This window comes from Streptomyces cellostaticus (genome assembly GCF_001513965.1).
GTDB lineage: Bacteria > Actinomycetota > Actinomycetes > Streptomycetales > Streptomycetaceae > Streptomyces > Streptomyces cellostaticus.
This window is the reverse complement of the sequence record NZ_KQ948017.1, coordinates 411,178-466,641: the sequence shown is the minus strand read 5'-3', so window position 1 is coordinate 466,641 and position 55,464 is coordinate 411,178. Positions and strand designations below refer to the sequence as shown.

Here is a 55,464-nt window from a genome sequence, read left to right as displayed (position 1 = left end):
CGGACCGCTCCCCGGTGGTACTCCACCTCAGCGCCAGTCACGGCCCGCGTACAGCCTAACCGAGGGCGCGGTCCCTGCTCAGGCCGCGTCCCGGCGAGGAAGGCGGCCGCCCGGGCACCCAGCCGGTCCGCGCCGAGGGCCCCGGGCCGGCGGACGATGCCCGCCGCCGGCGCCCGGGCCGGCACGCCCGGCAGTTGCTGGGAGAGCGTGCCCGCCGCCCCGGCGCTCCCGGGCCCGCTCGTGGTCGCCCGCATCGCGACCGTGGCCGCCGAGGTGCCGCAGGGCCTCGCGGGCCGGCAGACCGTCGGCGTCGCCCTCCCCGGCGCGCAGTGCTGCTGCGTAGTGTGGGGCGGCGGCCGCCCGGTCGGCGAAGTGGTCGTCGGTGACCAGTCCCCGGTACATCACCGCCCAGCCCCGGCGCCCCTGGCCCGCGGCCTCCTCGTGCAGTTCGCGCGCCCGGTCGAGGAGGGCCGGGAGCGCCTCGGGATCCTTGCCCGCCGGCCGGAGCACAGGATGCCGTCGACGAGGAGCAGCCGGGCGTAGGTGTGCCTGAGCCGGAAGGAGCCCGTGTACCGGTCGCCGTCCGGACCTCCTTCTCGGCCGCGGTGTCCGTCCCGGCGAACCAGTCGCGCTCCAGGGCCACTTCGTGTACGAGTCCGGTCCCGCACTGCTCACCGAGGCCGGGCATGCCGCGTTCGAGGCGTATGCGGCAGCGGAGGACGCGGGCGAGGGCGCGCTGTTCGCAGCGCTGACCGAAGAAGGGCGAGGGACGCCTGCAGACCCGCTGCGCACACGGGTCCCGGCCGCCGGGCGCGGGCCCGGCCCAGCGTCGCCCGGGCCGAGAAGGCCCAGGTCAGCCGGGAGGTGACCTGGACCCTCGCGACCTTCCTTCCTACTCGTCCCATGCCTGGATCAGGATCTGTTCGGCGATCTTGCCGTCGCGCAGCGTGACCATCGACTCCGCGAGCACACGAGTGCCGTCCGCGTACTGGCAGGACTCGCTGTATGCGGCGCGGTCGCCCTGGACGATGCACTGGTCCAGCTTGTGCGTCATGTCGCGGCTGTAGACGTCGTCGAGCATCTCGCGTATCTCGCCCCGGCCGTGCAGGACCTTGGGGTGGCTCGGCTGGGTGTTGCGGTCGATGATGCGGATCTCCGCGTCATCCGTGTAGAGCGACAGAAGGGTGTCTCCGGTGCTTCCTTCTATGCCCCGGCGCAGTGTCTCGGTGTCGAAGGCTGTCGCGGTGCCCATGGTGTGACCTCCTGCGGGCGCCCGCGGCCCGGCGGGGAGCGGACCGAACGGGCCCCACCTTCGAGACTCCTCCGCCCCGGCGGGCACGGCAAGCGCAGCCGGGCCCGCTCCGCCTGACGAGTGAGTGCCGCCCGGCGCCCGTGTCCGATCGGCGTCCGGCACCGTTGCTGAGGGCATGATCTCAACACGACGTATCGTCACCGCCGTCGGCCTGGCCGTCGGGGTCACGGGTCTCGCCGCACCACTGGCGAACGCGGCCGGGGCGCACACACCGCACACCGGGCAGATCAACCCGATGGTCAAGCCGGCCCCGCACACCGTCAGCGACATCCCCGCGCAGGGCAAGTCCCGGGTCCCGCGGGTCGCGTTGCAGTCGCGCGCGCTGGACCAGCTCAACGAGCTGGACCGGCTGAACGGAACGAACCAGCTCACCGGCCACGCCGCACCCGTGACCGGTCTCCTGCCCGCCGTCGAGGCCTGATCCGCCCGCGGAACCCGAGGGCCGTCCCCGCCGGGACGGCCCTCACCGCTGTCTTCCGGCGTTGCGACGGCCGCAGGCGCGCCGTCGGCCGGAAAGATCCACGATCACCGCCGTGCTCCGTGCCGCTACCGATCGGTCGCGCGTAGGGTCGACTCCGAAGGCACATCGAAGAAAAGGGGCCAGGCCATGGCGCAGGAAGTCCGCGGCGTGATCGCACCGGGTAAGGACGAACCCGTACGGGTCGAGACGATCGTGGTTCCGGACCCGGGGCCCGGCGAAGCCGTCGTACGGATCCAGGCCTGCGGTGTCTGTCACACCGATCTGCACTACAAACAGGGTGGAATCTCGGACGAGTTCCCCTTCCTGCTCGGCCACGAGGCCTCCGGCGTCGTGGAGTCGGTCGGCGCGGGCGTCACCGACGTGGCGCCCGGGGACTTCGTGATCCTCAACTGGCGTGCCGTATGCGGCAGTTGCCGGGCATGCCTGCGCGGCCGGCCCTGGTACTGCTTCAACACCCACAATGCGAAGCAGAAGATGACCCTCGCCGCCACCGGCCAGGAACTCTCCCCGGCCCTCGGTATCGGCGCCTTCGCCGAGAAGACGCTGGTCGCGGCCGGGCAGTGCACCAAGGTCGACCCGGCCGTCTCCCCGGCCGTGGCGGGCCTGCTCGGCTGTGGCGTGATGGCCGGCATCGGCGCCGCCATCAACACAGGAGGCGTCGGCCGCGGTGACTCCGTCGCCGTCATCGGCTGCGGCGGTGTCGGCGACGCGGCCATCGCCGGATCGAACCTCGCCGGCGCGGCGAAGGTCATCGCCGTGGACATCGACGACCGCAAGCTGGACACGGCCCGCACGCTCGGCGCCACCCACACCGTCAACTCCAAGGAGGCCGACCCGGTCGAGGCGATCCGCGAGCTGACCGGCGGCTTCGGCGCCGACGTCGTGATCGAGGCGGTCGGCCGCCCCGAGACGTACAAGCAGGCCTTCTACGCCCGCGACCTGGCCGGCACCGTCGTCCTCGTCGGCGTCCCCACGCCCGAGATGAAGCTCGAACTGCCCCTGCTGGACGTCTTCGGCCGTGGCGGGGCCCTCAAGTCCAGCTGGTACGGCGACTGCCTGCCCTCCCGTGACTTCCCCATGCTGATCGACCTGCACCTCCAAGGCCGCCTGCCGCTGGATGCCTTCGTCACCGAGACCATCCAACTGGACGAGGTGGAGAAGGCGTTCGAGCGGATGCACCACGGCGACGTGCTGCGCTCGGTGGTGGTGCTGTGATGACCACGCGCATCGAACGCCTCGTCACCTCCGGACAGTTCACCCTCGACGGCGGCACCTGGGACGTCGAGAACAACGTGTGGATCGTCGGCGACGAACGCGAAGTGATCGTCATCGACGCCGCCCACGACGCCGAGGCCATCGTCGAGGCGGTGGCCGACCGCCGGCTGACCGCCATCGTGTGCACCCACGCCCACAACGACCACATCGACGCCGCCCCCGCCCTCGCGGACCTGACCGGCGCCACGATCTGGCTGCACCCCGACGACCTGCCGCTGTGGAAGCTGACCCACCCGGACCGCGAGCCCGACCGCCATCTGGCCGACGGCCAGGTCCTGGAGACCGCCGGCGCCGACCTGACCGTCCTGCACACCCCGGGCCACGCCCTCGGCGCGGTCTGCCTGCACGACCCCGGCCTCGGCGTCGTCTTCACCGGCGACACCCTCTTCAAGGGCGGCCCCGGCGCCACGGGACGCTCGTACTCCCACTTCCCGACGATCATCGACTCCATCCGCGACCGGCTGCTCACCCTCCCTCCGGAAACCAAGGTCCTCACCGGACACGGCGACGCCACCACCATCGGCGCCGAGGCCCCCCACCTGGAGGAATGGCTCAAACGCGGCCACTGAACCCCGGCCCGCCCCTAGGATCACGATCATGACCACGAACACGCTCGTGACCCTCCAAGCCGTACGTGTCCTGCGCTGCGCCCCCGACGGCCCGCCCCTGGACGGCGAGAGCGCCGCGCTGGACCTGATCGGCGACGCCCTCGGACAGGACGCACACCTGGTCGTGGTTCCCGTCGAGCGGATCGCGGACGAGTTCTTCCGGCTGCGGTCCGGTGTCGCGGGCGCCGTCGTCCAGAAGTTCGTGAACTACCGGTTGCGGCTCGCCGTCGTCGGCGACATCTCGGCCCAGGTCGAGGCCAGCGATGCCCTGCGGGACTTCGTGTACGAGTCCAACCAGGGCCGCCAGCTCTGGTTCCTCGCGGCCGAGGAGGAGCTCGACGACAGGCTGCGCCGGTAAAGGAGACAGAAGATGTCCGGCTTTCCCGTCACCCTGGACCGCGACAGCCGTCGTAGGGGTACAGGAGGCCGGACATGCCAAAGGCGCTGCAGGGCAAGGTGGCGCTGGTCGCCGGGGCGACCCGGGGCGCGGGACGGGGCATCGCCGTGGAGCTCGGCGCGGCCGGCGCCACCGTCTACGTCACCGGACGCAGCACCCGCGCCCACCGCTCCGAGTACGACCGCCCCGAGACCATCGAGGACACCGCCGACCTCGTCTCGGCGGCCGGCGGACACGGCATCGCCGTCCCCCTCGATCACCTGGACAAAACCGCCGTACGGGCCCTCGTGGACCGTATCGCTGACGAGCAGGGCCGCCTGGACGTCCTCGTCAACGACATCTGGGGCGGCGAGAAACTCTTCGAGTGGGACACGCCGGTGTGGGAGCACGATCTCGACAACGGGCTGAGGCTGCTCCGGCTCGCCGTCGAGACGCACGCCGTCACCAGCCACTTCGCGCTCCCGCTCCTGCTGCGCCGGCCCGGCGGCCTGGTCGTGGAGGTCACCGACGGCACCGCCGCCTACAACCGCGACACCTACCGCGTGAACTTCTTCTACGACCTCGCCAAGGCCTCCGTACTGCGCATGGCCTTCGCGCTCGGCCACGAACTCGGCCCGCGCGGCGCCACCGCCCTCGCGCTCACCCCCGGCTGGCTGCGCTCGGAGATCATGCTCGACACCTTCGGCGTACGCGAGGACAACTGGCGCGACGCCCTCGACCGCGTCCCGCACTTCGCCATCTCCGAGACCCCGCGCTACGTCGGCCGCGCCGTCGCCGCGCTCGCCGCCGACCCCGACGTGGCCCGCCACAACGGACAGTCCCTCTCCAGCGGCGGCCTCGCCCAGGTCTACGGCTTCACCGACCTCGACGGCAGCCGCCCCGACGCCTGGCGCTACCTGGTCGAGGTGCAGGACGCGGGCAAGCCGGCGGACGTGACCGGATACCGCTGATCTCAAACGCTTTGCAGGACACGGAGTTCTCGTCACAGGTGCGGCCCGCCGGCCGACCGGGCCGGGACCGAGGCGGAGCGGACCACGGCCGCATCGCGCCCACTCGGCCCGGCCGCCGAGGCGTTCGCGTGCGGCGTCGGGGAGCGAGCGTCCGTCGATCCGGCCGTGGCCCACGCGTCGCCGCCTTCGGCTCGCTCGACGTGTCGGTGAACTGCGCCGCCCACTGCGCCCCGGGCGTGCCGCTCTTCGAGGACGAGCCGGACGAGGGGCCGACGTCGGCACGCCGCCGCCGAGGGGATCCCCGAGCCGCTGGCTGCGGGCGCGCGCCAACCTGCCCGCCGGCTGGTGGCGTTGGCGCCCTGCCCGGCGGCCACGCGGCCGCGGACGGCGCGCGCGGCCGGGTCGGCGGAGTCGGGTGAACCCCGCGGCGCCGGTTACGGTCCGCACCTCGGCCTGGGAGGGGCGCGACGACGGACTCGGCGCCGCCCGCGCCCTCTGCCCGCTCGCCGGGTCGGCGAACCCGCCGCCATCGCGCCCGCCGTGAGCCTCAGCCCGAGACCGCCGCCAGCACGTCCAGGACCCGCCGCGTATCGGCCTCGGTCGTACGCCAGTTGCTGAACGCGGCCCGCAGCGCGGGCACTCCGTCGTACACCGTCGGCGTCAGGTACGCCTCCCCGGAGGCGGCGACCGCCTGCGCCAGCGCGTCCACCCGCTCCGGCGAGGCATCCTCGGCGAGTGTGAAGCAGACGACGTTGAGCCGGACCGGGGCCAGCAGACGCAGGCCCGGCAGGGCGTCGATGCCCTCACCCAGGCTGCGGGCCAGCGCCACGTTCCGCTCGACGATCTCGCGGTGCCCGGCCCGGCCGTAGGCCACCAGCGAGAACCAGGCCGGCAGGGCGCGCAGCCGCCGGGAGTTCTCCGGGGTCAGATGCAGGAAGTCGGGCTCCCCGGCGGGCAGGCCCAGATACGGCGACGCGTTGTGGAACACCGCCACCTGGAGGTCACGGCGGCGGGTGAACTGGACGGCCGCGTCGTAGGGCACATTGAGCCACTTGTGCAGATCCACGCAGACCGAGTCGGCCGCGTCGAGCCCGTCGACCAGATCGGCGTAGGCGGGGGAGAGGGCAGCGAAGCCGCCGAACGCGGCGTCGGCGTGCAGCCAGAAGTCGTAGCGTTCCTTCAGCGCGGCGATGGCCCGCAGATCGTCGAAGTCGACGGTGTTCACGGTGCCCGCGTTCGCGACGACGATCGCGGGCCGACCGCCGAGACCCGCCAGTGCCGACTCCAGCGTGGCCACGTCCACGGCCTCCCGGTTGCCCGGCAGCAGTGGCACCTGCCGCAGCCGGTCCCGGCCGATGCCCAGCACCGACATGGCCTTGGCCACGCTGGAGTGTGGGCTGCCGGAGAGCACGTCGACCGGGCCGAGCGCGGCGGCCCCCTCGCGCGAGACGTCCACCCCGAGCCGTTCGCCGAGCCACTCGCGGGCGATCGCGAGACCGACCGTGTTGGACGCGGTCGCCCCGGTCACGAACGCCCCGCTGTGCGCCTCGCCGAGACCGAACAGCTCGCGCAGCCACGCCACGGTCTCCCGCTCCAGCTCCGCAGCCCACGAGCCGCCCGGCCCCGAGAGGTTCTGGTCGAACGCGGACGTCAGCCAGTCCCCGGCGACCGACGCGGGGGTCGCGCCGCCGGTGACGAAGCCCAGGTAGCGCGGCCCGGCCGAGCCGGAGAAGCCCGGCGCCCACCGCTCGGCGAACCGCGCGAGGGCGCCCGCGCCCCCCGCTCCCTCGCCGGGAAGAGGCGCACGCCCGGGCGCCGGCCCGGGTGCGGCGACCGGCCGCTCGGCCAGGCCCGCCACCTCACGGGCGGCGAAGTCACGGGCGGACTGCAGGAGTTCGGGAAGCCGGGAGAGATCGTCGGCGAGTGTGCGGTGCATGAGCCGCAGCGTAGGTCCGCAGCAGAGTCCTGCGGCTGGTCCACTTGAGGGAAACTGGACCAGTGGACACAGGTTTCGTCGCCGCCCTCGGCGCCTGGCGCACCCAGCCCGGCCCGCTCGCCCGCTCCCTGGCCACGGCGGTCCGCGAGGCGGTCGTGGACGGCCGGCTCCCGGCCGGCACCCGGCTGCCCTCCGAACGGGAACTCGCCCGCGCCCTGCACCTCAGCCGCGGCACGGTCGTCGCCGCCCTGTCCCTGCTGCGCGAGGACGGCTGGCTCGCCACCCGGCACGGCAGCGGCAGCGCCGTCCGCCTGCCCGCCCGGCTCACCGAGCGCACCACCCCGTGGTCCCAGGACCGCGGCGGCGCCTTTGACGCCGACCTCGACCTCACCCTCGCCGTCACCACCGCACCCCACGAGGCCTACCTCGCCGCCCTCGCCCGCGCCGCCGAACGCAGTGCCGCCCTCCTGGTCGACTCCGGCGTCACCGGCGCGGGCCTGCCCCGCCTGCGCGAACTGCTCGCCGACCGGTACACCGGCCAAGGCCTCGCCACCCGCCCCGAGCAGATCCTCGTCACCTCCGGCGCCCAGGCCGCCCTCACCCTGCTCCTGGACCACCTCCACACCGACCGCCGCGCCCCCGTCGTCGTGGAGAACCCCACCTACCCCGGCGCGCTCGCCGTCCTGCACGCCCGCCGCACCCGCCTGCTGCCCGTCCCCGTGACGGCAGCCGATGGCTGGGACACCGAACGCCTCACCCACGCCGTACGCCGCCACAACCCCCGGCTCGCCTACCTCGTCCCCGACTTCCACAACCCGACCGGCGCCCACATGGACGCCGCCACCCGCCGTACGATCGCCTCCCTCGCCGACCGGTACGGGCTGACCGTCCTCGCCGACGAGACGATGCGCGACCTGGACCTGAGGACACCGCCCGGCACCGAACCCCACCTCGCCGGTGCGCGGGTCATCCAGATCGGCTCGGCGAGCAAGACCCTGTGGAGCGGCCTCAGGGTCGGCTGGATCAGAGCGAGTGCGGACCTCGTACGACAGCTGCGGCTGAGCCCGCTCCAGGCCCAGCTGTCCCCGCCCCCGCTGGAACAGCTCATCGCCGCCGACCTCCTCGGCGCACCGCTCCCGGACATCCTCGCCGACCGCCGCGACCGGCTGCGCGCCCAGCGCGACCATCTCGCCGCCCAGCTCGCGTCGACCGGGTGGACGTACACCGTCCCGGACGGCGGGCTGACCCTGTGGCTACGCCTGGGCGAGGGTACGAGCGCCACCGACCTCGCGGCCCGGGCCGCCGCGCACGGACTCGCGATCACCCCCGGCCCGCACTTCGCCACCGACCGGACCACCCTCACCCGCCACCTGCGCCTGCCGTTCACAGCGACGGAGGAAACGCTGACGCGGGTGGTGGGACTGCTACGGGAGTGTGCCTAGCCCCGCCCCCGTCATGCCCTTGCGCAGGCGCCCGAGCAGCTCCCGCGCGGCAGGGCTCATGGGACCGTCCGTGCGCCAGGCGAGGGCCACGCGGCCGCGTGCCCGGGGGTCGGCGATCCGCAGCGTGCGCAGGCCGGGTGCCGTGCGGGGGCGCGGCAGCACGGCGACGCCCAGGCCGCGGGCCGCCAGGCGGGCCAGTGCGTCCGGGGCGGCCGCCTCGAAGGCGATGTGGGGCCGGAAACCGGCTTCGGCGCACAGCCGGTCCAGTACGGTGCGCAGCCCGGTCCCGCGCGGCAGGCTGAGCAGGCGGTGTCCGCGCAGGGCGGCCGGCGGGACGGCCGTGGCGCCGTCGTGCCCGGCCACCAGCGGATGGGCCGGGACGGCCGCCGCGACCAGCGGCTCGTCGACGACGACCTGCAGTCCCACGCCCGGCGGCGGCTCCTGCTGTGCGACACCGATCACCGCGAGGTCCAGCTCCCCGCCGCGCAGCGCGGCCAGCATCCGGTCCGAGGTGTCCTCGGTGAGCGTGACCTCCACCTGCGGGTGCGCGTCGTGGAAGTCGGCCAGCATCCCGGCCAGGTCGAAGGGGTGCGCGAGGGTGCCGGGGACGAGCCCGACAGCGACCCGGCCGCGCAGCAGACCCGTGAACTCCTCCACCGTCTGCCGCACCCCGTCGACGGCGGCGAGCGCGGCCCGCGCGAACGGCAGCACCGCCTCACCCACCTCCGTCGGCCGCACCGTACGGCCCGTACGGTCCAGCAGCGGCTGCCCCAGCTCCCGCTCCAGCTGCCGTATCTGCGCGCTCAGCCCGGGCTGTGCCAGATGCAGCCGCTCGGCGGCCCGGGTGAAGCCGGCCTCCTCGACGACCGTCACGAAATACCGCAGCTGCCTCAACTCCATAACTGATCATGATAGTTCCGAGACAGACCAGCTCTTGGACTTATCGGCGCCGCGTCAAGACCCTTGAACCATGGGGAAAGCAGCAGACACCGTCACCGCCGCAGCCATTGCCGCCGAACGCCGGGAGCTGGCCGACCTGTTCGGCGCGCTGACGCCCGGGCAGTGGGAGGCGCCCAGCCTGTGCGTGGGCTGGCGGGTGCGGGAGGTGGTGGCGCACATGTCGATGGGGTTCCGGTACCCGACCGCGAAGGTGCTCAGGGAGCTGGTGAAGGCGCGCGGCAGCCTGAACCGCATGACCGACCGGCTCGCCCGCCGGGACGCGGCCGCCTACCCGGACCCCGAACTCGCCGCCTTCCTGCGCACCCATGCCCACCACCCCTGGAAGCCCCCGGTCGGCGGTCTCGCGGCCGCGCTCGGCCACGACGTCGTCCACGGCCTGGACGTCACGGTCGCCCTCGGCCTGGACCGGAGGGTCCCCGAGGACCGGCTGCGGATCGTCCTCGGTGCGATCGACCCGCGCGCTTTCCGCCTTTTCGGCACCGACCTCACGGGCGTCCGGCTGTGCGCCGACGACCTCGACTGGTCCTTCGGCACCGGCGCCCCGCTGCACGGCCCGGCCCAGGACCTGCTGCTGGTCGCCTACGGCCGCAGGCTCCCCGCCGGCCGGCTGCACGGCGACGAAGTTCACCGTTTCGTCACAGCCTGACCGGAACCACAACCGTCGGCCCCGCAGACAGGTCTAGTAGGCGGACAGCGCGGGAATCGCGAGGGAGACCACCCGGGGGAGGCCCTGGGAAACAAGGGGCAAAGGGGAAGAGGTCGACATGGGGGACATACGCAGACGAGGTGTCGTCGCGCTCGGCGTCACCGGCCTGGTGGCACCGCTCACCCTCGCCATCACCGCGGCACCGGCCCAGGCCGCGAGCTGCACCGCACAGGCGGGGCCGTACCAGAAGCAGGTGGAGAAGTTCCTCGGCCGGCCGGTCGACGGCAAGCAGTCCTCCGCCGACTGCCGGGCCATCCAGGCCTTCCAGAACAGGCACGGCATCACGCCCGCCGTCGGCTACGCCGGCCCCGTCACCTGGGGCGTGATGGACCTGATGAACAAGCAGAAGGCCGTCGGGAACAACCCGAACAAGGACGGCACGTGCCCCGTGAACAAGGGCCGTATCGCCTGCGTGAACCTCACGCTCCAGCTGAGCTGGATCCAGGACGGCAAGAAGCTCGTCTATGGGCCCGTCCCCGTGCGCACCGGCCGTAACGGCTACGAGACCCGCACCGGTCTGAAGAAGATCTACTGGCGGGACATCGACCACGTCTCGGACATCTACAACGTGCCGATGCCCTACAGCCAGTTCTTCGACGGCGGGCAGGCCTTCCACTCGGTGAACCTCAGTATGTGGAACCCGCCGGGCTCCCACGGCTGCGTCAACATGACCACGAAGAACGCCAAGAAGTACTGGTCGCTGCTGAGGACGGGCGACGACGTCTTCGTGTACGGCCGCAAGCCGGGCACCTGAGCCGGCCCGGGCGCCCGGCTCAGCGGCCTCAGTCCTCCGGCGCGTCCCCGAAGTCGGGGATGCCCAGCCGGACCCCGCCCTGCCGCGCGGACTCGTGCGCGACGATGCCCGGCAGGGTGTAGCGGGCGGCCACCCATGCGTTCACCGACGGCAGGGTGCGCGTGTTGACCGCGGTCACGAAGTCGTCCACCAGGAAGTGGTGGCTGCCCTCGTGCCCGTTGTGCAGCTCGTCGAACGCCCGCGGCAGCCGCGACCGGTCGTGCACCGGCGCCGAACCGGAGGTGAAGGCGGCCCGCAGCTCCGGTGCGATGTGCCGCAGTGACGGATCGTCGGGGGAGAGGGTCGGCTTGGGCTCCAGCAGCTCGCTGATGTCCTTGACGCCGTTCTTGTCCTGCCACAGCGCCACCGTCGCCAGCTGCTCCATGCTGGCCTCGGTGCCGAAGAACCGGAAACGGGACTCGCGGATGTGCGAGGGATAGCCGACCCGCCGGAACTCGTTCGTACGGAACGAGCCGCCACCCGCCACCTCGAACAACGCGGTCGCGTTGGACACGTCGTTGTCGAACCGGCTGACGTCCTTGTCGAAGACACCGTCGCCCCGCTCGTCCACGACCCCGATCGCGGAGACGCTGACCGCGTGCGTCCGCCAGGCGCCCAGCACCCCGCCCACCGAGTGCGTCGGGTACAGCAGCGGGGGATAGCTGGCGGTCGCCTTCCAGTTCTCGCCGCCGCTGTACCGGTACGCCTCGTAGAAGCCCAGATCCATGTCGTGGACGTAGTCGCCCTCGGCGTAGAACAGCCGGCCGAAGGCACCCTCGGCGATCCGGTTGCGGGCGTGCACGGTCGCCGGGTTGTACTGGCTGGTCTCGCCCATCATGTACGTCAGCCCGGTCGCCCGGACCGCGTCGATGATCGCGGCGATCTCTTCCGTGGTGATCGCCATCGGCACCGCCGAGTACACGTGCTTGCCCGCGTTCAGGCCCTTGAGGACCAGCGGGCCGTGCGTCCAGCGCTGGGTGAAGACCGCGACCGCGTCGACCGCCTTCGACTCCAGCATGGCCTCGTACGACGGGAAGGTGCCCGCGAGCCCCTGGGCGGCGGCGAGCCGCTCGGCCCGCTCGGGCAGCAGATCGGTGACGTAGACGTCACGGACGCCGGGGTGGGCCTGGAACAGTGCGGCGAACTGACCGGAGAACTGTCCGGCGCCGATGATGCCGAGGGAGAAGGTCATGCGGTTTACTTTTGCTTCAGAAGAATTGGACCGTCAAGAGGGCGTCGGGTATTTCCGTGGGCCGGGTCCGATCCCGGTAAGGTGACCCGGTTACTTCACTCTCGAAAGAAACGGAGGGCCGGCTCTCATGAGCAGCTGGCTGCCGCTGAGCCCGGGTGAGCGCTCCGTGGCGATCGAAGTCCTCGTGCACGGCCCGCTGTCCCGCACCGGGCTGGCCCGCCGGCTGGACCTCTCGCAGGGCAGCCTCACCCGGCTGACCAAGCCGCTGATCGAGTCCGGACTGCTCGTGGAGGTGGCCGAAGCAGGGGCCCCGGCCGAGGGGCGCCAGGGCCGGCCCTCGCAGCCGCTCGACGTCGTCGCCGAGTCCCGCTCCTTCCTCGGCTTCAAGATCACCGCCGATACGGTGTACGGCGTCGTCACTACCCTGCGCAGCGACGTCGTCGCCCGCCTCGACCGGCCGCTGCCCGGCCGCGACCCCGCGCGCGTCGCCGACCTGCTCGCGGAGATGACCGCCGAACTGGCAGAAGGCCGTCCCGCCCTCGCGGGCATCGGCATCGGCGTGGGCGGACTGGTGCGCGAGCGGGCGGTGGTCGGCGAGTCGCCCTTCCTGCAGTGGCGGAACGTTCCGCTCGCCGAGCTGGTCCAGGCGCGCACCGGGCTTCCGGTGGTCGTGGAGAACGATGTGGCCGCCCTGGTCGAGGCGGAGACCTGGTTCGGCGCCGGACGCGGCCTCGACCGCTTCGTCGTCCTGACCATCGGTGCCGGCATCGGTTACGGGCTGGTGCTCGGCGGCAAGCGGGTGTCCTGTGCCGAGGAGAACCGCGGCTTCGGGGGGCACTGGATCATCGACCCCCACGGCCCGCTCACCCCGGACGGCGAGCGCGGCAGCGCTGTGTCCCTGCTCACCATCCCCAGCATCCGCTACCAGATCCGCGCCGCCACCGGCCGGGACGTCACCTACGAGGAGATCCTCGCCGGAGCCGCCGCGGGCGAGCCGATGGCCTTCCGGGTGATCGACGAGGCCGCCCGGGCCCTCGGCACCCTGGTCGCGCAGATCGCCAACTTCGCGATGCCGCAGAAGATCCTGCTCGCCGGGGAAGGCGTCGGTCTCATGGATGTGGCGGGGGACACGGTGCGGGAGGCCATCCGTGGCCGGCGGCACCCGCTGGCCGCGCCCGTGAGCCTGGAGACCAAGGTCTCCGACTTCCACGACTGGGCACGCGGCGCAGCGGTGTTGGCCATCCAGGTCCTCGTGCTGGGCGCGGCGCGGGCGTGAACTCCCGCTGCCGTTTGACACATTGACGTGATGAGTAACACGGTCCGAAATGTCCGTATCGCGTGTGCTTACTCACAGCGCCTTCACGCCGATCGGCATATGCTTCACAGCATGTCCACCACTGTTGAAGCCGCCTTCGAGCGATCGGCCGCGGAGGTCAACGAGGAGATCAGGGCCCTGTGGCGCCGGTCGGGCGGGACACTGACCACCGAGCAGCGCGCGCAGTACCAGCGCCTCGTGATGGAGTGGGCCGCAGCGGCCCCGCAGTCGCACCAGGCGGCCTGAACCGGCCGGCGGCACCCGCCGTACCTTCAAGGGCACCCGTGAGCGCACGGGTGCCCTTCTCGCAGCACCTCCACAGACCTGAGGGCCTCCGAAGCCCCCTGCCGCCGTCTCGTCAGCCCCACGTTGCCGAGTAGTACCGCTGGTACGCCTTGCGGTCCTGCTCGGCCCGGAAGTACCGGGTCGCGACGAGCGCGATCAGACTGCCCGCGATGACCAGCAGCCCGGGACCGATGTTCCGGGTGTCCGTCAGCCGTGCCAGCAGCGTCTGGCCCTGTGCGGCGCCCGTCACGGGCGCCTGAGAGCCGGGCGAGGCCGCGCTCGGCGCGACGGCGCCCTGCGTGGCCGAGACGGACGGCGCCGAGGACGGCGACGCGCCCTGGCCGCCGGCGTTCTGCGCCGACACGATGAGCCGGACGTTCAGCGCCGCCATCGCCTTGGTCACCGGCTGGAAGAACGTCGTCCCGCCCGTGGTGCAGTCGCCGCTGCCGCCCGAGGTGACGCCCAGCGCGATGCCCTCGGAGAACAGCGGGCCGCCGCTGTCGCCCGGTTCGGCGCACACGTTGGTCTGGACGAGTCCGGTCACCGTGCCCTCGGGATAGTTCACGGTCGCGTTGAGCGCGGTGACCTGGCCGTCGTGCAGTCCGCTGGTGCTGCCGCTGCGGAACACCCGCTGTCCCACCGTCGGATCGGCCACCCCGGTGATCCGCACGCCCTTGCCGCCGCCGATCGCGACCACGCCGGCACCGTCACCGGCCTTGCCCGAGTTGTACTGGACGAGCGAGAAGTCGTTGCCGGGGAAGGTGCTGCTGACCGTCTTGCCCAGCTGCTGGTTGCCCTGGTTGTCGGCGAACCAGATGGAGCCGGCGGGCCCGCAGTGGCCGGCGGTGAGGATGAAGTCGCTCTGCCCGTTGGTGACGTTGTAGCCCGCAGAGCAGCGGCCGCCCGTCGACAGGATCGGCTGCGCCCCGTTCAGCCGTGTGGTGAAGGTGCCCTTCGTGCGTTCCATGTGCACGAAACCGCCGATCCGCGTGGCGACTTGGCTCATCCGCGACCAGTCGGCGGCCGACACCGTGGGGTCGGCCTGCACCACGACCTGGTTGGTCCGGTAGTCCACCGCCCAAGCGGTGCCCGCCACGCGGGGTGCCGAACGCAGCGCGGTGGTGGCCGACTTGAGTTCGTTCATGCTGTGCGGCACGACCTTCGCCTCGGCCCCCGCCCGCCGCACGGCCTCGGCCGCCCCGGAGTCGGTCACCGCCACGACCGGCCGTCCGTCGCTGCCGATCCAGCTGCCCGCCGTCCGTGCCGTGCCGAGCTTCGCCACCAGCGCCGCCCCGGGGTCACCGGTCGTCCCGGCCGTACTGAGCGGCTTGGCGGACGCCGCGGGAGGCTCGCTCGCCATGGCCGCCTGGGCGACCATCGCACCTCCCAGAAGGAGTCCGCCGACCGCCGCCAGCCGTGTCACTTGCCTCACGACGCGTCGTCGTGCGTGCCTCATGCGTGGCTCCCGAACCCGAACGCACGATGCCGCCGCCGGCACCGCGGGGCCCTCCGGTCGTCGAGCGCCCGCCCGTGAGTACGTGGCCCGGACCGGCCGCGTTCACCGACGGCGGTGATCTTCTCGGCGTATGCGTGCCGTCAGCTCTTGCGCGCCACCCCGCCGAACATGGCGACCTCCTCCGGCTCGGCCCCATGGGCGTCCTCCGGACGCCAGCGCGAGCAGGACAGCACGCCCGGCTCCAGCAGCTCCAGACCGTCGAAGAACCGGGCCACGTCCTCGGGCGTGCGCTGGGTCAGCTTCGGAGTGCCGTGCTCGTTCCAGAACTTGACCGCCTCGTCCACGTCCGGCATCGACGGGCTGGTGACGGTGTGCGACAGCACCAGGTGACTGCCGGACGGCAACCGGTCCGTCAACCGCCGTACCAGGCCGTACGGGTCCTCGTCGTCGCCGATGAAGATGACCACGCCGAGCAGCATCAGTGCCACCGGCTCGCTGAAGTCCAGTGTCTTCGCCGCGTGTTCGAGGATGGCGTCGACATTGCGCAGGTCCTCGTCCAGGTAGTCGGTACGGCCATCGGGTGTGCTGGTGAGCAGGGCGCGCGCGTGCGCGAGGACGAGCGGGTCGTTGTCGACGTACACGATCCGGGCGTCCGGAGCGATGCTCTGGGCGACCTCGTGCGTGTTGTCGGCGGTGGGCAGCCCGGTGCCGATGTCCAGGAACTGCCGGATGCCGACCTCGCCGACCAGATGGCGTACGGCCCGGCCCAGGAACAGCCGGTCGGCACGCGCGTACTCCCCGATACCCGGGTGCAGGGCGCGGATCTGGTCGCCGGCCGCGCGGTCGACCTCGTAGTTGTCCTTGCCGCCGAGCCAGTAGTTCCAGATCCGGGCCGTGTGCGGCTGGCCGGTGTTGATGCGGGCGCGCAGCGACACGGCCACGTCATTGGTGGCTGCCGGGTTGTCGGTCACGTGGGTTCAGCTCCTGGATGCCTGATGAGAGGTGCACCATTCAAGACGCAATCTAGACGCCCGAGTTGATCTGTGCCGCCCCTTGGGGGTTTTCCACGCCCGGACGGAGCCGCGACCGGCTGCGCGCGTCACCCCACACCGATTCCGCGCCGGCACAGGGGCGCAGGCGGGCGGTGCGGGCCGCATCCGGGCACCCGCCCAGTTCACCGGAGGCGATCTTGCGGGCGATCCCCGCGGGGAAGCCGGCGATCTGCACCCGGGCGTCCAGCCGCGAGTGCACCAGCCGCACCCCGGCGAGGCCGCTCCCCTCCTGCCCCGCCCGCCCCTCGACCCAGGCGATCCGCTCCGGGCCGGCATGTTCTGCCGGTCGTGCACCAGGCATGGCGCATGCCCGCCCGGCTCCGGTGCCCGGCGGTCCGCACGAAGGACGCCGCCGTCGGTTTCCCGGCGCTCCTGACTCGCAGCAGCTGGTTCGACACCTCCAGGTACTCCCGCCGGCCCGTTCCCCGAAGGTGGGGCCCGGCCCCGGCCCGAACAGCGTGTGGGCCACGGGCGTGTCGCCGAGCAGCAGGTCCACCATCCGGTCCGCCACGAAGAACGCCTTCCCCGTCAGGTGCACCTGAGCGTGCCCGTGCACCGGACCGCCCTCGTCCAGCAGCCGGTCCAGCATCGCCCGGTGCCTGTCCCGCAGCAGGTGGCCGGCCTTGCACTCCTGCGCGGGCGACCGGATCCGGTGCCGGATCTCCCGTGCGCACTCCGCGGCCCGGTCCACCGGCAGCGCCGCGCTCGCGTGCGCGATCACCTCCGTGTCCCCGCGGATGAGGTTCTCCCCGTCCGAGCCCGACTCGTCGCAGGCGACCTCCAGGACGCGGCCCCCGGCCGCCGTCTCCCGCGCCCCGTCCGGCTCGCCCCGTTTCCGCTCACGCCACAGCGCCCTATCTTGAGCCCCATGACCAGCATCCCGCACGACACACCCGGCGAACCCGACCCGCTGCGCGCCCTCGGCCTGGAACGGCTGCGATGTCGTACGAGCATGAAGTGGCGCACCTACCCCGAGGACGTGCTGCCGCTGTGGGTGGCCGAGATGGACGTGCCGCTCGCCGAGCCGGTCGTCCGTGCCGTCACCGAGGCGCTCGCCCTCGGAGACACCGGCTACCCCGCGGGCACCGCCTACGCCGAGGCGCTGGCCGCTTTCGCCGCCAAGCGGTGGAACTGGGACGGGATCGCCGTGGAGCGCACCGCGATCGTTCCGGACGTGATGCTCGGTGTCGTCGAAATGCTCAAGCTGGTCACCGGGCCCGGCGATCCGGTGATCGTCAACTCGCCGGTCTACCCGCCGTTCTACCAGTTCATCACCCACATGGACCGCCGCGTGGTGGAGGCCCCGCTGGGCGCCGGCCTGCGCCTCGACCTCGATCCGCTGGCGGACACCTTCCGGAACGTGACAGCGGGCCAAGGCCGCGCCGCCTACCTGCTGTGCAGCCCGCACAACCCCACCGGCACCGTGCACACCGCCGCCGAACTGGCCGCCGTCGCGGACCTCGCCGAACGGTACGGCGTCCGGGTCGTCGCGGACGAGATCCACGCCCCGCTCGTCGCCCCCGGTGTCACCTTCGTGCCGTACCTGAGCGTGCCCGGCGCCGAGCGCGGCCTGTCGCTGATGTCCGCGTCCAAGGGCTGGAACCTGGCCGGGCTCAAGGCCGCGCTCGCCCTCGCCGGACCCGGAGCCGCCGCCGACCTGGCCCGGCTGCCCGAGGAGGTGAGCCATGGCCCCAGCCACCTCGGCGTCATCGCCCACACGGCCGCCCTGAACGACGGCACCGGCTGGCTGGACGCCTTGCTGGCCAGTCTCGACGCGGGCCGGAGCCTGCTCACCGCCCTGCTCGCCGAGCACGTGCCCGCGATCCGCCCCTGCCCCGCCGAGGCCACCTACCTGGCCTGGCTCGACTGCCGCGCCCTCGGCCTCGGCGACGACCCCGCCGAGGCGTTCCTGGACCGCGGCCGGGTCGCCCTCAGCTCCGGCCTGCCCTTCGGCACCGGCGGCGCCGGGCACGTACGCCTCAACCTCGCGACCTCCCCGGAGATCCTCACCGAGGCGGTACGGCGCATGGCGGCGACCGTGGCCTGAACCATGGGAACTCGGCCGCCTAGACTGCCGGAATGGACGACACGCAGCTGGACCGGCTCGGCTCCGGCAAGTACCTGCTGGTCACCAGCTACCGCAAGGACGGCACCCCCGTCGCCACCCCGGTGTGGGTGGTCCGGGACGGGGACACCCTCGGCGTGTGGACGGCCGCCGACAGCTGGAAGGTCAATCGGATCCGCCGCCGCGCCGACGTCCTCGCCGGCCCCTGCGACCTGCGCGGCAATCCCACCGGCGACCAGCTCCCGGCCACCGCCGAGATCGCCGACGCGGCCACCACCGCCCGCTACCGCGCCCTCATCGCCCGCAAGTACGGCATCCTCGGCCGTCTCACCCTGCTGGGCAGCCGGCTGCGGCGCGGGCTGGACGGCACGGTCGGCATCCGGGTGACCCCGAAGCCCTGAGGAGGCCGCCGCCCCCTCAGGGCCCCGGGCGGCTACGACGCGTCGAGCACCGTGCCGTTCAACTCCAGCCCGCCGGGCTGAGGTTCGCCGGTCTGGTCGTCGATCTGCCGGAACCGCACCGACTCGGCGGACTCCGTCACCCGGTCCTTGACCGTGGGAACGGTGATGTCCGCACTGGTCTTGCCCGCCGGAATCTCCACCCCCAGGTAGAGACCGCCGTCCAGCTTGGACAGGGGCCGCTCCGGGTCCGGCGAGGCGCCGGTCCTGTCCCGCAGCCAGCGCGCGGACACGTCCTTGGTGGACAGCTCGGGGCCGGTGGGCGGCACGGCGACGAAGAACGCGCTCATGTCCACGTCGACGGCCCCCGACAGCGACACCCGCCACTTCAGGGCCTGTCCCTCGGTCACCCGGTCCGCGACCGGGGTGACGCTCAGCTTGGGTGCCGGGTCGTCGTCGTGCACGGTGATCCCACCCCGGTACGAGCCGACGATCGCGCCATGGACCGCCTTGACGAGGATGTCGTACGACACGTCCTTGCCGTAGCGCGTGTTGCCCTTCACCTCGACCGGCACGTCGATGTCGTGGCCGCCGGGATGCACGGTGACCAGCCGGTCCTCGGCCCGGCCGGTGACCGGGTCGAGGACGTACACCCGGACCTGTCCGCTGCCCTGCCCCGACACCTCGACCGGGACCCGGTAGGTGCGGGTGCCGGAGTCGCCCTCGCCGACGGTCGTCCGGCCGACGTCCACGCGCGGCAGACCGGCCGCCTGCACCGCCGGCAGACCCGGCCGCCAACCCCATGCGTCCATCAGCCAGGCCCTGCCGGAGCGCGAACGCGGGGTCAGTTCAAGGGACTTGACCTTGTGCAGGTCGAGTCCGGCACGGGTCGCCGCCGTCAGCGGCACCCGGATCTCACGCGCCCAGTAGGAGGCGGTGCGCTCGCTGCCGGGCAGCCCGTCGACCTTGACCTTGCCGAGGACCGCCTTGCGGCCGGTGGCATCGGTGACCGACACGTCCAGGCGCGTGCCCCGGGAGTTCGACGGCACGAACAGCCGCAGCGCCAGCGCCTTGTCGCCGGACAGCGAGACCGCGTCCTTGACGCGCACCCGTGCCGGGGCGCCGGCGCGGGTCCAGCGCAGCGCGACCGCGTTCCGGCCGGCCTCACGGTCCGTCTCCCACTGGGCGAAGTGCGGCGAGATGCCCTTGGCGCCCTGGCCCAGGCAGGCCTTGGCCGGGGCGGGATCCACGGCGGCGCACAGCTTGCCGCCGGTCACGGACACCCCGCCGTCCGGCAGGAACCCGGCGTTGCGGCGCGCACCCACCGCGTGGGTGAGGACCCGCGCCGGGTCCGCCGACGGCGCCCGCCTGCCGGAGCCGTCCAGCAGCGGCCGCACCTTGTCGTCACCGGCGAGGAACAACCGTGCGGCGGCCGCGATGTACGTCGAACCGGCCCGGTGCTGCTGGTCGGCGGTCAGGCGGGTGGCGGCATGCTTGGAGCACACCGGGTCGTGGTGCTGAGGGTCGTCCGAGAAGTCGTCCTCGGCGGGCGCGGCGGCCTGCCCCGGCGTCCACTCGGAGTTGAAGAAGTTGTGGTCGGCGCCGATGACGTACACGGCACTGTGCAGTGCGCTGCCGCGGCTGACCGTGCGCGTGCCGTCGACGTAGACCTCGCCCTGGAGGTCGGAGACGTCACCGTCGCAGCCAGGCAGGATCGTCGCCGACGGGACGTCGGGCACCGGGTTCTGGCCGAAGACGGTGGGGCCGATGAGGACCAGGCCGCGGATGGTCCAGCGCACCGGTCCGTGGTAGCCGTCCCGGCCGGCGGGCGGCGGGTACAGGCTGTCCAGCGCGGCCCGGTTCACGCCCTCGCCGCCCCGTGAGTGGCCGACCAGCAGGACCCGGGACAGGTCGGCGCGGGGTGCGTCCCGTACGACCGTCGGTGCCGTCTCGGGGTGCGCGGCCCAGTCGGCCCACTGGGCGAGATGCAGCCGCACCAGGGACGAACGCGCCTGCGCGCCGCCGTCCTCGGCCGCCCCGTCCTGGCCGTTGATGCCGTTCGCGGAGATCGAGACGGTCACATAGCCCTGCGAGGCCAGCAGCTTCTGGTCGCGCAGGTAACCGCGGTGGCTCGGCACCGGCTTGGTCCCGGCCGGGCAGGGCCAGTCACCGGTGATGTCGCTCCCCTTGTAGCACGTGTAGTGGCGGCCGTGCAGGAACAGCGCGAGCGGGTGCGGGCCGCGGGCGCCGGTGGGGGCGACGACCACCGCGCGCATCTCCACCGGGGCGGAAAAACCGGGCAGCCGGACCGACTTGAGGCTGTACTCACCGGTCTTGGTGCGGTACGGACCGGGCTTGCCCGGGTCCACGGAATTGGCCGGCAGCGGGGCCGGCGGCTGAACCGCCGACGTGGTCGAGGCGGTGCCCTTGCCGTCCAGTCGCCGTCCGCCGGACCAGACTTGCAGCCCGCGCAGCTCGCCGGAGTGCTGCCGGTCCAACGGCAGCCGGAAGGTGCGCCCGTCCTTGCCCGGCTTCGGAACCCCCAACAGCCTTCCCCCGGCGTGGAATTCGACGCGGGCGTCGCCCATGGGCACCGGCCGGTCCGACCGCCACACCAGCTGCGGCGTCGACCGGCCGCCGGTGATCCCCCATCCCGGCGGCAGTGTCCCGTCGGGCGCAGCCGCCAACGCCCCTGCTGGTGAAGTTGGTTGACCCTGTGCGACTGCCGCCCCTGGGGATGCTCCCGCCACCGCGAGCAGCGCGGCAGCGGTGACCCATATGCGCCGGGCACGGACCACAGTTCCTCCTCGAACCCCCGACCTCGGGCGTCCCGGCCGTCCCGGGTGCCCCTCGCCCCCGGAGGACGGGAAGGAGACTCTGTGGGTTGCCTGTGAAGAGCAGGTGTTCGATCACATCGAGCGGTCAGCCGCGGCGACACCGTTGACCGGACAGGCCCCCTGTGTCATCGGAGAACGGCCTATGGATTGCCGAAAGCAGGAATGGGAGCTCGCTGAAGCTCGAATGGGCTAAGGAAAGGCGTCAAAAGGCAATAGGACAGTCATGTCATGCGAAAGTCATATCGCCCGACGGCGGATGGATGTTCACAGCTCGAACTGCCAAGGGAAAGGGCAGGAGAATCCGCGAGGGCGAGATCAGGTGACCGAACCCGGTACCCAGGCAACGAGGAGGAGTACTCGTGATGCGAACAGCGGCCCGAGCAAAGGCACGGTCGGGACGGGTCAGATGGGCAGCGCGGATCGTCGGCGCCGGCCTGACCGCGACCGCGGCACTCGGTATCGCCGCCGGCCCCGCGCTGGCTCAGGCGGGCCCGCCGAGTGACCAAGGCGTGCAGCCCGTGCTGTCGCCCGACATGAACCCGCCCGTGTCCTGCCCCACGGGCGCGACCGGGTTCAGAGTGGAGGAACCTGCGGTCGGAACCACAAACGTCCCGATCCCCGGCGACGACGCCAAAACCTTCGAGCTCACCGTCACCAACACCGACCAGGGACAGGTGTTCAGCTTCCACATTCCCGATGATGCTCAACGTGCCGCTGTCCAGGTCACCGCAAAGGGCGGGAATGTCGGCGCCAACGTCTACACGTACGACAGTATGCGCTTCCCCAACGGCGAGGTGATCGACGGATCGCTCCACGCCCCGATCAACCCGAGCAACAAGTTCGCGGACCTCAGCCACATCGACTTCTGTCTCATTCCCTGTCCCTGATGACGCATCGGTGACAGCGGGGCATCACGGCCCCCTCACGACCTGAGCCGGTCCCGCCGCCTCGCCTCGATCAAGACTGACGGGCCGTCCAGGGCCTTCACCTTCGGCCGGGGCGAGGTCGGCACCTGATGTCAGAGGCACGCGGATGGCTGTGCGGTCACGGCCCCGGTGCCGGCCATCACTGCCGGACCTCAGGTCCAGGCCCGGTACGGCTCGTCCAGCAGCTGGAAGACCGGCTCGCTCCGCACCGGGTCCTTGGCCGTGGACAGCCGGACCCGGTCTCCGCTGTGGATGCCGACGGGCGGCCCCATGACCCGGCCCCGGACGACGAACCCCTCGGACATCTCGATCAGCGACACATTGCGCGCCGCGGGCGTGTTGCGGTGCACCACGGTGGAGTGGCGGACCGTCCCGGTGCCCTCGCTGCGCTCCGTGCGCAGCTCGCTGCCCTGGCACACCGGACACAGCAGCCGGTGGTACATCGCGGTGCCGCACCAGGTGCAGCGCTGGAAGAGGATGGCGTCCCTGGAATCTGCGGAAGCGGGATCGAGAACACCCGCCGCGGAGCCGGCCGCCGAATGTGAGGTGCTCGCTGAGTGGTGGTACACGCTGGTCAACTCCCTGCGCTCGGCCGGAATCCCGCGTGCTCGGCGCGAACCACGCACGCGTGTGCGCGGTGACCGTGCCACCGTGCACGCCGACAGGGTATGGCACTCAGTGTCACTCGTAAAGGCACTCCGTACCCCGAATCTGCGGAGGTCAGGCGCGGCCGAGTGTGGACTCGAACTCCTGTACGACCCTCCATAGCGGTGCGTCGCGGCGCGTGACGAGGACGATCACGTCATCGGGGTGCTCGGCCCGCTCGCCGCCGGACACGGAGGGGGCAGGGGTGGGGGCGGAGACGGGTTCGGGCAGGGGTGAGGCGGGGTGGGGGCGCGCCGACCGGCCGAACGTGGCCTGCACGTATCCCAGGGCATGGTCCACCGCCACGCCCGCGTCGCCCTTGCCGTCCGAACGCAGCCAGGAGCGCAGCGCGTTGTTGTGCGCGGCGACGACCGCAGCCGCGATCACATCGGCCCGCAGCGTCCCGTCGGGCCGCCCCGTCAACCGTCCGCGCAGATACGCGGCGAGCGCCCGCTCGTAGCGCCATACCACCGACAGTTCGTAGGCGCGCAGCCCCGGCACCTTCTTGGTGAGGCGGTAGCGCTGCACGGAGAAGGCCGGGTTCTCCGCGTACATCCGCAGCACCAGCCGGGCCGCGTCGCACACCCGCCGTACCGGCTCGTCCGCCTCGCCGCTCTCGGCGAGGAACGCGGTCATGTCGGCCAGACAGCGCTCGTGGTCGGGGAAGACCACGTCCTCCTTCGAGGGGAAGTAGCGGAAGAACGAGCGCCGGCCGACCCCGGCCAGTGCCACGATGTCGTCCACGGTGGTCTGCTCGTACCCGCGTTCCAGGAAGAGCTGGAAGGCCGCCGCGACCAGGGCGTCCCGCATCGGCGGCTTCGCGGCCGGCGCCGCGCTGCTGGAGCTCATGGACGGGAACGTAGCACCCGGTCCGGGATCTTGGCACTCAGTGCAACGAGAGAGGGACGGCGGGGGGACTGAGTGCACTGGGACTTCTGCTCCGGGCGCGCCCGCCGACGTCGCTGCCCTCGAGGCGCGAAGACCGTTCGGCCTCGCATGGTGCGCAGACCCGGGCCGGGGACGGGAGCGGCCACCCCCCGACGTAACCTTTCTGCACCTTGCGCCGAGATCACCCCGCATCCGGTGCGGAAGCGCCCAGCCGCCCGAGGAGACCGCATGTCCGCCGCCCGCCCCCGCGTCCTCTACGTCACCGACCTGGCGTACCCGGCCCGCGGGCGCCGCTACGGCGACGAGGACGTCTTCCTGACCTCCCGGCTGCGTGAGCACTTCGACCTCGCCCTGTGCCATCCGCTGGACGCGGCCGCGCTGATGGACGCCTACGACGCGGTCGTCGTCCGCAACAGCGGACCCGTCCTTGGCTACCAGAAGGAGTACGACGCCTTCCGCGCGCGGGCGCTCGGCAGCGGGACGCGGGTGTACAACCCGCTCAGCGGCAAGGCGGACATGGCCGGCAAGCAGTACCTGCTCGACCTGAGCGCCGCCGGCTTCCCGGTCATCCCCACCGTCGACCGCGCCGAGGACCTGCACCGGCTGCCCACGGCCGAACGCTACGTCGTCAAGCCCAGGCTCGGCGCGGACTCCCTCGGCCTGCGCATCCTCCCCGCCGACCGGCTCGCCGGCCTCGCCGACGGAAGCGTCCTCATCCAGCCGTGCGTCGACTTCGCCTACGAGGTGTCCTTCTACTTCGTGGACGACGACTTCCAGTACGCCCTCTACGCCCCCGACCCGGAGCGCCGCTGGGAGCTGAAGCCGTACGCCGCCACCGCCGGCGACCTGGAGTTCGCCCGCCGTTTCGTCGACTGGAACGGGCTCGGCCACGGCATCCAGCGCGTCGACGCCTGCCGCGCCCCGGACGGCGAGCTGCTCCTGGTCGAGCTGGAGGACCTCAACCCCTACCTGTCCCTGGACGCCCTCCCCGAGGAGGCCCGGGACGCCTTCGTCACCGCGCTGACGGCGTCCCTGAGCCGGTTCGTCCGGGGGCCCTCACCCCGGCCTGACGGTGATCCGCTGCGGCGGGCCCGCCGGCGAGGTCGGATGCGGGGCTGAACGAGGCCGGGGTGCGCGCCGTATCTCAGCACGGGAACCGCGGACTCCCGTGCGCACGGGACGGAAGGAGAGCAGGGTGCCGACACCGCCCGACCCTGAAGAGCCGCACTCCGGACCGGTCCTCGAACCCGTCCGGGTCGTGCGTCTGCGCCGCTTCGACGCCCTCGCGGAGCTGATGCGGGAGATGCGCCCGGAGCCGGAGGCGTACGAGTCCTTCGCTTCGGCCTCCCGGCCCGACGCCCCCACGGCACGGGCACCCCATGCCGCCGAGGAGGAGACCCAGGAGCTGCCGCCCTTCGCCGCCCCCGGCCGGCTCGCCCCGGGTGTCTTCGGACCGGGTCCCGGGCTCCGCCGGGCCGCCGTCGCCGTGGCCGTCGGCGCGGCTGCGCTCGTCGGCTTCGGCTGTGCTCTCCTGCTCCCCGCCCGTCAGGAGGCCAGTGCGACCCCACGGCCCTCCCGCCCCGCCACCACGGCCCCGCCCACCACCACGGCACCGGCAGCCCCCGCCACTCACTCCGCCGACCCCGACGGCGCCGGCACCCTCCGCCAGGGCGACACCGGCCCCGAGGTCGCCGACCTGCAGCAGCGCCTGCTGCGCATCCCCGACGTCTACCGCGGTGGCTCCACCAACGGCACCTACGACGTGGTTCTGACCGAGGCCGTGGCCCGCTTCCAGCTCTGGTACGGCATCAGCGGCGACGAGACCGGCGTGTACGGCAACGACACCCGCCGCGCGCTGGAATCCCGGACGAGCCTCACCGACGGCGGCTGATCAGCGGGTCCGGGCTCGAACACCAGGCAAGGCCTCGGGAAATCCCCATGGACGACCGGCCGCCGGGCCCCACCATGGGCAGTCACCCTGCGGTCCGCCGCCGGGCGCACCTCGCACCACGAACGAAGGCCACGCCGATGACCGGCTCCCGCATCCCGGGTCTGCTCGTGCCCGCCGTCTTCCTGCTGGCTCTGGCCGTCGGCGTCTGCTGGTACTGGCGGCACCGCGACGACGATTGACGGCGGCCACAGAGATCTGCGACGACCGGCCGTGTCCTGAGGGGCACCGCGGGCGGGGATCCGGCTACTCCTCCTGCGCCGGCATCCGGATGTCCAGCACGCACACGTCGTCCCGCCGCTCGTCCGCCAGCATCGTGGCGAGCAGCGCCTCCAGGGAACCGGCCCCGCCGCGGCCGTCCGCGCGGACCGCGTCGGCCAGGCGGGCGAAGGCCGCGTCGATGTCCTCGCCGGGACGCTCCACCAGGCCGTCGGTGTACAGCACCAGCCGGTCCCCGGGTTCCAGGCGGAGCTCGGCCGACTCGAAGACCGGGTTCGCACTCGCCCCGAGCAGCATGCCCCCGGGGCGGTCGAGGTAGCGCACCTCGCCGCGGCGCACGAGCAGCGGCGGCGGATGGCCGGCCTGGGCCCACGCGAGAACATGGGTACCGGGGTCGTAGCGGGCGAGGACCATGGTGGCGGTGGTCCGGTCGTCCCGGGAATGCAGCAGCAGCCGGTTCAGCCGGGCGAGGGCCCCGGTCAGCGAGGAGCCCGTACTGACCATGCCCTTGGCGGCGAACCGGAGCTGGGCCATCGTCGCCACCGCGCCGATGCCGTGGCCCACCACGTCACCGACCGCGAACAGGGCGGCGTCGTCGGGCAGTTCGATGGCGCTGAACCAGTCGCCGCCGACATGGATGCCCGACTGGGCGGGCAGATAGGCGACTTCGATGCGCAACCCGGCCAGCCGCACCGGCTTGCTGGGCAGCGGCAGCAGCGCGTGCTGCAGCCGCGCGGCCAGGGCACGCTCGGCCTGCAGGATCCCGCGCTGCAGCAGCATCGCGCGCTCGCTCTCCACCAACGCGAGTTCGGCGCTGCGCTGCGCGGTGAGGTCCTGCACGAAGCCGTGCACCTCGGCGGGGGTGCCGTCCGGATCCGCCACGGCCTCCGCGACGATCCTGAGGTGCCGTACGCCCTCGGGCGCGTCGATGCGGAACGGCACGTCGAACGGCCGTGCACGCAGGACGAGTTCGGCGATCGAGTGGGCCAGGGCGCCCGCGTCCTCGGGCAGGACCAGGTCCGCCAGCCGCTCCAGGCGCACCGGTCCGCCTGCGGGGTCCAGGCCGAGGACGGTGTAGGCCTGCGCGGACCAGGCGATCTCCCCGGTGAGCAGGTTCCAGTTGGCCCAGCCGAGGTTGCCGAGCCGCTGGACGTCGGCCAGACGCTGCTCCTGGCGGTCCACCGGGGCGTGCCGCAGCCAGGTCACCAGCAGCCCGTCGCCCAGCGGCGCCGCCCGTACCGAGTACGTGGCGGTCACGGGCACCCCGTCGGCGACGTCCTCGTAGGCGAACGGCTCGCTCTCGAACGGCACCCCGGTGATGAGCGCATCCAGGTAGCCGTGCCACAGCGGCTCGCCCGCGACGGACGGACAGCTCTCCAGGATGTGTCTGCCCACCATGTCCCGTCCGGCCCGGCCCAGTACGTCGACCGCGTCGGGTGTGGCGGCGTCGATGCGGTAGTCCGCCACCTCGCCGGAGGGGGCGCGCAGCGGGGTCAGCAGGATCGCCGCTCCCGGCAGTGCGTCGAACACGCTCTGCACGGCCTGGGCGGCGCCGCCCTCGGGGCGTTCCGGCGGGGTGTCGAAGGCGCGCAGCCGGCCGGCGCACAACCGGACCACGCCCCGCAGCAGTTCCCGCTCGCGCGGTGCGAACGGTCCGTCCCGCCGGCGCAGTACGCCGAGGGCGAAGCCCGCGCCGTCGCCGGCGGGCACGGGCAGCCAGGCCCGCGACAGCCACCGCTCGGGCGGGTCCCCGATCAGCAGGTGGAGCTGCCGGTCCGCGGCGGTGTCCTCCAGCCAGCGCGGCTCGCCCACCCTCAGGGCGTCGATCGGGGCGACCCCGCTCAGGGGCGGCACCCGATGCCACTGCGCGGCGAGCGTCCCGTCGACTCCGGCGTGCCCGACCAGTTCCAGCCCGCCCTCGGGCAGCCGCTCGTACAGCAGCACGGCGTCGGCGCCCGCCTCGGGCGTCAGGTGCTCCAGCAGGCATCCGGCCAGTTCCTGAGGCGATCCGACCCGGACCAGGTCCCGGCCGATGTGGCCGAGCACCTCCGCGAGGTCGTCGGTACCGGCGGGTGCGGCCTCCCAGGTGGCGGCCGCCGTGGGCCGTGCGGCTCCGGCTGCCGCGGCCCCGGGGGCGTCCTGCTGCGGCGGAACCAGGGCGCCCAGCGTGAGCCAGCACTCCTCCAGGAGCGTGCGGTTGTCGGCCTCGGCACGCCGCAGCAGCTCGTCGTGGGCGGCGGCGGGGGAGCAGCCGGTCGTCGCCATCAGCGCACCCTTGGCGCGCTCCAGCACGGCCGAGAGCGCGGCCACGTCCCGCAGCCGCTCCATCTCGGCGCGCTGCCGGGCCACGACCGTGGCCGACGCCGCCGGATCGGCGCCGTTGCCGGGGTCCGCGGGACGCGCGGGCTCGCTCGTCACGCGACGAGCATGGCACACCTCGGCCCGTCAGATCACTCGTCTGCCACGTTCGGCTTCGTGCATGGGGGGCGGGCCCGGCGGGCGGTTCGCTCAGCGGCCGGGGCCGCGTCCGACCAGTGCGTCGCTGACCGCGCGGACACTGCGCGCGATGTGCTGAAGCTGCATGACCTCGGCCGCGTACAGCTTGATCGTGTGCTCGATCACCGACTCGGGCAGACCGAGCATGGGCAGCTCGGCCCGAGCGGTCTGCAGGGCCGTCCGGGCCACCCGGATCTCCTGCTGGACCTGGAGCTGCGCGTGCCGGGCGAGCAGCACGGGATGCCGGATCAGCGCCGGGTAGCTGGCGTAGCGCGCCGGGATCAGCTCGCGCAGCCACTTGGCCGCCGAGCGTTCCCAGTCGTAGCTGCCCGGCGTCTTGACCTGACAGGGCCAGTCGGGACTGATGCGCGTGGTGGTCAGGGGCATGTTCATCGCTTCCGGTGTGCGGCGTCGTGAGGGTGGTCCGACGGTTTGGGGCGGCCCCGGTCTAGGGGATGACCGGGGCCGCCACGGGCGCATCGCCGAGGCGGTGCGCCACCGAACACCCCGGGCGCCGACGTGGGTAGGACACGGCGGCTGGGGATGTCCGTACGGGGGCCCCGGGCGACGGGAACCGGCGCGGCGGGCGGGCTTGCGTGCGCATGGCGGTCCGTCGGCTTTCTCGGGGCGGTGTGCGAGCGGCGAACCCGCGGGTGCGGACCGTGCCCGGAGTGGGCCGGACGCGATCCGTGAGCAGTATTTATATATGCCGTCCGCTTTGCAAGACGTATGAAAACATTCATGCGCGATATGTGGCGAATGATCCCCGGCTGGCGAATGATCCCCGTGGCCGGGGCGCTCGCCAGGAAGAACTGCGGGGACGGTCCGCCCCGGCGAAAGGATCAGTCCCGGAGGAAGAACTGGTGCTGGTCGGCCACCTGCTCGTACTTCTCCAGGCGGGCCTGTGTGCGCTCCGGATCGGCGTCGGTCATGGCCTGCAGCAGCGCCGCGGCCAGCATGCCGGGGGCCCCGTAGGAGTCGAAGACCAGACGGGAGCCGGTGCCGGTGGCGAAGGTGACGTCGGCCTCGTCGGCCAGCGGACCGAGGGCCAGGTCGGTGATCAGCGCGACCTTCAGGCCCGCGCCGCGCGCCACCCGGAGCGCGGTGAGCGTCTCCTGCGCGTGCCGGGGCATGGCGAACGCCAGCACCCAGGTGCCGCCGGCCTCGCGCGACTGGAGCAGCGCGTCGTAGGCCACGCTGCCGCCCCGTGTCACCAGCCGTACGTCGGGATGGATACGGCGGGCGGCATAGCCGAAGTACTCGGCCAGCGACACGGAGATGCGCAGGCCCAGCACGGTCAGCGGAGTGGAGCGGGACAGCGCGCGGCCGATGCGGATCACCCGGTCGGGGTCGGCGAAGTCGCGGCGCAGGTTCTCCAGGTTCTGGATCTCGGCGTCGACGGCCGCCTGGAGCTCGTTGGCGCGGTTCTCCTCGCCGGGGCCGCCGGCCAGGGTGCTCAGCGCGATCGCCTGGAGCTTCTCCCGCAGCGCCGGGTAACCGCTGAAGCCGACCGCGGCGGCGAAGCGGGTGACGGAGGGCTGGCTGACCCCGACGCGGTCCGCCAGCTCGGTGATCGACAGAAACGCAGCCTCGGTGATGTGCTCGATCAGGTACTGGGCGACCCGCCGCTGACCCGGGGACAGCCGGGGCCCGTCGAAGAGTTCCCTGAGCTGGGAGGTCGGTGCCGCCTCGGCCTCCGGCACGGTCTTGCCCGAGGTGATCGCTGATGCCTGGGCGCGTGCATGCTGCGGCGAGGACACCGGTCTGCCTCCTTTGTCTCCCACGACCACTCAACATAGCTCACCGACCCTGGTGACCAGGGGTGGTGACGGGGCGGATGCTCACCGCCGGTACAGCGTGATCGAATCACCCACTTGATCGACCGGACGGCTCGAATCGATCAATTCGGCCAGTTCGCCCCGTGCCTTGGCGGCCGCCGAGTCCGACACGACCAGCAACCCATGCACCCGGTCCGACGGCACCTTGCGCGGATCGGAAGCACGGATGCCGTAGTACGACGGCACACCGCTGCCCTTGTAGACCAGCCACACCCGCTCGCCCGGGTACCGCTGCCGCAGGCGGTCGGCGAGCCGTCCCAGGTCCTGGCCCCAGTCCACGTTGGAGTCGTGCAGCAGCCGGTGGGTGTGCGCCGGCCCGCCGAACGCCTCGTTGGCGTACGGCAGGTAGTACGGGAACGTGCGCAGCGAACCGACCGCCACCCACAGCACCAGCAGCCCGGTCAGCAGCCCCGCCCGCCGCCACCGCAGCGCGAGCACACCGGCTCCCGCCACCGCGAGGAACATCGGCACGAACAGCGCGTACCGCGTCCCGAAGTCCCGCGAGCCCGTCATCGCCGCCGCCAGCAGCACCACGGGCGGCAGCAGCAGATACGGCGCCGCGGGCCGCAGCCGCCGTAGCGTCACGGCCGCGACGGCACCGGCCGCGCCCAGCCCGAGCAGCCCGAGCGGCGTCTTCACCAGCAGGGCGGCCGGCAGGTAGTACCAGAGCGAGCCCGTGTACACGTGCCCGAACAGGTAGCCCTGCCAGGGGTAGTCCTCCAGCCCGAACTGCACCCGCATCCCGGCCCGGTACGCGCGCGGCAGCGGCAGCAGGTCCGTCAGCCGCCCGCGCAGCCCGTGCACGGCCGGCACCGGCTCGGCGGGCACGAACCTCAGCCGCGGGTCGACCGCCAGATACGCGGCCCAGACGACGGCGACCGCCGCCAGCGCCACGACCGCCGCCCCCGCGAGCCCCAGGAGCACCCTCCGCCGCCGGTCGGCACCGCCCCGGGCGCCCCACACCGACACCCCCGCGAGCAGCATCACCACCGGGACCGCCAGCAGCGCGCTCATCTTGGTCGCCACGGCCGCCCCGAGCGCCGCCCCGGCGAGCGGCACGTACCGCAGGGGCCGGCGCCGGGCCCGCCACACCAGCCAGGCGGCCGTCAGCACGAACCCGGCCGCCGGCACGTCCAGCGTGGCCAGCGAGCCGTGCGCGATCACGTCCGGGGAGAAGGCGTACAGCGCGAGCGCCACCAGTGCGCCCACGGCACTCACCAGTTCACGGGCGAACGCGAACACGACAAGACCGAACAGCAGGGTCAGCACGATCACCGGCAGCCGCGCCCACAGCATCAGCCGCCAGGGATCGTTGCCCGACTCGTACAGCAGATGCCGGCCCACCTCGCCCTGGGTGCCGGTGGAGGACGGGTCGTAGTGCGGGCCTGCCACCGCCACGCCGGCCGCGATCAGCAGCTTGCCGAGCGGCGGGTGCTCGGGGTTGTAACGCAGCCGGTGTTCGTGCAGGTAGTCGGTGGCCGTCGCCACGTACACGGGTTCGTCGATGGTGGGCGTCTGCTGGACGGCCGTGGTGACCATCGCGGCGGCCATCTGGGCCAGCAGCAGCGCCACCAGGAGCGGCACCGGCCACCGCCGCCGGCGGCGCAGCCAGGCGTACGGACGCGCCCGGGCCGTACTGCGCGCAGGGCCGTCACCGCCGGGGGCCTCGGGTGCCAGGACCGCCCGGGCCGCCCGGACCATGGGGACCGTGTGCTGTTCGCGCGCCATCATCCGCCCCGCGGTGACACCGGCCGCGCGGTGACGGGAGCGATCGGGGACCGGATCACGGCCCCACTGTCGCACCGCTCCCGTCACCGCAGGCGTCACCGCTTCACGAGTCGTACCGACAGACCTTCTGCCGTGTACACGGGTACGGCGCGCAGCCCGTCGGAGTTCACCTCGACGCGGTCGAACTGCCCGCGCAGCCGGGGCACGTCGAGCACCGGCAGCGTGCTGCCCGCGGCCGGCGGCCGCTCGGTGTCGAGCCGCAGCGACAGCACGGCCGAACGGCCCAGCACCGCGAGGTGCTTCACGGCCAGCGGAGCCTTGCGGCCCGCGCGCAGGGTGACCTCCAGCGTGCCCGCGTCCTGGGCGTAGCCCCCGCGCAGCTTCAGCCGCTCCCCGACCTGCAGCGTGCCGTCCGAGACCCGCACGTCCCCGTGGCCGAGCGCGTCCTCGGAAGCGGCGGCCAGCGTGCCGGCCTCCAGCAACGTCCCGCCCGTGTACCGGTTGCGGCCGGTCAGCGTCAGCGTGCCCGTGCCCCGCTTGGTCAGGCCGCCGCGTCCGTCGATGTCGTTGCGCCAGCTGTCGGCCGCCGAGAAGCCGCCGGCGGCCGCGTCCATGGTGACCGTGACGTCGCCGGCGAAGGCGCCGTACCCGTCGGCTGCGGCGAACAGGTTCAGCCGCCCCCACTGCTCGAAGCCGTCGAGCAGCACGTACCCGGCGGGCAGTCCGGTGCTGCGCAGCACCTCGCGGCGCTGGGCGGCGTCCAGGTACGGCAGCCGGGTCTCCAGCAGTACCTCGGCGCCCTTGGGTACGGTCAGCGGCGCGCTGTGGCCCTGCCGGGTGAGCACATACGTCAGCCGGGGCCGGACGGAGCAGGCGTTGGCGTCCCGGTCGGCGTACGGGTCGGTGTCCGGGTGCGCGTAGGCGTGGAGGGTGTCGGCGGTGGTGCCGGTCTGTGCGGTGAAGTAGGCGAGGGCCTGGGTGCGGGCCGCCGCCTTCAGGCCGGCGTTGGCCGGGTCGGCGAGGGTGGCCGCGGCCAGCGCGGTGGCCATGACACGGCCGCCGATGACGTCGACCGTGTTGTGCATGCCCGCCACGATCCGGGTGTGGCTCAGCTCGAAGGCGCGCGTCACCAGCTCCTGGAACCGCTCCGGAACCGCGTACGCGTATGCCAGCGCGGCCAGGTGGAAGGCGTTGGTGTGACCGCTCGGGAAGCCGCCGTCGTCGGTCGGGGAGGTGCCGCGCTGGCGCAGCAGCTGCGGGGCGACGACCACGTCGGACGCGTACACCGGGTAGCCGAACGCGTCGGTCTTCCCGGTGTCGACCACCTCGCTGTCCTCGTTCATGCGCCACGGACGCGGGTACTGGTAGGCGTACTTGGCCGGGTTGCCGGAGGCGTACGGGCCGCGCACGGTGTCGACCAGCTCGGCGACCTTGCCCAGCGCGGAGTCGTGGGAGCCTGCGCCGAGCGCCGAGCCCGCCGGGGCGTTCGCGGGTACGGCGTCGCTGACGGTGGTCGCCGGGGTGCCGTCCGGCGCGGTGGTGATCGACGTGACCGCCTTGGCACCCGCCTTGTACAGGTCGGCCAGCGGACCGAGGCCGGCGATCATCGCGTAGCTCTGGTGCTGGCGGTCGTAGACGAACGCCTCCTTCGCCTGCGCGTCCGTGCGCTCGGTGGTGATCCGGGCGCAGTAGCGCATGTTGGCGCGCAGCACCTCGGGGCGCAGCGGGGCGCCGCTGTTCCAGGCGGAGCCGGTCTTCCAGACCTGGGCGAAGCCGCCGAGGATCCGGACCACCGCGTTGGTCTCGGGGGTGAGGTTGCCGGGGACGTTGGTCCTGTAGTCGTCCACGAACGCGGCGGGTGCGGTGGCGGCCTTCGCGTCGGCGGCGGACAGCCAGGTGGCGAAGGCCGGGGCGGCGAGCACGCCGGCCGACGCGCCCAGCGAGGTCCTGAGGAAGCCGCGCCGGTTCGGGATGGTTCCACGGGCCGGCGAGGTGGAGCGGGGTCCGGCGGGTGACGGCATGCGTGTGCCTCTCTGGAATCAGGGCGGGGCCCACGAGAACGACCGGTCCGCTGTGCCGAGTTGTGCGATCCCGTGGAGAAGAAGTTGAACGAGTGAATATCTAGAGCCGGGGTGTGTCCCGCCGGGGAGACGTCGGCGACCTGTGGGTGTTCGGGAGGTGAACGCGGGACGCGCGGTTCACACGATCGAACACGCCAGCGCCATTGCCCCGTTGACGGGCGGCACCCGCAGCGGCTCCGGCCGGGCTCCGGGCAGGGCGTCGGCGAGCGCGGCGGCGAAGGCGTCGTACAGCAGCGGCTGGGTGAGGACGGTGCTGCCCGCGACCACCACGTCGTCGACGGCGACACCGCGGTCGGCGAGCCGGACGACCAGCGCGGCGAGCGAGTGGCCCCCGGCGGCTATCACCTCGCGGGCGAGCCGGGAACCCGCCTCGGCGGCCGAGAAGAGGACCGGGGCATGCCGTCCCCACTCGGCGGAGACGTCCGTGGCACGCTCCAACGCCGCGCCGAGCGCGGGCACTTCGGGCACGCCGAACGCGTCGAGCAGCCCGGCGGCCAGCGCGTCGGGCTGCGCACCGCGGTCATGGGCGGACCAGCAGGCCCGCGCGGCCTCCCGGACCAGCCCGGCCGCGCCGCCCTCGTCCCCGAGGACCGCGCCCCAGCCGCCGACCTGCACCGGCGTGCCGTCGGCCGAGCGGCCCACTGCCACCGACCCGGTGCCCGCGACCAGGCCGACGCCCTGGTCCAGCCCTGCGGCCGGTACGAGGAGTTCGGCGTCGCCCACGACCAGCGCGGGCGCGTCGAAGTGCCGTTGCAGGGCGGCGCGTATCCGCTCGCACTGGCGAGGGGTCTCACAGGCGTGCCCGCCCACGGCCAGGGCTGACACGCGCGTCCCTGCGGGCAGGGCTTCGGCGACCAGCCCGGCCAGCCAGTCGGCGGCGGCCACGGGGTCGTGCGGCCGCCAGCCACTGCTCGTGCGGACGTGGTCGGCGACCAAGGCGTCCTGGGCGAGGGCGCGCAGATGCGTCTTGGTGCCACCCACGTCGATGCCGACCACCACGGGCATGGAGTCCTGCACGGAACCTCTTTCGTCGGTGTGCTGTGCGGCGACGGCGGGCGATCCGTGTCGGAGGAACAGGAGCCGGAGCGGTAGCGAAGCCCCGGGACGGGCCTCTGGCGGAGCACGGCAGGCGAGTACCGTGAAGTTCGTTAGGAAATTAACTAACGAAGTAGGGTGCGTCAAGAGGCGCTGACTGCCGATGCCTCGCACCACCCATGCGAAGCAGATCCCTGCGGCCCGAACCTAGGGGAGACCATGAACCTGAGCGAGAGCGCCCGCGCGGTGTTCGCCGTGCTGGCCGCGGCCGGCTCTGCCACCCGCCCCCGGCTCGCTGCCGATGCGGGCCTTTCGAAGCCGACCGTCTCCGGCGCCGTGGCCGAACTCGAGACCGCGGGGCTCGCCGCCCACTCCGGCACGGCCTCCAGCGGCACCGGCCGCACCGCCGCCGTCTACCGGCTCGGGCCGGACGCCGGGGCCGTGCTCGCCGTCGACCTCGGCCCCGCCCTCACCCGGGTGCGGGGCTGCGCCCTGGACGGCACCCTGCTCGCGGAGGCCACCGGCTCCCGGGCGGATGCGGCCGACGCCCTGCGCGAGGCCCTGAAGGTGCTCCCCGCCTCGGCCCCGCTGCGCGCCATCGTCGTCGCCGTCGGCGACGTCACCGCGCGGGAGGGGGAGGGCCCCGGCATGCGTCCGGCGACCGCCAAGGCCGGCCCCGTCTTCGACGCCATGGCCGTCGCGCTGCCGCCGGGTGTTCCCGTCCACCTGGAGAACAACGTCAACTGCGCGGCGCTCGCCGAGCTCCACGAGGGCGCCGCCCGCGGCCGCCGCACCTTCGGCTATCTGCGCACCGGCGTGGGTGTCGGCCTCGGCATCGTCATCGGCGGCCAGGTGCTGCGGGGAGCCAACGGCGCCGCCGGCGAGCTGGCCCGGCTGCCCTACCCCTGGGACCAGGGCCGTGAACCGCGTCTGGAGGCCCTGGAGGAGTACATCGGCGCACACTCCTTGCTGCGGCGGGCCGCCGAGGTCTGGCAGGGCGTGGACGGCCCGTGCCCGACCACCACCGAGCGGCTCTTCGCCCTCGCCGGTCAGGGACTGCCCACGGCCCGCGCCCTCGTCGCCCGCCATGCCGCCGACGTGGGCCGGCTCGCCGCCGCCGTGGCCGCCGTACTGGATCCGGGGCTGATCGTGCTGGGCGGCAGCACCGGCGCGGACCCGCAGCTCCTGCCCGGTGTGCGGGCCGAACTGGCGCGCCTGAGCTGGCCCACCGAGGTGGTCAGCAGCACGGTCGGAGATCTGGGCACCGTCGTGGGCGCTTCCCGGCTCGCGGTCGCCCGAGGAGTCCAAACCGTGACCGAGGCGGCGCGAATGAAGGATTGACGGCTTCGGACTCGTTCTGCCAATGTCCGGACAAGCGCTTTCTAAGCCGGTCGGGACACCGGCTTGGGGCGAGCGATCCGGGCCGTACGCAGACTACGGCAACCGCACGAGGGCGTGCTCGTGGGGCACCGGCCGGGCCGGCCGGGGATCGTACCCCCCCGCACAGGCGGCGCGGCCGGGCGAGGCCGCACCCCCGGAAGGCGCACCCCGATCACATGCACCCGTGCCGCAGCGACCGGCCGGGAAATCCGTCACGCATCTCCAGGGAGGACCCGGTGGGTCACCAGTTCTCGCGCAGAACCCTCTTCCGCACCGCGAGCGGGCTGGCCGTCGCCGGCACGCTCGGCTCCACACTGGCCGCCTGTGCCGGCGGCACCGGCGCGGGCAGCGACAGCGGCAAGCTGACCATGACCTGGTGGGGCAGCGACGAGCGCCACGCCGCGTACAAGAAGGCCCTCGCGACCTTCGGGAAGAAGAACCCGAAGATCAAGATTGAGACCCGTTACTCGGGCTACGACGGCTACTTCGACCGGTTCAACACCCAGGTCGCCGGCGGCAGCGCCCCCGACCTGCTCCAGATGGACACCGCACTGGTCGCCCAGTACGCGCGCAAGGGCATCCTCGCCCCGCTCGACTCCTACGTCGGCAAGTCCCTCGACCTCACCGGCTTCTCCAAGACGCTCCTCGCCGCCGGCACCGTCGACGGCAAGCTGTACGGCGTCCCGTCCGGCATCGGCGTCAACCAGCTCACCGTCAACCGCTCCGGCCTGGAGAGGCTCGGCCTGAAGCTGCCCGACCGCGAGTGGAGCTGGAGCGACCTGAAGAAGATCGCCACCGACGTCTACAAGAAGAGCGGCGGCAAGAGTTACGGCGTCGACGACGGCGGCGGCTCCACCCTCCAGTGCTTCGAGATCTTCGCCCGTGAGAAGGGGCAGCCGTTCTTCTCCGACGACGGCAAGAAGCTCGGCTTCACCGCCGACACCCTCCAGGAGTGGTGGGAGTTCTGGGCCGGTATGCGCAAGGACCACGCCTCCCCGCCGCCGGCGATCACCTCCGCCGCGCACAACGACCTCACCAAGAACGCGGTCGTCATCGGCAAGGCCCTGTTCACCTTCGACTCCGGCGTCTACGGCGCCGGGGGCGCCATCACCGACGCCCAGCTGGACTTCCTGCCCACCCCGCAAGGCGACTGGTCCGGCGCCCGTGAGGGCAACTTCGTCAACGGCGGTGTGCTGCTGAGCGCCACCAAGGCCAGCAAGCAGGTCGCCGACTCGGTGAAGATCATGGACTTCTTCGCGCAGGACGCCACCGCCATCAAGGACATGCAGCTGTTCCGCGGCATCCCGCCGACGGAGAAGGCCCGATCGCTGATCTCCGCCGGGCTGGCCGAGACCGACAAGCTGAACATGGCGAACGCCGACTACATCTCCCAGCGGGTCGGCAAGGCCGGCAACGCGCTGCCCGCGCCCGTGCCCCCGCCCAAGGGCGCCGACCAGATCTGGGACCTGCTCTTCCAGTCCAACCTGGCCGTCGCCTTCGGCAAGAAGTCCATCAAGGCGCAGCTGAGCGAGTTCTTCGACCAGGCGCAGTCCGTCCTCGCGGGCTAGCCGCCCGTCGCAGCACAGCTTCAGTACCGGGAGAGGGCCAGGGAGAAGATGAGCATGACCACCGCCAAGAGCGACGAGGTCGCGGGTCAGGGGCCTGCGGCCCCGGCGACCCCCGCCGACCGGCGCGAGCGCGAACGGATGCGCCGGCGCGCCGCGAGACGGCGCGGCGGGGGCTGGTGGCCGTATCTCTTCCTGGCCCCCTGGTTCGTCGGCCTGTTCGGTCTGACGATCTACCCGATGCTGGACTCGCTGTACCTGTCCTTCACGGACTTCGACCTGCTCTCGCCCGCCAAGTGGGTCGGCACCGAGAACTACTCGCGCATGTTCACCGACGACCCGGTCTTCTGGGACTCGGTGCACGCGACCCTCCTGTACGTCGTCGTCTCCGTCCCGCTGAAGCTGGCGCTCGCGCTCGGCGTGGCGATGCTGCTCAACCGGGACCTCAAGGGCATCGGCCTGTACCGGGCCGCCTTCTATCTGCCCTCGCTGCTGGGCGGAGCGGTGGCCATCGCCATCGTGTGGCGCCAGGTCTTCGGCGGCGACGGCCTGTTCAACGACTTCCTCGGCTGGTTCGGCATCAAGGGCCAGGACTGGATCTCCAGCCCCGACTCCGCGCTCTACACGCTCGTCCTGCTGGCCGTCTGGCAGTTCGGCACCCCGATGGTCATCTTCCTCGCAGGTCTCAAGCAGCTGCCGAAGGATGTGTACGAGGCGGCCGCGATCGACGGCGCCCGGCCCGTCACCCGGTTCTTCCGGATCACCCTGCCGCTGCTCACCCCGATCGTCTTCTTCAACCTGGTCCTGCAGATCATCGACGCGTTCAAGACGTTCACACCCGCCTTCGTGATCAGCAACGGCACCGGCGGACCGCTCAACTCGACCATGCTGTACTCCCTCTACCTGTACAAGAAGGGCTTCACCGACCTGCAGATGGGGTACGCCTCGGCGCTGGCCTGGGTGCTGTTCCTGGTCATCGCCGGCTTCACGGCGGTCAACTTCGTCGCCAGCCGCTACTGGGTCCACTACGACGACTGAGCGAGGAGCCTCCGTCCCATGTCCGCCTTCACCCCGAACGCGTCGCCGCTGAACAAGCTCCGCTCGCTCACCGGCTCCCGCCGCATCCTCGTCCACACGCTGCTGATCGGCGTGGCGATCGTCATGCTGTACCCGCTGCTGTGGATGCTCAGCAGCTCGCTCAAGCCCGACACCGAGATCTTCACCCACCCGGGGCTGATCCCGAACAAGCTCCAGCCGGAGAACTACTCCAAGGGCTGGAGCGGCTCCGGCAACTCCTTCTCGCTCTACATCACCAATTCGCTGATCGTCACGATCGGCGCGGTGATCGGGAACGTGATCTCCTGCTCGCTGGCCGCCTTCGCCTTCGCGCGCCTCGAGTTCCGCGGCAAGAAGATCTGGTTCGGCCTGATGCTCGGCACGCTGATGCTGCCCACGCAGGCCGTCCTGATCCCGCAGTACACGATCTTCTACAACCTGACGTGGATCAACACGTACCTGCCGCTGATCGTGCCGAAGTTCCTCGCGGTGGACGCCTTCTTCATCTTCCTGATGGTCCAGTTCATCCGCTCCATCCCACGCGAGCTGGACCAGGCGGCCATGATGGACGGCGCCAACCCCCTGCAGATCTACTGGAAGATCATCCTGCCGCTGATGAAGCCGGCCCTGATCACCACCACGATCTTCACCTTCATCTGGACGTACGACGACTTCCTGCACCAGCTCGTCTACCTTCAGCAGAACGACAAGTTCACGGTCCCCCTCGGGCTGACCCTCTTCCTGGACCAGACGAGCGGCTCCTCCTACGGTGCAATGTTCGCCATGTCGACCATCGCGCTTGCGCCCACGCTCATCTGCTTCCTCTTCTTCCAGAAGAGGCTGGTCGAAGGCATGGCGACCTCAGGAATGAAGGGCTGATCCACTCGTGCATCTCCCTCACCAGCGCGGCCCGCTGCACGACCTCCCGGACACCGAGCAGGCGTACGACGCCGTCCTCGCCGACGTCACCGAGCAGGCCCTGGCCCGCCTCACGCCCGAAGGCAACCTGGAACATCCCGACGCCGGCGACGACATCGGCGACACCTCCCTCGGCATCACCTCCCTGCTCGCCCTCGCCTGGCAGCGCGGCAAGGACCCGCGCCTGCCCGAGGCCGTGCGCCGCAGCCTCGCCTTCCATCTGCGCGAGCGCGTCTACACCGAGGACAACCCCGGTTACCCCAACCTCCGCAGCACCGGCTCCGGCCTGCCGTACGCCCGTTACGTGCTCGAAGCGGGCGCGCACCCCGTCGGTGACTGGCCGAGCACGGTGTGGGCGCTCCTCCAGGCGGTCAACGTCCTCGATGCGGCCGACGGCCTCCTGGGCGACGACCAGCGCACCGCGCTCACGCAGGTGGCGCAGGGCTACTGGCGCTGGCTGACCGAGGCGGCCTTCTTCAACCCGCAGGAGGCGGGCAACCAGGCCATCGGCTGTGTGGTCGGCGGCCTGATGCTGGCCCGCCATCTCCCCGCAGAAGAAGGAGAGCCGGTCCGCGCCCGCGCGCTCGCCCTGTACGCCGACGAGATCCGCGCCCACCGGGTCCGCGACCGGGGTGCCCTGCTGCCGCCCGAGCACGGCGGGGCGTACGACAACAACTACGGCCCGATCTCCCTGTCCTTCCTCGCCCAGGCCCACCGGGTCAGCGGCGCGGAGGTGTTCGCCGAGGACGGCGCCGCGCTCGCCCGCTACATCGACGCCCGCCTGACCAGCGGCGGCTTCGACAACGGCGGCCCCCGCTACAGCGAACAGCACTCCGGGTTCGAATCCGTCCTGGGCCTGCGCTACTTCAGCGCGCGCATCGGCGCCGACCTGGGCCGTTACCGGGGCGACACCCGCTGGGGCCGGCACGCGGTCCGGCGTGACGGCCTGATCGACGGGCACTTCGCCTTCATGCTGGTCTGGCAGATCCAGGACCCCACCCGCTGGCACCGCACCCCTTCGGCCGCCCCCGCCCGCCACCAACTGCGCTCCGGCACGGTCTCCGTCGCCTTCGACAGCCGGATGACTCCCTCGCTCGTCGAAGCCGCGGGCACCTACTACCTGCCCGCGGCCGTACGCCGCCAGCACGGGTTCGGTCCGGTCACGGACGGCTTCCTGCTGTGCCGCCCCATGGGCGAGGTGCGCGTCCGGGACATCCGCGCCGACGGGCTCGCTGCCAAGCTGGTCACCAAGCCGGTCGTCGGCCGCGACCATGTGCTGCGGCACGTACGGTCGTTGTACGTCACCGACGGCACCGGCCTGTGGGTGACGGTCGCCGTCGAACGGCTCGAGGGGGCGCCCTACCTGCTGTCCGGGCTGCCGTACGCGGCCGACGACGGCGACCGGGTGCGCCGTGTCGCCGAGGGCGAGGTCGCCTCCGCGGGCGGGCTGCGCCTCACCCATCCCGTGGAAGGGAGCCCCGACCACTTCGACGCGCGCGCCGAACTCACCCAGCAGCAGGCGGCGTTCGCGCTCGCCGCCGATCCGCGCGGCTACGGCAACCCCGACGAGGGCTGGCGCCATCTGGTCAGCTCCACCGCGCTGGAGGCGGACCCGGCGCCGGGCGCCCCGCAGGGGCTGCACGTGTTCGCCGTACGGTACGGCCCCGGCGGCCCCTTCGCGCCGTCCTTCGACAGCGATGAGCGGGACCTGACCGTGCGCACCGAGGCGTTCACCGCCGTGCTCGGGGATCCGGCGGGCGACGCCGTCGGTGAACCTGTTCTTACGTTGAGGGCCTGAGCGCGGGCAGCGCGCCGGGCGGCAGCACCAGGTCCGCCCGCTCCCGCGTCGCGGCGATCAGGTCGGCGTTGCGCTGGTCCGTCCCCAGCACCCAGGCCACGGCCGCCTCGTGGTCCTTGCCGAACTCCTCGTGCCGGGCGACCAGCCGCCGGATGCGCTCCTGCTCGTCCGTCTCACAGAACCACACCTCGTCCAGGCACGGCCACACCCGCGCCCACGAACCCTCCGCCAGAAGAAGGTAGTTGCCCTCGGTCACCACCAGCCGGGCGGCCGACGGCACCGGGATCGCGCCCGCAAGGGGCTGTTCCAGCACCCGCTCGAACCCGGGCGCGTACACCACCTCGTCGGTCTCCTCACGCAGCCTGTGCAGCAGCGCCGCGTACCCGGCCGCGTCGAAGGTGTCCGGCGCTCCCTTGCGCTCCCGCCGGCCCAGCCGGTCCAGCTCGGCGTCGGCCAGATGGAAACCGTCCATGGGCACGTGCGCCACCCAGGGCGGGCCGTCGGCGTTCAGGGCGTGCACCAGGTGCTCGGCGAGCGTGGACTTGCCCGCGCCGGGGCTGCCCGCGATACCGAGGATCGCGCGCCGTCCGCCCCGGGTGAGGGCGCGGGCACGGGTGAGGAGGTCGTCGAAGGTCAGCGGCACACAGCAGAGTGTGTCACCCGAAGTCCGCGCACCGTATGACGCGCGCCACCCAGGGCAGGCCGCCCGGTGGGGGCACAGTGCCGGGTATGACTGAGCTCGGTCTGCCCGACACCATCCTGGCCTGTCTCTTCGACCTCGACGGGGTCGTCACCAAGACGGCCGTCGTGCACGCGGCTGCCTGGAAGGAGACGTTCGACGCGTTCCTGTACGCCTACGAGGGTGCGCGAGGGCGGCCGTTCGACCAGGTCGCCGACTACGACGAGTACGTCGACGGACGCCCGCGCGCCGACGGCGTCCGCGCCTTCCTCGCCTCGCGCGGCATCCACCTGCCCGAGGGCACCCCCGGCGACCCGCCGGACGCCCGCACCGTCCACGGCCTCGGCAACCGCAAGAACGGCCTGCTCCTGGAGAGGATCCGCACCGGCGGTGTGGAGGCCTACGACGACACCCTGCGCTATCTGGAGGCCGTGCGCGCACACGGCCTGCGCACCGCGATCGTCTCCTCCAGCGCCAACTGCCGGGACATGCTGCGCGCCGTCGGCGCCGAGCACTTCTTCGACGTGCGGATCGACGGCGTGGTCGCCGCCGAGCGGCACCTGCCGGGCAAGCCGCACCCCGACACCTTCCTGGCCGCCGCCCGCGACCTGGGCGTCGAGGCGGCGCAGGCGGCCGTCTTCGAGGACGCGCTGGCCGGCATGGACGCGGGCCGTGCGGGCGGCTTCGGATACGTCGTCGGCGTCGACCGCGCCGGCCAGAGCGATGCCCTGTACGCGCACGGCGCGAGCGTCGTCGTCAGGGACCTCGCCGAGCTGGGAGGCAAGCGGTGATCACCACCGGTCGTACCCGGTCGAGCCGTGGACCGTGCGCGAGACGGATCCGGGCCTCCACGTCCTCGCCCGGAGCGAGTCGGTGTTCGCGCGGGAGCCGCTGACGGTGGGCACCGGCGAGGCCGCCGTTCACTCCGTGCCCCCCCGAGCGGCCCGGGCACCGGGCCCCGGACTCCGGCCGAGCGTCAGGTCAGCACCCCGGACAGCAGACCGAGCAGGTCGCCCGTCGCGTCCGCGGCGAGCAGCGCCGGAAGCATGCCCAGGGTGAGGACGGCCGCCGCCGCGGACCACAGGTGCGGCGGCGGGCTCGCCTGGAGCGCCGCGATCCGGCGGGTGACGGCACGGTCGGTGAAGTTCAGGGCGCACGCCGAGCGGGCCCGGCCGGCGGTGAGCGCGGCACGGGCCAGGGCACGGGCGGTGGCCCGCCGGTCCCCGACGGCGGCCGCCGCCTGCTCGTCCGCCCAGCGCTCCACGAGGAAGACCACGGCCGAACGGACCGGTGCGAGCAGCGGGTTGGCCGCCGCGGCGAGCGTGGCCGCCGTCACCAGCGGCCCGTGCCGGTGCGCCAGATGCGCGCGCTCGTGGGCGAGCAGCACCCGCCGCTCGCCCGGCTCCAGCGCGCTCAGCATCGCGGAGGTGACCAGGATCCGGCCCGGCCGGCCCGGAATCGCGAACGCCTGCGGCACGTCGGAGGCGGCGACGATCAACTCCGTGTCCGCGGGCTGCCCCGCGCACAGCCGCCTCAGCGCCCGCCGCGTGCACCGCTCGGCGTGCACCGCCCGGTGCACCCGCCACACGACGACGGCCAGCGCCACACCCGCGGCGACGCCGATCACCTCCGGCACCGGATCCACCAGCCGGTGCCCGTCCTCGCGGGCCTCCCGGACCACCGGCGGCGCGTCCCCGAGGAGCGCCGCCACCAGCAGGACCAGCGACCAGGTCGTGGCCGCCGCGGTCACCACGGCCGCCGACGTCAGCACGCGCGCGGCGAGCGCCGGGGCCACCCGGCCCACGATCACCGGGGCGACGAAGGACAGCAGCAGCGACAACAGCAGTGAGGTGTACACGTCGAACCTCATGCGCCGCCTCCGGCGAGCAGTTCGCGCAGCGCCCGCTCCTCCTCGGGGCTCAGGCCGGTCACGAACTGCTGGAGCGCCGCGATCGGGTCAGGGCCGCGGTCGAGGGCTTCGTGCATCGCCTCTGCGGTCAGCTCCGCCGCGTTCTTCGCCGGCCGGTACGCGCCGCGCCGCCCGTCGGCGTCACGCAGCACCAGCCCCTTGTCGAACAGGCGCTTGAGGATGGTGTGCACCGTGTTGTAGGCGAGGCCGCCGTCGATCTCGGCCTGGATCTCCGCCGGGGTCAGCGGCCGGTCGGTGGCCCAGAGGGTGGCCAGCACCTCGCTCTCCAGCGCCCCGGCGCTGCGCCGCTCCACCCTGCCGCGGGACCCTGTGCCAGCCATGGCCCAACCTTACAGCGCGTAGGGGCGTGGGCCGGATGGCCTACCTGCCCCGGCGGACGACCGCGATACGCGTTAGTTTGGCCCTGTTTTCCCCGGCTCGCGCCCTCTCCTACGGGCTGTAGGGTGATATGGGCCCTACAAGCTGTAGGGGCAGAGGGGTGATGATGGCAGGCAACCCGCGCGCCACGGCCGAGGCGGTCCCGCGCGAGCGCTCGCGCGGGGTGCCCGCCCGCACCGGCCGGGCGCGCTCCGCCCGGCCCCTCGCGGCCGTCGCGGCGGCGTTCACCCTGGCCCAACTCCTCCTCGTACGGCCCGGCATGGGTCTCGGCTGGGACGAGACCGTGTACGTCAGCCAGGTCAGCGGACACGCTCCCGCCGCCTTCTTCAGCGCACCCCGCGCGAGGGGTGTCTCACTGCTCGTCGCACCCGTCGCCTCCTGGTCGTCCTCCACTGCGCTGCTGCGCGTCTACCTCGCCGTCCTCTCCGGCCTCGCCCTGTTCCTGGCCCTGCGGGCGTGGCGGGGACTGTTCCCGGTCCGCGTCCTCGCCCTCGCCGGCGCCCTGTTCGCTTCCCTGTGGGTGACCCTGTTTTACGGCCCCCAGGCGATGCCCAACTACTGGGTGGCCGTCGGCGCCCTGGCCGCGGTCGCCTGCTTCCTGCGCGCCCGGGCCGACCGCGCGGACCGCGCCGCGCTGTGGGGTCTGGCCGCGAGCGGTGCGCTGATGGCGTGGATGCGGCCCATGGACGCCGTCTGGGCGGCCCTGCCGCTGCTCGCCCTCGGCCTGGCGCGTCGCCACTGGCGGCCCCTGCTCGTCCTGCTCGCGGGTCTCGCCGCCGGCGCGCTCGAATGGGTGGTCGAGGCGTACGTCAGCTACGGCGGTCTCGCCCAGCGCCTCGCCGACGGCTCGGCGATCCAGGGCGGCCTCGGCTTCCACGTCGCCGTCGTCGACCAACTGCGCAGCCTCGGCGGGCGGGCCCTGTGCCGCCCGTGCACGGGCGCGCTGCCCCCTGCGGTGGTCACCGTCTGGTGGTTCGTGCTGCCCCTGGTCGCGCTGCTCGGCCTGCTGGTGGCGGTCCACGCCCGGCGTACGGCGCCCACCCTGCTCCCGCTCGCGTGCGGGGCGACGGTCGCCTTCCCCTACCTGTTCATGATCGACTACGCGGCGCCCCGCTTCCTGCTGCCCGCCTACGCCCTGGCGGCGATTCCCGTCGCCGCCGCGCTGGTGCAGCTGGTGACCGCGCCGGCGCGGGCCTGGGCCTGGCGGCCGGCGGCCCTGACGCTCGTGGCCCTCGGGCTCGCCGCGCACCTCGCGGTGCAGACAGCCGTCCTGGTGGGCATCGTGGACCGCACCACCGCCGCCCACCGCACCTGGTCCCGCACCAGCGCAGCGCTGCACCGGCTCGGTGTCCGCCCGCCCTGTCTGCTCACCGGGCATGAGGCCATCCCGGTGGCGTTCTACGCCGGCTGTTCCTCGGCGGCGACGAGCGGGCACAACGCCAACAGCACGGAACAGGCCATCGCCCGCACCGCGCGCCACACCCCGGTGGCCACCCTGGTGCCCCCGGGCTCCCGGCCGCCCGGGTACGCCCGCCACTGGCCGTCCGTGCCGCTCGACGACCTGCGCCTCTACTACGCCGTACCGGAGGCCGGTTCATGACCTGGCGCCGCGACAGACGCGGGGGAGGCGGTCGATGACCCAGCACGCCGCACCGGAGGCGGCCCATGACGCCCCGCCCCCCGCCGCCGGCCCGCTCATGGCCGCTGCTGCGGAGGTGAGCGTCGGCCGCCGACCGGCCTACTGGCCCACCCTGATCTGCTTCGCCGTCCTGCTGGGCGCGGCCTACCTGGCCCGACGGCACTGGCCGGTGGTGGAGACCGGGGCGCTGCGGCTGGCCGTCGCCGACCAGGGATGGCTGCTGGTCGGCGCGGCCGCGGCCGCGGGCACCTGGGCGGCCTCGGCGCTCGCCCAGCAGGGCGCGGTCGCCCGGCGGCTGCCCGGAACGCGGCTGCTCGCCGCGCAGTTCGCCGCCTGTGCCGCCAACCACCTGCTCCCCGCCGGGCTCGGTGCAGGCGCGGTGAACCTGCGCTTCCTGATGCGCTGCGGGCTGCCGGCGGGCCGCTCGGCCGGCGCGCTCGCCGTCAAGGCCACCGCCGGCGCCGTGGTCCGCCTCGCGCTGATCGTGGTGCTCGCCCCGCTCTGCCCGGGCCTGCTGCGCGCCCCGCACATCTCCCCGGCCGCGGTCGCCGCCGTCCTCGCCACCGCCTTCGTGCTCGCCGCGCTCCTGGCCGGTCCGCTGCGCCCGCGCTGCCGCCGCGCGCTCGCGGGTGTGCCGAACGACATCCGCGCCGTGCACGCGTGCCCGGCCCGCGCGGCCGCCCTGTGGGGCGGTTCGCTGGCCTTCGCCGCCCTGCACGCCCTGGTGCTCATCGCCGTCGGCCAGGCCGTCGAACTGCCCCTGGCGCCGCAGCAGGTGGCCCTGCTCTATCTCGCCGCCAGCAGCGCGGCCGCCCTGCTGCCCACCCCGGGCGGCCTCGGCTCCCTGGACGCCGCGCTCGCCCTCGCGCTGACCGCCTCCGGCGCCCCCGCCGCGACGGCGGCCTCCGCCGTGCTCGGCTACCGGCTGCTGACCGTGTGGCTGCCGCTGCTGCCGGGCCTGCTGGTGCTGGCGATGCTGGTACGGCGCAAGGCGCTGTGAGCCGGACGGAGTTCCCCGGACGCCCAGGACGGCGTTTCCCGGACGTCCGTTCCAGGTAGGAGACGGGTGTTGCCGGGCGACACGGACAGGGGGACCGGAATGACGGAGCATGTCAGCGCGGGGCGGCCGGCCGGGGAGTTCTTCACGCCGGGGACCTCGTCCTTCACCGAGTTCCTGACCGCGCACCGCCCCGCGCTCCTGCCCACCGCACCACCGTTCCCGGACGGCGTCCGCGCCGCGCCCGGCCGGTTCCCGCACGGCACCACGGTGCTCGCCCTCACCTTCCGCGACGGCGTGCTGATCGCCGGCGACCGCCGGGCCACCATGGGCAACCTCATCGCCCAGCGCGACCTGGAGAAGGTGCACCCCGCCGACGACCTGACGGCCGTCGCCTTCGCCGGGACCGTCGGCCTCGCACTCGACATGGTGCGGCTCTACCAGGTCGAGCTGACGCACTTCGAGAAGATCGAGGGCATACCGATGACCCTGGCCGCCAAGGCGACCCGCCTCGCGGCCATGATCCGGCAGAACCTCGCCCAGGCCATGCAGGGCCTGGCCGTCGTACCGCTGCTCGCCGGCTACGACGCCACCGCGGCCCAGGGCGGGCGCGGACGCATCTTCGGCTTCGACGCGGCCGGAGGCCTGTACGAGAAGCGGGACTTCCACGTCGAGGGCTCCGGCTCCCCGTACGCCCGCGGCGCGCTGAAGAAGCTGTACCGGCCGGGCCTGACCCGCCGGGACGCCGCCCTGGCCGCGCTCCAGGCGCTGTACGACGCCGCCGACGACGACTCGGCGACCGGCGGCCCCGACCTGAACCGCCGTATCTTCCCCGTCGTCTCGGTCATCACCGAGAACGGCTTCGAGCGGCTGGCCGAGACGGAGACGGAGGAACTCAGCCGCGAGACGGTCCGGCAGCGCAGCGGCCGCCCGGACGGCCCGCACGCCACGCCCTGACCCCCCACTCGTGCACTCAGGATGCGTTCAGGTCTCCGCTGGCACCGTCGGGTCCCATGACATCAGAGACCTCTCGGACCACGGTGGCCGCCACCGGCACCACCGCCCCCGGCCTTCGGCCGCGCTGGAACAAGGTGCCCGAAGTCACCGTCTACTTCTGGGTGATCAAGGTGCTGTGCACGACGGTCGGCGAGACCGCCGCCGACCTGCTGAACGAGAAGGCCGGCCTCGGCCTGACCGGTGTGTCGCTGCTGATGAGCGCGCTGCTCGCGGTCGTGCTCGTGGTGCAGTTCCGCACCAGGGCCTACCGCCCCGGCGTGTACTGGCTCGCCGTCGCCCTGATCAGCGTCGTCGGCACCCTGGTCAGCGACAACCTCACCGACAACATGGGCGTGGCGCTGGAGACCACCACCACCGTCTTCGGGATCGCCCTGGCCGTCGTCTTCGCCGCCTGGTACCGCACCGAGCGCACCCTGTCGATCCACCACATCGACACCGGCCGGCGCGAGGCGTTCTACTGGCTGGCCGTCCTGTTCACCTTCGCCCTCGGCACCTCGGCCGGCGATCTGGTCGCGGAGAAGATGGACCTCGGCTACTGGGTGTCCGCCGTGCTGTTCGCGGCGGCCATCGCCGCGGTCGCCGTCGCCCGGTTCGCGCTCGGCCTGAACGCGGTGTGGAGCTTCTGGATCGCCTACGTCCTCACCCGCCCGCTCGGCGCCTCCGTCGGCGACTACCTCTCCCAGCCCACCGGCGACGGCGGCCTGGGCCTGGGCACCGTGGTGACCAGCGTGCTGTTCCTCGCCGTCATCCTCGGCCTGGTCGTCTTCCTGTCGGTCACCCGCAAGGACGCCACCGAGGCGCGAGCCGTACGGCAGACCGTCTGACGGCGGTCATCCGGCGGGCAGCGTGACCACGAACCGGGCCCCGGGGGCGTACCGGGCATCGTGCGACACCTCGCCTCCGGCGGAGCGGGCCAGGCGCCGCGCGAGCGGCAGCCCGAGGCCCGCTCCGCCGTGTCCGTCCCCGGGATCGGCGCGCTTGCCGGGCTGGAAGAGCAGGTGCGTGAACGACTCGGGTACGCCCGGCCCGTCGTCCGTGACCTCCACGCACAGCCCGTCGGGCGTCCGGCGGGCGGTGAGTCCGACCCGCGTACGGGCGTGGCGCAGGGCGTTGGCGAGCAGCGGGCTGACGATCCGCTCCAGCAGCGCGCTCTGCACGCCCGCCCGCAGGGGCGTCCCGTCGCCGGTGACCGAGACCTGCACCGGGCCGGGGGCGTCCAGCGATGCCACCACACGGTGCAGGACGGGCAGGACCTCGGTGGTGCCGGGCGCCGTGGGCACGCCGTCGCGGGCCTCGTCCAGGAGCGTGTCGCAGATGGTGCGCATCGAGCGGGCGGCCTCGGCGATGACCTCGTGGGTCGCCCGGGTCTCGGCCTCGGTGCGGGGACGCGAGCGCCACCAGTCCAGTTCGGCGACGATGCGGCTCAACGGAGTGCGCAGTTCGTGGGACAGCTCGCCGGTCAGCTGCCGCTCGTGCCGCAGCACCGCCCGGATCCGGTCGAGCAGCGCGTCCAGCGAGATGCCGAGCGCGGCCAGTTCGGCGGGCCGCCCCCGGGCGCCGAAGCGCTCGTCGGAGGCCACGGCGCTCCACTGGGTCGCCTGGTCCGTCATCGTGCGCACCGGCCGCAGCGCCCGGCCGACGGCCAGGCGCGTCAGGGCGTAGGTGCAGGCGAGCATCACCGCGTCCAGGGCGAACGAACCCAGCAGCATGGTCTCGGCCGAACTCCGGTACGGCGACAGGTCCAGGGCGGTGACGATCGTGGCCGCCGTCCCGCGCCCGGGCACCGGCTCGGCGCACAGGCGGACGGGGTCGTGGCCGCCGACGGTGGCGCAGCCGCGCCTGCCCGCGGCGGCGAGGGTGCCGGCGGCGCGGGTGAGGGTGTCCGCCCGGGGAGCGGACGTCGGCTGTTCGAGCAGCCGGGTGCCGTCGTAGATCCACACGTTGGTGTCCAGGAGCCGGTCGTTGACGGTCTCCAGGACCCGCACCCGTCCGCCGCGCGTGTCGACGGTGGTGGCCACGGCCGCCGCCCGGGTACGCAGTTCGTCGTCCGCCTCCCGCTGGAGACGGTGGCGGACCACGGTGTTGAAGACCACCGTGAGGATCACCATCAGCAGCGCGGCCGTGGTCAGCGCGACCAGCGAGAGCCGGCCGCGCAGGGTGCGCGGTGCGAGCCGGGCGGCGAAGGCCGTGGGGGAGGAGAAGACCGTGGCGGCGGGGAGCCTCATGCGAGCCGGTGGCCGATCCCGCGCGCCGTGCCGATGGTCAGCTCGCTGCCCGCCGCGCGCAGCTTGCGCCGCAACCGGGTCAGGTACTGGTCCAGCGTGTTCTCGCTGACCTGAGCGCCCTCCGGCCAGCCCGCCCGGACCAGCTCGCGGCGGCGCACCAGGTCGCCGCCGGCCGCCGTGAGCGCCGCCAGCAGCCGGAACTCGGTCGGCGTCAGCTCTATGCGGGTGCCGTCCACGGTGACGCTGTGGCGGACGGCGTCCAGCACGAGCCCGCCGACGGCTCCGGCCGATGGCGGGGGAGCGGCCCGTCTGAGGGCGGCCCGCAGCCGGGCGGCCAGCTCGGCCAGGTGGAACGGCTTGGGCAGATAGTCGTCGCCGCCGGCCGAGAAGCCCGACAGCCGGTCCGTCAGCCCGTGCCGGGCGGTCAGGAAGACGACCGGCCCGAGGAAGCCGTTGGCGCGCATCGCCTGGCACACGTCCCGGCCGTCCGCGTCCGGCAGGCCGACGTCCAGTACGGCGGCGGCCACGTCGGGGGTGGCGAGCCTGAGGGCGGTGGCGCCGTCGGCGGCGGACACCGTGTCGAAGTCCTCGTCGTGCAGACCGCGCCGCAGGACATCACGCAGGGCGTGATCGTCCTCGACGATCAGGATCTTGGGGCGCATTCTTCTCCAACGGCACACCGGCCGTGTCGGTGGTGGGCGGGGGGTCCGGCTCGCCGGTACCGGGTATCAGGCGCAGGGGCAGCCACCAGGCCGCCGCGCACACCCACAGGCCGAGCCAGCCGACGGCGAACAGCCAGCCGCCGAGCACATCGGTGAACCAGTGCACGCCGAGGAAGACCCGGGTCAGGCCCACCCCCGCCCCCCAGCAGGCCACCGCCAGGCACAGCGGGACGTGGCCGTGCGGGGCGCGCAGGCACAGCGCAAGGATCACCAGGCCTGCCGTCAGGGCCGCCGTGGTGGTGTGCCCCGACGGGAACGACCAGCCGGAGGCGTGCGTCTGCCAGTCGGCGTACGGCGGCCGGGCCCGGGCGACCAGCTCCATGACGCCGTACCGTACGGCCTGGCCGGTGGCGAGGGTGGCGGCGGCGAGCAGGGCTCCGACCAGCCGTCGGCGCCGGGTGCGGCCCGCGAGCAGTCCGGCGAGGACGACCAGCGCATACGGGACGACTCCGGTGCCGGTGGCGGTCAGCCCGCGGGCCACGGCCACCGCCATCTCCGGGCGGTGGCCGACGGACCAGGTCAGCAGGTCGTGGTCCAGGAACCTCGGGGAGCCGTCCTTGCCGGAGACGAACAACGCCAGCACGCCGAACGCCGCCCAGGCGCCGAGTGCGGCACTGCCCGCCAGTTCCGCGATGCCCTTGCGGTTCATGACATCAGCAGCGGACGCAGCCTGGTCGCGGCCAGCCGCCCGGCGAGCCCTCGCGGCCGGTGTCGCAGCACGGTCATCACGAGGAAGGCGACCAGGCCTCCGACGAAGGCACCGGCGAGGACGTCGTGCGGATAGTGGACGCCCACCCAGACCCGGGAGGCCGCCATGGCCACGGCGCACCCCGAGGCGAGGACTCCCAGTGTGCGGGAGACGAAGAAGAGCGCGACGGCGGCCGCTGCCGCTATCGCGGTGTGATTGCTGGGGAACGACCAGTCGCCCGGTCCCGGACACGCTTCCAGGGTAGAGAAGGGCAGGCTGTGGCAGGGCCGGTTCTCCCGCACCAGCAGCTTCAGCCCGGAGTCCGCGCCGAACGCCACGAGCACGGCCACCGGAACGGCCAGGGCCGTCATACCCGCCGGGGCGTCGACCTTCCGGGCCCGCCACCAGCCCACGACCATGAGCAGCGCGAACACGGCCAGACCGTACGCCGACCATGCCGCGACGACGCCGTCCAGCCAGGCGGGGGAGCGGTGGGCGAGGTCCACCACGTCCCGGTACAGCGGACCGTCGACCGACGAGCCGGTGAGCGCGAGGATCATCCGCGGGCCTCCTTGGCGGCCTTGCGGGAGCGCAGCACCTCGGCGGCGAGCGGGATGAGGGACACGAGGACGATCAGCGCGATCAGCGGCAGCAGATACTTGTCGACGTTCGGGATCGAGGAGCCCAGCGCGTATCCGGCGAGGGTGAGGCCGAGGCTCCACACGAGCCCGCCCGTCACCTGCCAGAGGGTGAACGTCCGGGCCGGGACGCCGAGCGCGCCCGCCATCGGGTTCAGCACCGTCCGCACCACCGGCACGAAGCGGGCCAGCATGATCGCCTTCGCGTGCCCGTAGCGCTCCAGCAGTTCCTCGGCACGCTCGGCGCCCTCGTGCAGCCGGGCCGACCGGCTGCGTGCCAGCAGCGCCCCGCCCGCCTTGCGGCCCAGCAGATACCCGCACTGCGAGCCCGCCAGCGCGCCGACGGCCGCCGCTGCCAGCAGCGGCCCGAGCGAGAGATGCACACCCCGGTCGGACGCGCCGGTGCACAGCAGCCCCGCTGTGAACAGCAGCGAGTCACCGGGCAGGAAGAAGCCGATCAACAGGCCCGTCTCGGCGAACAGCACCACACCGACTCCCAGCACGCCGAAGGCGGCCAGCAGTGAGTGGGCGTCGAGCACGTTGACCGCGAGCTGCGACGACAGGTCTGAGGGATGGGCCATCGCCGCACACCCACCTTTCTCCGGCTACTGACGACTACACATTTGTAGACCGTCGACTGAACTGTAGACGACCGGAGGGTGTGCATCGTTCCCGGGCTTTGCCTCTCCATTGCCGCTTTATGACTGACTGACTACATCTCTGTAGTCATGATGGTCCGCGAAGGTAAGGCATGCCTTCACTAAGTGGGAGGGCCGCAGGGCATGTGGGACGACGCGTTTCCGAGTTTCCTGATCGGACTGAGGGAGGGGCTCGAAGCCGGACTCATCGTCTCCATCCTCGTCGCCACACTCGTGCGGGCCGGGGCCCGCTCCCGGCTGCCGCAGGTGTGGACGGGCGTCCTGGCCGCGATTGCCGTGGCCATGAGCTTCGGCGCGGTCCTCACCTTCACCGCCGCGTCCCTGTCCGCGACCGCCCAGGAGGCCTTCGGCGGCACCCTCAGCGTGATCGCCGTCGCGTTCGTCACCGCGATGGTGTTCTGGATGCGCCGCTCGGCCCGCAGTCTCTCCGGTGAGCTGAAGGAGAAGGTGACCGGCGCGCTCGCGATGGGCTCCGGGATGCTGATCCTCACCTCCTTCCTCGCGGTGGGCCGCGAGGGCCTGGAGACCGCCCTGTTCCTGTGGACCACGGCCCGGGCGGCCGGCGAGTCGGCCGGCCCGCTGACCGGTGCCGCCATCGGCCTGGTCCTCGCGGCCGGCCTGTGCTGGGGCCTGTACCGCCGGGTCCTGAAGATCAACCTGACCAGGTTCTTCACCGCCACCGGCGCCGTCCTCATCGTCATCGCGGCCGGTGTCCTCGGCTACGGCCTGCGCGACCTCCAGGAAGGCGGGGTGCTGCCCGGCGGGACCGCCTACGCGGTCGACCTGTCCGGCAGCGTGGACGCCGGCTCCTGGTACAGCACGCTGGTCCAGGGCGTCTTCAACCTGACCCCGACCATGACCTGGCTGCAGGTCACGGCCTACGTCGTCTACCTCGCCGTGGTCATGACCCTGTTCGTCCGCGGGGTCCGCACCACCACCCCCGAGCCGGCCGCCGACCGGCCCGCGCCCGAGCCGAAGGCAGCCCGGCCGCCGCGCCGCCGGCCCGTATGGGTGATCCCGGCCGCCGTGGTCGCCGTACCCGCCCTGATCGCCGCACTGGTCGTCGCCTTCGCCCGTCCCAAGCCCGCGGGCGACCAGACCGTCGCCGTGTCCGAGACCGAGTGCGGCAAGGGCTTCACCGCCCCCAAGCCCGGCCGGCAGACCTTCCAGATGCACAACACGGGCAGCAAGACCTCCGAGGTGTACCTGATCGACCCGGCCACCAGCGCGGTCTACGGAGAGATCGAGGGCCTGGCCCCCGGCACCACCCGCGACCTGGTCGCCACGGTCGCGGGCGGCACCTACGCCTGGCGCTGCGTCCCCACCGACGGCAAGGCCGTCACTTCCACGGCGGTGCGGGTCAGCGGCGGCGGAGCGGCCAAGCCGGTCGTCCCCGTCTCCGCACAGGACCTCGCCGCACCCCTGAAGGCGTACAAGACGTATGTCGAGCAGGGCCTGGCCACGCTCGTCACCCAGACCAAGACCCTCGATCACGACATCGAGGGCGACCATCTCGACCGGGCCCGCACCGACTGGCTGACCGCCCACCGCACCTACGCCTCCCTCGGCGCCGCCTACGGCACCTTCGAGGACTTCGACCAGAAGATCAACGGGCGGCCCGACGGACTGCCGGACGGCGTACAGGACAAGGACTTCAGCGGCTTCCTGCGCCTTGAGCACGGCCTGTGGCACGGCGAGTCGGCCGACGACCTGCGCGCTCCCGCCCAGCAGCTCGCCGACGCGGCCGCCGGTCTGGACAAGGCGTTCCCGACCCAGGACTTCGACCCCGGCGACCTGCCGCTGCGCGCCCACGAGATCCTGGAGAACACCCTCCAGTTCGAGCTGACCGGCGACACCGACCAGGGCAGCGGCACGGGCCTCGCCACCGCCGACGCCAACCTCGCCGGCACC

The 55,464-nt window shown here is 72.9% G+C and carries 52 protein-coding genes and 1 riboswitch (2 of these 53 cut by a window edge); of the genes, 28 read left to right on the top strand and 24 right to left on the bottom strand.

The genetic code is table 11. From position 1 onward, the window contains the following. Positions 1–51: riboswitch (ZMP/ZTP riboswitch) on the bottom strand (it extends 30 nt beyond the left edge of the window). 105 nt (positions 52–156) lie between these two features. Continuing rightward, entirely contained in the window at positions 157–543 is a 387-nt protein-coding gene (locus AQI88_RS09205; protein WP_066994787.1) for a hypothetical protein, read from the top strand. Between the two features lie 349 nt (positions 544–892). On the opposite strand, the gene AQI88_RS09200 is transcribed toward AQI88_RS09205, so the two are convergent. Continuing rightward, positions 893–1,252, bottom strand: coding sequence for a nuclear transport factor 2 family protein (locus AQI88_RS09200; RefSeq protein WP_066994783.1), 360 nt, complete (start codon positions 1,250–1,252; stop codon positions 893–895). 175 nt (positions 1,253–1,427) lie between these two features. Between AQI88_RS09200 and AQI88_RS09195 the strand changes: the two genes are divergently transcribed. The 5 genes from AQI88_RS09195 to AQI88_RS09175 all read left to right on the top strand — a co-directional run bounded on the left by AQI88_RS09195 (position 1,428) and on the right by AQI88_RS09175 (position 5,023). Then, positions 1,428–1,733 carry a hypothetical protein gene (locus AQI88_RS09195; RefSeq protein WP_066994780.1) on the top strand — a complete coding sequence of 102 codons (306 nt, stop codon included), beginning with the start codon at positions 1,428–1,430 and terminating at the stop codon, positions 1,731–1,733. Positions 1,734–1,919: 186 nt separating this feature from the next. Next, on the top strand, positions 1,920–3,008 hold the full coding sequence (locus AQI88_RS09190; protein ID WP_066994778.1) for an S-(hydroxymethyl)mycothiol dehydrogenase: 1,089 nt from the start codon (positions 1,920–1,922) through the stop codon (positions 3,006–3,008). Beyond that, complete coding sequence (locus AQI88_RS09185) at positions 3,008–3,637, top strand: MBL fold metallo-hydrolase (RefSeq protein ID WP_066994775.1); 630 nt, start codon at positions 3,008–3,010, stop codon at positions 3,635–3,637. The genes AQI88_RS09190 and AQI88_RS09185 overlap by 1 nt, the downstream gene beginning before the upstream one ends. Positions 3,638–3,665: 28 nt before the next feature. Then, on the top strand, positions 3,666–4,034 hold the full coding sequence (locus AQI88_RS09180; RefSeq protein ID WP_066994772.1) for a DUF4180 domain-containing protein: 369 nt from the start codon (positions 3,666–3,668) through the stop codon (positions 4,032–4,034). Positions 4,035–4,108: 74 nt separating this feature from the next. Then, positions 4,109–5,023, top strand: a complete 915-nt coding sequence (locus tag AQI88_RS09175) for an SDR family oxidoreductase (RefSeq protein WP_066994769.1) — start codon at positions 4,109–4,111, stop codon at positions 5,021–5,023. 547 nt (positions 5,024–5,570) lie between these two features. Here AQI88_RS09175 and AQI88_RS09170 read toward each other — a convergent pair. Next, a complete protein-coding gene (locus AQI88_RS09170; protein WP_066994766.1) occupies positions 5,571–6,959 on the bottom strand; it encodes a pyridoxal phosphate-dependent decarboxylase family protein in 1,389 nt (462 codons plus the stop codon). Positions 6,960–7,021: 62 nt separating this feature from the next. Between AQI88_RS09170 and AQI88_RS09165 the strand changes: the two genes are divergently transcribed. Next, the gene (locus AQI88_RS09165; protein WP_066994763.1) at positions 7,022–8,401 is read left to right on the top strand and encodes an aminotransferase-like domain-containing protein; all 1,380 of its coding nucleotides are present in this window, start codon (positions 7,022–7,024) and stop codon (positions 8,399–8,401) included. Here the strand turns inward: AQI88_RS09165 and AQI88_RS09160 are convergent. Next, positions 8,384–9,301, bottom strand: a complete 918-nt coding sequence (locus AQI88_RS09160; protein ID WP_066994761.1) for a LysR family transcriptional regulator — start codon at positions 9,299–9,301, stop codon at positions 8,384–8,386. The genes AQI88_RS09165 and AQI88_RS09160 overlap by 18 nt on opposite strands. Positions 9,302–9,371: 70 nt before the next feature. Here AQI88_RS09160 and AQI88_RS09155 point away from each other — a divergent pair, with 70 nt between their 5' ends. Both AQI88_RS09155 and AQI88_RS09150 read left to right on the top strand, forming a co-directional pair. Next, positions 9,372–10,007: a maleylpyruvate isomerase family mycothiol-dependent enzyme gene (locus AQI88_RS09155; RefSeq protein ID WP_066994758.1), complete on the top strand. Its 636-nt coding sequence runs from the start codon at positions 9,372–9,374 to the stop codon at positions 10,005–10,007. A 118-nt stretch (positions 10,008–10,125) separates the two neighbouring features. Beyond that, positions 10,126–10,821 (top strand): L,D-transpeptidase family protein, encoded by a 696-nt coding sequence (locus tag AQI88_RS09150; RefSeq protein WP_066994754.1) that lies wholly within the window; start codon positions 10,126–10,128, stop codon positions 10,819–10,821. A 28-nt stretch (positions 10,822–10,849) separates the two neighbouring features. Here AQI88_RS09150 and AQI88_RS09145 read toward each other — a convergent pair whose 3' ends face one another. Continuing rightward, the gene (locus AQI88_RS09145; RefSeq protein ID WP_066994751.1) at positions 10,850–12,052 is read right to left on the bottom strand and encodes a Gfo/Idh/MocA family protein; all 1,203 of its coding nucleotides are present in this window, start codon (positions 12,050–12,052) and stop codon (positions 10,850–10,852) included. 127 nt (positions 12,053–12,179) lie between these two features. Here AQI88_RS09145 and AQI88_RS09140 point away from each other — a divergent pair, with 127 nt between their 5' ends. Together AQI88_RS09140 and AQI88_RS09135 are read left to right on the top strand one after the other, a co-directional pair. Then, complete coding sequence (locus AQI88_RS09140; RefSeq protein WP_066994748.1) at positions 12,180–13,328, top strand: ROK family transcriptional regulator; 1,149 nt, start codon at positions 12,180–12,182, stop codon at positions 13,326–13,328. A gap of 99 nt (positions 13,329–13,427) precedes the next feature. Next, positions 13,428–13,613 carry a hypothetical protein gene (locus AQI88_RS09135; RefSeq protein ID WP_066994746.1) on the top strand — a complete coding sequence of 62 codons (186 nt, stop codon included), beginning with the start codon at positions 13,428–13,430 and terminating at the stop codon, positions 13,611–13,613. A gap of 112 nt (positions 13,614–13,725) precedes the next feature. Here AQI88_RS09135 and AQI88_RS09130 read toward each other — a convergent pair whose 3' ends face one another. From AQI88_RS09130 to AQI88_RS09120, 3 genes are all read right to left on the bottom strand, one after another. After that, entirely contained in the window at positions 13,726–15,108 is a 1,383-nt protein-coding gene (locus AQI88_RS09130) for a S1 family peptidase (protein WP_066994743.1), read from the bottom strand. 140 nt (positions 15,109–15,248) lie between these two features. Beyond that, positions 15,249–16,079, bottom strand: coding sequence for an SAM-dependent methyltransferase (locus AQI88_RS09125; RefSeq protein WP_066994740.1), 831 nt, complete (start codon positions 16,077–16,079; stop codon positions 15,249–15,251). A gap of 52 nt (positions 16,080–16,131) precedes the next feature. Next, positions 16,132–17,046, bottom strand: a complete 915-nt coding sequence (locus AQI88_RS09120; RefSeq protein ID WP_244184094.1) for a hypothetical protein — start codon at positions 17,044–17,046, stop codon at positions 16,132–16,134. Between AQI88_RS09120 and AQI88_RS09115 the strand changes: the two genes are divergently transcribed. Beyond that, complete coding sequence (locus tag AQI88_RS09115; protein ID WP_066994738.1) at positions 17,029–18,207, top strand: MalY/PatB family protein; 1,179 nt, start codon at positions 17,029–17,031, stop codon at positions 18,205–18,207. The two genes, AQI88_RS09120 and AQI88_RS09115, sit on opposite strands and share 18 nt — an antisense overlap. A gap of 32 nt (positions 18,208–18,239) precedes the next feature. After that, entirely contained in the window at positions 18,240–18,626 is a 387-nt protein-coding gene (locus AQI88_RS09110) for a PPOX class F420-dependent oxidoreductase (protein ID WP_066994735.1), read from the top strand. A gap of 32 nt (positions 18,627–18,658) precedes the next feature. Here AQI88_RS09110 and AQI88_RS09105 read toward each other — a convergent pair whose 3' ends face one another. Further along, positions 18,659–21,421, bottom strand: coding sequence for an alpha/beta hydrolase (locus tag AQI88_RS09105; RefSeq protein ID WP_066994732.1), 2,763 nt, complete (start codon positions 21,419–21,421; stop codon positions 18,659–18,661). Between the two features lie 401 nt (positions 21,422–21,822). On the opposite strand from AQI88_RS09105, the gene AQI88_RS09100 reads away from it, so the two are divergent. After that, positions 21,823–22,347 (top strand): hypothetical protein, encoded by a 525-nt coding sequence (locus AQI88_RS09100; RefSeq protein ID WP_066994729.1) that lies wholly within the window; start codon positions 21,823–21,825, stop codon positions 22,345–22,347. 191 nt (positions 22,348–22,538) lie between these two features. Here the strand turns inward: AQI88_RS09100 and AQI88_RS09095 are convergent, their stop codons facing one another. After that, positions 22,539–22,955: a Zn-ribbon domain-containing OB-fold protein gene (locus AQI88_RS09095; RefSeq protein WP_066994726.1), complete on the bottom strand. Its 417-nt coding sequence runs from the start codon at positions 22,953–22,955 to the stop codon at positions 22,539–22,541. A 151-nt stretch (positions 22,956–23,106) separates the two neighbouring features. Further along, on the bottom strand, positions 23,107–23,880 hold the full coding sequence (locus AQI88_RS09090) for a TetR family transcriptional regulator (protein WP_066994723.1): 774 nt from the start codon (positions 23,878–23,880) through the stop codon (positions 23,107–23,109). Positions 23,881–24,147: 267 nt separating this feature from the next. On the opposite strand from AQI88_RS09090, the gene AQI88_RS09085 reads away from it, so the two are divergent. The 3 genes from AQI88_RS09085 (at position 24,148) to AQI88_RS45860 (ending at position 26,049) form a co-directional block, all read left to right on the top strand. Next, complete coding sequence (locus tag AQI88_RS09085; protein WP_066994721.1) at positions 24,148–25,038, top strand: ATP-grasp domain-containing protein; 891 nt, start codon at positions 24,148–24,150, stop codon at positions 25,036–25,038. A 76-nt stretch (positions 25,039–25,114) separates the two neighbouring features. Next, positions 25,115–25,810 carry a peptidoglycan-binding domain-containing protein gene (locus AQI88_RS09080; protein WP_066994718.1) on the top strand — a complete coding sequence of 232 codons (696 nt, stop codon included), beginning with the start codon at positions 25,115–25,117 and terminating at the stop codon, positions 25,808–25,810. A gap of 47 nt (positions 25,811–25,857) precedes the next feature. Beyond that, complete coding sequence (locus tag AQI88_RS45860; RefSeq protein WP_159050323.1) at positions 25,858–26,049, top strand: hypothetical protein; 192 nt, start codon at positions 25,858–25,860, stop codon at positions 26,047–26,049. A 64-nt stretch (positions 26,050–26,113) separates the two neighbouring features. Here AQI88_RS45860 and AQI88_RS09075 read toward each other — a convergent pair whose 3' ends face one another. From AQI88_RS09075 to AQI88_RS09050, 6 genes are all read right to left on the bottom strand, one after another. Continuing rightward, the gene (locus tag AQI88_RS09075; RefSeq protein WP_066994715.1) at positions 26,114–28,504 is read right to left on the bottom strand and encodes a SpoIIE family protein phosphatase; all 2,391 of its coding nucleotides are present in this window, start codon (positions 28,502–28,504) and stop codon (positions 26,114–26,116) included. 90 nt (positions 28,505–28,594) lie between these two features. Beyond that, positions 28,595–28,975 (bottom strand): hypothetical protein, encoded by a 381-nt coding sequence (locus AQI88_RS09070; protein ID WP_066994712.1) that lies wholly within the window; start codon positions 28,973–28,975, stop codon positions 28,595–28,597. Between the two features lie 449 nt (positions 28,976–29,424). Further along, on the bottom strand, positions 29,425–30,342 hold the full coding sequence (locus AQI88_RS09065; RefSeq protein ID WP_066994708.1) for a MurR/RpiR family transcriptional regulator: 918 nt from the start codon (positions 30,340–30,342) through the stop codon (positions 29,425–29,427). A gap of 81 nt (positions 30,343–30,423) precedes the next feature. Continuing rightward, on the bottom strand, positions 30,424–32,151 hold the full coding sequence (locus AQI88_RS09060) for an ArnT family glycosyltransferase (protein WP_066994705.1): 1,728 nt from the start codon (positions 32,149–32,151) through the stop codon (positions 30,424–30,426). Between the two features lie 92 nt (positions 32,152–32,243). Then, positions 32,244–34,169 carry a phosphatase PAP2 family protein gene (locus AQI88_RS09055; RefSeq protein WP_066994702.1) on the bottom strand — a complete coding sequence of 642 codons (1,926 nt, stop codon included), beginning with the start codon at positions 34,167–34,169 and terminating at the stop codon, positions 32,244–32,246. 177 nt (positions 34,170–34,346) lie between these two features. Then, positions 34,347–35,246, bottom strand: coding sequence for an N-acetylglucosamine kinase (locus AQI88_RS09050; RefSeq protein WP_066994699.1), 900 nt, complete (start codon positions 35,244–35,246; stop codon positions 34,347–34,349). A 237-nt stretch (positions 35,247–35,483) separates the two neighbouring features. On the opposite strand from AQI88_RS09050, the gene AQI88_RS09045 reads away from it, so the two are divergent. The 5 genes from AQI88_RS09045 (at position 35,484) to AQI88_RS09025 (ending at position 41,981) form a co-directional block, all read left to right on the top strand. Continuing rightward, positions 35,484–36,605 carry an ROK family transcriptional regulator gene (locus tag AQI88_RS09045; protein WP_066994696.1) on the top strand — a complete coding sequence of 374 codons (1,122 nt, stop codon included), beginning with the start codon at positions 35,484–35,486 and terminating at the stop codon, positions 36,603–36,605. A gap of 275 nt (positions 36,606–36,880) precedes the next feature. Next, complete coding sequence (locus AQI88_RS09040; protein WP_066994693.1) at positions 36,881–38,212, top strand: ABC transporter substrate-binding protein; 1,332 nt, start codon at positions 36,881–36,883, stop codon at positions 38,210–38,212. A gap of 54 nt (positions 38,213–38,266) precedes the next feature. Further along, complete coding sequence (locus AQI88_RS09035) at positions 38,267–39,247, top strand: carbohydrate ABC transporter permease (protein ID WP_066994690.1); 981 nt, start codon at positions 38,267–38,269, stop codon at positions 39,245–39,247. Positions 39,248–39,265: 18 nt separating this feature from the next. Then, the gene (locus AQI88_RS09030; RefSeq protein ID WP_066994687.1) at positions 39,266–40,144 is read left to right on the top strand and encodes a carbohydrate ABC transporter permease; all 879 of its coding nucleotides are present in this window, start codon (positions 39,266–39,268) and stop codon (positions 40,142–40,144) included. Positions 40,145–40,151: 7 nt separating this feature from the next. Further along, positions 40,152–41,981 (top strand): hypothetical protein, encoded by a 1,830-nt coding sequence (locus tag AQI88_RS09025; RefSeq protein WP_066994685.1) that lies wholly within the window; start codon positions 40,152–40,154, stop codon positions 41,979–41,981. Here AQI88_RS09025 and AQI88_RS09020 read toward each other — a convergent pair. Then, positions 41,965–42,624 (bottom strand): nucleoside/nucleotide kinase family protein, encoded by a 660-nt coding sequence (locus tag AQI88_RS09020; RefSeq protein ID WP_066994682.1) that lies wholly within the window; start codon positions 42,622–42,624, stop codon positions 41,965–41,967. The two genes, AQI88_RS09025 and AQI88_RS09020, sit on opposite strands and share 17 nt — an antisense overlap. A gap of 86 nt (positions 42,625–42,710) precedes the next feature. Between AQI88_RS09020 and AQI88_RS09015 the strand changes: the two genes are divergently transcribed. Then, positions 42,711–43,451, top strand: a complete 741-nt coding sequence (locus tag AQI88_RS09015) for an HAD family hydrolase (protein WP_066994679.1) — start codon at positions 42,711–42,713, stop codon at positions 43,449–43,451. A 185-nt stretch (positions 43,452–43,636) separates the two neighbouring features. Here AQI88_RS09015 and AQI88_RS09010 read toward each other — a convergent pair whose 3' ends face one another. Both AQI88_RS09010 and AQI88_RS09005 read right to left on the bottom strand, forming a co-directional pair. Beyond that, complete coding sequence (locus AQI88_RS09010; protein ID WP_066994676.1) at positions 43,637–44,530, bottom strand: M48 family metalloprotease; 894 nt, start codon at positions 44,528–44,530, stop codon at positions 43,637–43,639. Further along, the gene (locus tag AQI88_RS09005) at positions 44,527–44,910 is read right to left on the bottom strand and encodes a BlaI/MecI/CopY family transcriptional regulator (protein WP_079057471.1); all 384 of its coding nucleotides are present in this window, start codon (positions 44,908–44,910) and stop codon (positions 44,527–44,529) included. Before AQI88_RS09005 ends, AQI88_RS09010 begins: the two co-directional genes overlap by 4 nt. A 164-nt stretch (positions 44,911–45,074) precedes the next feature. On the opposite strand from AQI88_RS09005, the gene AQI88_RS09000 reads away from it, so the two are divergent. The 4 genes from AQI88_RS09000 to AQI88_RS08985 all read left to right on the top strand — a co-directional run bounded on the left by AQI88_RS09000 (position 45,075) and on the right by AQI88_RS08985 (position 49,445). Further along, the gene (locus AQI88_RS09000; protein ID WP_079057489.1) at positions 45,075–46,568 is read left to right on the top strand and encodes a hypothetical protein; all 1,494 of its coding nucleotides are present in this window, start codon (positions 45,075–45,077) and stop codon (positions 46,566–46,568) included. Between the two features lie 97 nt (positions 46,569–46,665). Continuing rightward, the gene (locus AQI88_RS08995) at positions 46,666–47,607 is read left to right on the top strand and encodes a lysylphosphatidylglycerol synthase domain-containing protein (protein ID WP_066995070.1); all 942 of its coding nucleotides are present in this window, start codon (positions 46,666–46,668) and stop codon (positions 47,605–47,607) included. Positions 47,608–47,706: 99 nt separating this feature from the next. Beyond that, the gene (gene prcB, locus AQI88_RS08990; protein ID WP_066994673.1) at positions 47,707–48,561 is read left to right on the top strand and encodes a proteasome subunit beta; all 855 of its coding nucleotides are present in this window, start codon (positions 47,707–47,709) and stop codon (positions 48,559–48,561) included. Positions 48,562–48,617: 56 nt separating this feature from the next. Beyond that, a complete protein-coding gene (locus tag AQI88_RS08985; RefSeq protein ID WP_066994670.1) occupies positions 48,618–49,445 on the top strand; it encodes a COG4705 family protein in 828 nt (275 codons plus the stop codon). A gap of 6 nt (positions 49,446–49,451) precedes the next feature. Here the strand turns inward: AQI88_RS08985 and AQI88_RS08980 are convergent, their stop codons facing one another. From AQI88_RS08980 to AQI88_RS08960, 5 genes are read right to left on the bottom strand one after another with little or no spacing between them, the layout of a single operon-like run. Beyond that, positions 49,452–50,846, bottom strand: coding sequence for a sensor histidine kinase (locus AQI88_RS08980; RefSeq protein WP_066994667.1), 1,395 nt, complete (start codon positions 50,844–50,846; stop codon positions 49,452–49,454). Beyond that, positions 50,843–51,508 (bottom strand): response regulator transcription factor, encoded by a 666-nt coding sequence (locus AQI88_RS08975; RefSeq protein WP_066994664.1) that lies wholly within the window; start codon positions 51,506–51,508, stop codon positions 50,843–50,845. The genes AQI88_RS08980 and AQI88_RS08975 overlap by 4 nt, the downstream gene beginning before the upstream one ends. Further along, positions 51,462–52,217: a phosphatase PAP2 family protein gene (locus AQI88_RS08970; RefSeq protein ID WP_066995067.1), complete on the bottom strand. Its 756-nt coding sequence runs from the start codon at positions 52,215–52,217 to the stop codon at positions 51,462–51,464. Before AQI88_RS08970 ends, AQI88_RS08975 begins: the two co-directional genes overlap by 47 nt. Next, complete coding sequence (locus AQI88_RS08965) at positions 52,214–52,816, bottom strand: phosphatase PAP2 family protein (protein ID WP_066994662.1); 603 nt, start codon at positions 52,814–52,816, stop codon at positions 52,214–52,216. The genes AQI88_RS08970 and AQI88_RS08965 overlap by 4 nt, the downstream gene beginning before the upstream one ends. Beyond that, complete coding sequence (locus AQI88_RS08960) at positions 52,813–53,475, bottom strand: DedA family protein (protein WP_066994659.1); 663 nt, start codon at positions 53,473–53,475, stop codon at positions 52,813–52,815. The genes AQI88_RS08965 and AQI88_RS08960 overlap by 4 nt, the downstream gene beginning before the upstream one ends. A 201-nt stretch (positions 53,476–53,676) precedes the next feature. Here AQI88_RS08960 and efeU point away from each other — a divergent pair, with 201 nt between their 5' ends. Further along, positions 53,677–55,464 carry the 5' portion of an iron uptake transporter permease EfeU gene (gene efeU / locus AQI88_RS08955; protein WP_066994656.1) on the top strand. The gene runs 243 nt beyond the window's last position, so 1,788 of the gene's 2,031 nt are visible here — the first part of the coding sequence; the start codon lies at positions 53,677–53,679; the stop codon falls past the right edge of the window.

Excerpts from the sequence above, each read along its gene's own strand:
- AQI88_RS09205 (WP_066994787.1), top strand. The coding sequence starts at position 157 with ATGCCCGCCGCCGGCGCCCGGGCCGGCACGCCCGGCAGTTGCTGGGAG.
- AQI88_RS09200 (WP_066994783.1), bottom strand. The coding sequence starts at position 1,252 with ATGGGCACCGCGACAGCCTTCGACACCGAGACACTGCGCCGGGGCATA.
- AQI88_RS09195 (WP_066994780.1), top strand. The coding sequence starts at position 1,428 with ATGATCTCAACACGACGTATCGTCACCGCCGTCGGCCTGGCCGTCGGG.
- AQI88_RS09190 (WP_066994778.1), top strand. The coding sequence starts at position 1,920 with ATGGCGCAGGAAGTCCGCGGCGTGATCGCACCGGGTAAGGACGAACCC.
- AQI88_RS09185 (WP_066994775.1), top strand. The coding sequence starts at position 3,008 with ATGACCACGCGCATCGAACGCCTCGTCACCTCCGGACAGTTCACCCTC.
- AQI88_RS09180 (WP_066994772.1), top strand. The coding sequence starts at position 3,666 with ATGACCACGAACACGCTCGTGACCCTCCAAGCCGTACGTGTCCTGCGC.
- AQI88_RS09175 (WP_066994769.1), top strand. The coding sequence starts at position 4,109 with ATGCCAAAGGCGCTGCAGGGCAAGGTGGCGCTGGTCGCCGGGGCGACC.
- AQI88_RS09170 (WP_066994766.1), bottom strand. The coding sequence starts at position 6,959 with ATGCACCGCACACTCGCCGACGATCTCTCCCGGCTTCCCGAACTCCTG.
- AQI88_RS09160 (WP_066994761.1), bottom strand. The coding sequence starts at position 9,301 with ATGGAGTTGAGGCAGCTGCGGTATTTCGTGACGGTCGTCGAGGAGGCC.
- AQI88_RS09155 (WP_066994758.1), top strand. The coding sequence starts at position 9,372 with ATGGGGAAAGCAGCAGACACCGTCACCGCCGCAGCCATTGCCGCCGAA.
- AQI88_RS09150 (WP_066994754.1), top strand. The coding sequence starts at position 10,126 with ATGGGGGACATACGCAGACGAGGTGTCGTCGCGCTCGGCGTCACCGGC.
- AQI88_RS09145 (WP_066994751.1), bottom strand. The coding sequence starts at position 12,052 with ATGACCTTCTCCCTCGGCATCATCGGCGCCGGACAGTTCTCCGGTCAG.
- AQI88_RS09140 (WP_066994748.1), top strand. The coding sequence starts at position 12,180 with ATGAGCAGCTGGCTGCCGCTGAGCCCGGGTGAGCGCTCCGTGGCGATC.
- AQI88_RS09135 (WP_066994746.1), top strand. The coding sequence starts at position 13,428 with ATGCTTCACAGCATGTCCACCACTGTTGAAGCCGCCTTCGAGCGATCG.
- AQI88_RS09130 (WP_066994743.1), bottom strand. The coding sequence starts at position 15,108 with ATGAGGCACGCACGACGACGCGTCGTGAGGCAAGTGACACGGCTGGCG.
- AQI88_RS09115 (WP_066994738.1), top strand. The coding sequence starts at position 17,029 with ATGACCAGCATCCCGCACGACACACCCGGCGAACCCGACCCGCTGCGC.
- AQI88_RS09110 (WP_066994735.1), top strand. The coding sequence starts at position 18,240 with ATGGACGACACGCAGCTGGACCGGCTCGGCTCCGGCAAGTACCTGCTG.
- AQI88_RS09100 (WP_066994729.1), top strand. The coding sequence starts at position 21,823 with ATGCGAACAGCGGCCCGAGCAAAGGCACGGTCGGGACGGGTCAGATGG.
- AQI88_RS09090 (WP_066994723.1), bottom strand. The coding sequence starts at position 23,880 with ATGAGCTCCAGCAGCGCGGCGCCGGCCGCGAAGCCGCCGATGCGGGAC.
- AQI88_RS09085 (WP_066994721.1), top strand. The coding sequence starts at position 24,148 with ATGTCCGCCGCCCGCCCCCGCGTCCTCTACGTCACCGACCTGGCGTAC.
- AQI88_RS45860 (WP_159050323.1), top strand. The coding sequence starts at position 25,858 with ATGGACGACCGGCCGCCGGGCCCCACCATGGGCAGTCACCCTGCGGTC.
- AQI88_RS09070 (WP_066994712.1), bottom strand. The coding sequence starts at position 28,975 with ATGAACATGCCCCTGACCACCACGCGCATCAGTCCCGACTGGCCCTGT.
- AQI88_RS09060 (WP_066994705.1), bottom strand. The coding sequence starts at position 32,151 with ATGATGGCGCGCGAACAGCACACGGTCCCCATGGTCCGGGCGGCCCGG.
- AQI88_RS09055 (WP_066994702.1), bottom strand. The coding sequence starts at position 34,169 with ATGCCGTCACCCGCCGGACCCCGCTCCACCTCGCCGGCCCGTGGAACC.
- AQI88_RS09045 (WP_066994696.1), top strand. The coding sequence starts at position 35,484 with ATGAACCTGAGCGAGAGCGCCCGCGCGGTGTTCGCCGTGCTGGCCGCG.
- AQI88_RS09035 (WP_066994690.1), top strand. The coding sequence starts at position 38,267 with ATGACCACCGCCAAGAGCGACGAGGTCGCGGGTCAGGGGCCTGCGGCC.
- AQI88_RS09030 (WP_066994687.1), top strand. The coding sequence starts at position 39,266 with ATGTCCGCCTTCACCCCGAACGCGTCGCCGCTGAACAAGCTCCGCTCG.
- AQI88_RS09015 (WP_066994679.1), top strand. The coding sequence starts at position 42,711 with ATGACTGAGCTCGGTCTGCCCGACACCATCCTGGCCTGTCTCTTCGAC.
- AQI88_RS09010 (WP_066994676.1), bottom strand. The coding sequence starts at position 44,530 with ATGAGGTTCGACGTGTACACCTCACTGCTGTTGTCGCTGCTGCTGTCC.
- AQI88_RS09005 (WP_079057471.1), bottom strand. The coding sequence starts at position 44,910 with ATGGCTGGCACAGGGTCCCGCGGCAGGGTGGAGCGGCGCAGCGCCGGG.
- AQI88_RS09000 (WP_079057489.1), top strand. The coding sequence starts at position 45,075 with ATGGCAGGCAACCCGCGCGCCACGGCCGAGGCGGTCCCGCGCGAGCGC.
- AQI88_RS08995 (WP_066995070.1), top strand. The coding sequence starts at position 46,666 with ATGGCCGCTGCTGCGGAGGTGAGCGTCGGCCGCCGACCGGCCTACTGG.
- prcB (WP_066994673.1), top strand. The coding sequence starts at position 47,707 with ATGACGGAGCATGTCAGCGCGGGGCGGCCGGCCGGGGAGTTCTTCACG.
- AQI88_RS08985 (WP_066994670.1), top strand. The coding sequence starts at position 48,618 with ATGACATCAGAGACCTCTCGGACCACGGTGGCCGCCACCGGCACCACC.
- AQI88_RS08980 (WP_066994667.1), bottom strand. The coding sequence starts at position 50,846 with ATGAGGCTCCCCGCCGCCACGGTCTTCTCCTCCCCCACGGCCTTCGCC.
- AQI88_RS08975 (WP_066994664.1), bottom strand. The coding sequence starts at position 51,508 with ATGCGCCCCAAGATCCTGATCGTCGAGGACGATCACGCCCTGCGTGAT.
- AQI88_RS08970 (WP_066995067.1), bottom strand. The coding sequence starts at position 52,217 with ATGAACCGCAAGGGCATCGCGGAACTGGCGGGCAGTGCCGCACTCGGC.
- AQI88_RS08965 (WP_066994662.1), bottom strand. The coding sequence starts at position 52,816 with ATGATCCTCGCGCTCACCGGCTCGTCGGTCGACGGTCCGCTGTACCGG.
- AQI88_RS08960 (WP_066994659.1), bottom strand. The coding sequence starts at position 53,475 with ATGGCCCATCCCTCAGACCTGTCGTCGCAGCTCGCGGTCAACGTGCTC.